This window comes from Oligoflexia bacterium, assembly GCA_035326705.1.
Classification (GTDB): Bacteria; Bdellovibrionota_G; JALEGL01; order JALEGL01; family JALEGL01; genus JALEGL01.
This window is the reverse complement of record DAOLES010000002.1, coordinates 11,608-69,278: the sequence shown is the minus strand read 5'-3', so window position 1 is coordinate 69,278 and position 57,671 is coordinate 11,608. Positions and strand designations below refer to the sequence as shown.

The window sequence follows — 57,671 nt, the reverse complement described above, 5'->3', positions numbered from 1 at the left end:
TGGTCAAGATTATTTACAGGACCGTTATCGTTTACTCATGCTTAATGTTAGACTGTATCAGCAAAAAAGTAGCTTTGATTCAAAACAAACAAACTTTCGTTTTGTTGGTAAAAGTCGTTTTAACTTAGATCAAACCAACTACACCTTAGCTTACAATCAAAAAAATCGTTATGACATTACAGAATTATCATTAGAGTATAAAAATTTTTTTTCAGGCCATGACCTATGGCTGGGAAGGCAAATCGTTTTTCAAAGCGGTGGTATGCGTTTTGATGGTGCAAGACTGATACTAAATCTTAACAACGAGGGTCAGCTTGGATTTTTCTCTGGTCTTGGACAAGATCCAAGAACCAGCCTTGGCTTTATTGGAAGCAATCAAAACAATCAGTTTATCAGCACTGATTTTATAAGCTTAGGCAGTTACTACCAACATAAAAATGACACTTTAAATTTTAGCAGCTCCTTAAATACGCTTTTGTATCAAGGTCAAGTGGATCGCTTATATAATTTTACTCACGGCACTTACATTCCAAATAGCAAGGTAACATTATCCGCCTTACTCAACTATTCTTTTGTGCCAAAGTCTTTGGATCAATTGCTATTAAATTTTTATTATATTTTTTCAGATCATTTAAACAATAGCTTAAGTTTCACCCGTTGGTCAAATATAGAGTACGCTGCTTCTCTCAGCTCACAAATCCCTGGGCAAGGGCAATTTACGCCTGACACCTACGTTAACGGTGATGTTTTTAATGACACCTATTACACACAAATTAGAGATCAAATCAGCTATTCTTTTTTAAAATCACAAAATATTTTTACTGGAATAGAGTTAACAAAACGTAGTTTTGATGCGCTGAATAGAAGTCGTTATTTTTTAGGTTATAAAAACAATGCTCTTTTTCAGCCAAGCATTGATTTTAGAACCCAAATTAATTTTATCAACAATTATAAAAGTGCCCACGTAGCATTTGATTTTTTATTGGGTAAAGATTTTTCTGACGGTCAATTGCGCTTGGAAAGTTTTTTTAATCGAGTCAAAACTGAACGTGACGTTTATTTAAACAATACCTTAACCAGCTTACCCACAGAAAATGAACAAGAGTACAGTTTTGGCGGAAATTTATTTTGGTATTTTAGTAAAAAAAATCTTTTGCACGCTCGATATCAAATATTTAAAGAAGAAGACAGTCTTAATGAAAATGATAAAATCACCGTCAATGATTTATATTTAGGAACCAATTTCAAGTTTTAAACAATATTGAGCATTGTTTAGTGTAAAGAGTAAGATCTTCTTTCCTGTAAAATATTATCAATGATTTTAGCAATCTGATGCGGACGCAACATTTTTTCTAAAAATGCACTAGGGCCATAACTGTCTAAACGTTTTCTAATATCTTGGTCACTGATCCAAGATAAAACAATCACCGGTAAATCTTTGAGTCCTAACTTGGTATCTATTCTTAAACTTCTCAACAAGTCTTCACCCGTCTTTACTGGCATTTTAAAATCTGTCACACACAAATCAAAGTCATCACTTTCTAACATTTCTAAGGCAGTATCAACAGATAATGCAACCTGCACATCAAAACCTTCATCCGATAAGCGGCTGTGCATATATTCAAGAAAAAAATCATCGTCATCCACTAAAAGAATTTTTGCTTTAATATTTTCCATATTGCTTTAAAACCATCTCTTTCTTTATGTATCTCTACGCTTTATTGCCTATTTAACATTTTAACAACCTTTGTCTTAAAAAAAACCATAAAAAATCAACCTTGATCGAATATCCATAAAACTTGAAAAATTAATCTATTCTTAATATTAATATGATTTACTACATGCTATGATTTTAAAAACTAAAAAGCTGAGATTATTACCTTTTTTGTGTTTTATTCTATGTTTTTCTTGTTCGTTTACTTTTGCAAAAAACACGCAAGTTAAAACACTAGAACTCCCTAAAAACATTAAGTTAGGGACCACTTTAGGCAATGAAACTGTTTATTTTGGAGGTTTATCTGGCTTAACTTTTTCTCATCAGAAAAAAAATAAGCTTTATTTTTGGACCTTAACTGATCGTGGTCCTAACGCAGAACCTTTTGCTTTTGAGAAAAATTCGGAAAAAAGCAGACCTTTTCTCTTACCTGACTACCAATTGCGCCTCATTCAGTTGGTTTTTGATACCAAAAAAAATATCATGAATATTCATAAACAACTTTTATTACAAGACCCTCAAGGCCAGCCATTAACGGGTATTCCAAATTTAGCAACAAGCAAAGATAAAAAACATCAACATGAACCTCCAACAGACCTTGTCGGTAAAAGTTTAACGCTTAATGCCTACGGTTTAGACCCAGAGGGGATTGCAATAGATCAAGCAGGTCATTTTTGGTTGGTTGATGAATATGGCCCAGCCATCGTAGAATTTAATAAAAAAGGAAAAATGTTAAACAAATATGTTCCACAAGGAACAGGTTATAAAAGTGCACATATTCATGCTGTTTTACCTGAAGTCATTAAAGAACGGAAAATGAATCGTGGTTTTGAGGCTGTCAGCATTGCTAATGATAAATTGTATGCTGTTTTACAAAGTCCGCTTCCTACAAAAAAGAAAAGTGATGTTATTAGAATTATAGAGTTTGATCTTAAAAAAAGAGAGGTCACGGGTCAATATGTATACTTATTAGATGACGTTAAACAAGCCGATAAAATTGGAGGCATGACCGCTCTCAATGAAAATGAGTTTTTGCTTATTGAACGTGACGGTAAAAATGATAATGACGCCATTAAAAAAATATACAAAATAAGCATAGCTGCGGATAAAAATTTATTGGCCAACGCTTATGATGCCATGATATTTAATAGCACTCAACTTGAATCTCTTTCAAAAAAAGATTTGCTGAAAAAATATGCTCTTTCTAAAACTTTATGGATGGATTTAAAAGACCATAAACTGAACAGCCTTGCTGATAAATATGAAGGCATTACATATGTTCCTGCTATGGATGCCTTGTATTTAATCAATGATAATGACTTTGGGATTACCGGTATTTTTGACCCAAAAACAGGAAAGTCAGATAAAGGAACACAATTATTTAAGTCTTATTTTATTCAAATCAAAAATTAATACTAACTAAATTATAATACTAAGACTAGGGGGAAAATGTCATGATTCATCGTAACTGTTTATTGCGCAAAGTAGGTGTTGTTATGTGTCTACTTACAATTAAGATTTCTTTTGCACAAAATTCAGCACAGAATTTTTTTTCACTCTATAATCAATTGAGTCAAAAAAATTTAATTGTGAATAAAAACGCTACAAGCAATAACACTTATATTCAAGTTGAAACGGCCAGTTCATTATGTCAAAACAATGGAACACCTATCACTCATATGGATCAATTGATGCCTTTGATCGCTCACAGCTTACAACCAAAACGCAGAGGACTAGCTTACTACATTGATACAGAAGACTCGTCACTCAACCCTGATGGAATCATCATAAGAGTAAGAGTTCTTCAGAAAAAAAACAATCCCCATTTAGACTTAAGCTCAACCATCAAATTTAGCTCAGGCACTAGCCTTTTACCTTTAGAATACCAGCAAAGATTACTAAGTCTTAACCCCTCCACCCTCACCTGGAAAAATGAACTGGGTTTGAGTCTGTATGAAGACAATAACTTACAAAACTTTCAATTATCTGTAACTCACAATAATATCCGTCATTTTCTACCTTCTTTTATGCAAACCATTAACATACCTCAACAATTTTTTACCTATCGATCGCATGCTAAAAATTTTATTTCTTTTGCTTCACTATCTTCCAACCTACCCCTTTCATCAGAACAGACATGGTTTTTTAATCAAGCCCTTGAAAAAACCTGTCACGCCGATATCATGCCTTATTCTGAAAACTTAGGTATTAGAGCAGGTATGGAGTTGAGCCATTGGGAAAAAAATCTAGGTTCAGATACTTTTATAGAACTTGATATTGAAGAAAGAAAATTATTTTTCCCACAAAACCACACTCCTTATTATGTGGTCTCTTATAAGGTTAAAGCTCAAAAAAACATGGAACAACTAGATCAAAACTTAACAAAATTACTGGAACGAGCTGTGGCCTATGCAAGTGGGGGCCAGCTTAAAAGTTGTGTATTTCCTGAAAATTTTGAAACTTATCTTTACGCTGAAAAATAAAACTAGGGTTCTCGTGATAAAGTAAGACTGGTGCATCTAAATGATCCACCTAATTTGATGGGCTCTGAGTAACTAAGTTTTTCAATTTTAAAGCCATGCTGTTTCAATTCATTTTGAAGTCTTTTTTGTTGTTGTTCTACTATAATGGTTTCTGGATTTAAAAGCACAACATTGGTCGCCAACAGTTTTGCCTCTTCATCACTTACCTCAATTAAGGTGTATTTTTTTTGAAGGTATTCAATGTCTTTTTCATTAAAGCTGGAGCGATGAATAATGGCTATATCTTTAGATACAATCATTAAACGTGTGTCTAAATGCATAATATTTTCACCCAAATTCAATACCTTGACATCAACATATTGTGCAAGTTCATCAATCGCTTCCTGTGATGTACGACTACTTAACCCAACTAAAACTTGATCATCCGTAGGCATAACATCACCACCTTCAATCTGCCCAGATACAATTTCTATGCATTGCTTTTTATCAATAGACAATTGATTGATCCTGTTTGCCAGTTGATCAAACTCGCCATTGCGCTCTTTAAATTTTCTATTTTGACTGTAAAATATTTTGTCACCAATGACAAAAGCAACATCACGCGTGTACATCTGCCATGGCAATGTTTTTTTTGCTTCAATTTCAATCAAGTCTACATTGTAAGACTGTAAAAGCTCTAAAAATGCTTCTTGCTGTTGTATTAAGAGATTGATATCCCAGGTTTCTTTTAGTGAATGAAATTTGTGAAACTCTGGGTCTTGGGTAACATAACTTTTTGCAACCGGCACGTAAAGACCCAAACAATAGGCTACTGACTTTAAGGAAGCGTATTCGTTTTTAACATTCAGTTGCATATATTTTTCTTGCTGCACTTTATGTGCCTTTTCATAACATGTCAAACCTGGATCAAACAGATAAGAACTGCGTTTGATAGCACTCCCATAAATTTTTTGAATAATCCTCTAACTCTTGTTGATCATACTTTAAAGCTCTATAAGCTTGCGCAACATTGCTCACATTATCACGATCTAAAACCTTTTTTCGTTGTGGGTTCTGTGTAAACCTAAGCCAATAGTCTTGTTCACGTTGACTGTAAACTGTATCTATTCTTTCTGCATTAAAGCTGTCATAACTTTCATTATGCACAACTGCTGCTAAAGGTAAACGTTCAATTCTTTTTTTCTCTTCTGCTGGATACCCCATACAAATAGTTGTTACTGGAACAACCAGTTTAGGCAAGTTTAAAATATTCACGATTTCTTTAATACCCTTTAATGTTGAACCCATATAACAGGTTCCTAAATCCATAGCCTCAGCAGCTAAAACAACATTTTGGGCTAATAAACTGGCATCGATGATACCCCTGATAAGACTAACTTCATTGGCAAAAGAAGTTTTGGCTTCTCGCACATCAAACCAGCGTTGCATCCTATGCAAATCTGCACAAAAAGTAATCAAAACAGGTGCTTGTAAAATCATGGCTTGCTCACCATGTGCTTGATATAATTTTTGTTTTTGTTGTGGGTCTTGAGTAAGAACCATAGCATAAAATTGCATATTGCCTGATGTGGCAGCACGCGTGCCAGTAAGCAAAATTTTCTGTAAAAGATCTGCTTCAATCGCTTTATTTTGATATTGACGAATAGAACTATGGCCATCTTGCAAAGCCAATACATCTGTATTCATAGTGTTTAAATAAATCAATCTATAAAAACTAGCAAATTGTTAGTTTGTTCAATAACTATAAGTTAATGAACTAAAAATTGAGCCAAAAAATATAAAACCTGGCCGAAATTTCTACCCTTTGATTCCTATGGAATATTGAAACTTCATTTTGACTTGCTAAACAAAATAGCTTTTTATAAATTTTTTACTGAGAAGGTCCCTGTTTTTAGCCAAGGTTAATTAAGGTGCTCTTGCTTATGATAAGTTTTATACTTATTATTCATTTTAGAAAGGTAAAAAGCATTGAGGGCATGAACCAAACTGTCAAGCTTAGCCGCATCTAAATGCATGCTAAACATAGAAATGGTTAAAACATAGCCTCCGCATTCACATTCAGAGATTTTAAAATTTTTATGTTGATCTAATTTCATGATATTGATTATTATTATCAATAAATACATGTTGCAACATTTTATGTACTTTAAAATGTTTTTTACTCTATGCCTTTCATATTTCTTATAAATCGCTAAACATGCGGTGCCATGGGCTGTTCAAAGCTTAAAAGCCAGTCTTCTATTTGTCTATCATCAATACGTCTGTACATTTCATAGCCGTGAGCAAAAACAGTAACCGTTGTCCATAAACCGCCTTTGGGAACAGGACAATTATCATAAGGCGCATTAACCAAATCAGTAGCCCCCGTTATTCCATCTAAACGGTCTTTCATGGGTTCAATATCAATGCTTGCTTGAGAATCCGCTCCAAGATAGCGCTCAATAGGATTTTCCCAAAGAAAGGAATCTGGATTGTCTATTTCCATATTCAAAATACAGTTTAAGGCACCCATATCCTCCGCAGTAAAAACATGATGCGTCTCATTTTGAAAATCGTATTTCAAAGGACCTGACATGCCTTCAATATAATCTGCTTTGAGCATTTTTGTTTCTAGATTGTATGACAACTTAAAAAATGATGGGATGCAAACTTGCTCTGGGCATAAGGTAGAATAGACTTCTCTATGCAACACTGAGTTTTTATGCCATTTAATCTTTAATTTTATTTTTTTTGCTGCATCTTTTTTTGAGACTATTGGTTCCAGCACAGCGTACTGCAAGTCAAAAGCAATATTAGATGCATGGTATTCATTGAGGTCATCATTGGCTGCAGCATAAAAATGAAGCCCAAAATCAAAGACCTGATCTGGAACATGAACTGTTGCATAATTTAACCATGCTCTTGTGTTCTCATTAAGTTCTGCAATAGAATGGTTTTTTAAAATTTTTTGAATGATTCTATCTTGATAAGAAAGCACTTCAATATTGTTAAGCTGTGGTTTAGTAACACCTTCAGAATTTTCTTGCGCAGCTTGTTGAACTGACAGTTGATTTTTTTCCTGATTAGATTCAGGAATAATAGGTTCTTGTTCTGCTTTAATAATTTGTTTTTTAATTATTTTACGCCCAGAAACAACATTATCTTTTGGGGCACGCTGATTGGGTCTACATCCAAACAGTAGTGTAAACGTAACAATAACAAGTAGACATTTGTATGTATTATGGTTGCAAGACATATATTAACTTTATTTTAAATCATATGCCAAAGCTTAAGGGAGGTTATAGCCTCCCCTCAAGTCATTGAAAATAAGCCCTTACTATTTGCGTTTAATCAGTTCTAGAAGATAATCGCCTAAATATTCAACCACAGTACCATCTTCTTGTTGTACATCTGTCACTGGAATCATATCGCTTGAAATCACGCATGATCTTGTAACTGGGTCATAGCTTTCTATTTTGGCGTAATATTCTAATGCTTCTTGTCCATCGGCTTTTTGAAACTCATCTAATTCTTCAAAAAGTTCAATGTAGGTTGCTGATTCAAAGCCTAATTCTTGTGCTGCAGAAGAAAAAGTGAATTCTCTTTTATGGCCATCATTGCCTCCGTCATGTGACACATAGCCTTCAATATCAAAAAAACATACTTCGCTGAGTACATTAATCTCTAATGTGGCTGCATCATCTTGATTTAACCTATAAGTCCCTGAAGGATGTGCAAAAGCGTTAGAAAAAATTGCAATTCCTGCAACGGCAAACATTATTTTTTTAAGTGACATGACTGTCTTCCTCCTAGTGTGGTTTTAAATTAATATTGATAGTCATTATCAATACTGTTAAACTTTGCAAGTGTTTTTTATAATTTTTATTTTATGGCTTAGGCCCCCGTTATTGAGCACTTCTAAATTAGAGCTTTACAAAAATGATTCCCCGGGTTTATGATTCATGGGTCAATAGCTTATCAATAATAAATTTTTATATCTTAGCAGATACTGAAAGGTTTTTATGGAAAACAAAGAGTCAATTATTAAGGTTTTAAATGCAATTATGGAGCATGAGCTTGCGGGAGTTGTAAAATATACGCACTACTCTCTTATGATTTTTGGTCATCATAGAATACCTATTGTTAAATGGTTAAGAGACCAAGCCTCTGAGTCTTTAATTCATGCGGGCACTGCTGGTGAACACATCACAAGCTTAGGCGGTCATCCATCTTTAAAAATTGCGCCTCTGCTTGAAACACATAAACATGAAGTGAATGATATTTTAAAAGAGAGCTTAGAACATGAACAATTACAATTGAACAAGTACAAAGAGCTGCTTTCTATTGTGGACAACAAACATATTGCATTAGAAGAATATGCCAGAACCATGGTACGTGATGAGCAAGAACACATCAATGAAGTCCAAAAAATGCTAAGAAAACCAGGTGAACTTGATTAGTATTATGGGTCAGTGAACGCTATCAACATTTGATTTTCTTAATCAAAGTGCAGTTGAGTAATTTATAGACAGCCGAGTACTTTTTCACTAAGTTTACTCTCATGTCTAATAACAACCCTGCATTTGAAAAACTGAAACAGAAAAATACTGCTGCCCTCTTGGGTGGTGGTGAAAACCGTATTCAAAAACAACATGCTGCTGGCAAGCTCACTGCCCGTGAACGTATAGATTTTTTATTGGATGACAACAGTTTTGAAGAAATTGATAAGTTTGTCAAACATCGTTGTGATGAGTTTGGCATGCAGGATAAAAAAATTGAAGGCGACGGGGTTATTTGTGGTTATGGCAAAATTGATGGTCGCACGGTGTTGGTTTTTGCCCAAGACTTCACAGTTTTTGGTGGCTCGCTTTCTGGCGCCAATGCCAAAAAAATCTGTAAAATTTTAGACTTGGCTTTAAAAATTGGGGCTCCAGTTATTGGCCTCAATGACTCTGGCGGTGCCAGAATCCAAGAAGGGGTAGAAAGCCTTGGCGGTTATGCGGATATTTTCTTGCGTAACACTTTAGCTTCTGGAGTCATCCCACAAATCTCTGCCATCATGGGCCCCTGCGCTGGTGGAGCAGTATACTCCCCTGCCATCACTGACTTTAACTTAATGGTAGATCAAAGCAGTTATATGTTTGTTACCGGTCCAGATGTCATTAAAACCGTGACTCATGAAGAGATCAGTAAAGAAGAGCTGGGTGGCGCCAATACCCACAATAAAAAAAGTGGCGTGGCACATTTTTCTTACCCAGATGATCAAAGTTGTTTGGTAGGCATACGTCAGCTAATATCCTACTTGCCCAGCAACAATATGGAAAAAGCCCCAAAACACGCCAATAAAGCCCCTAAAAAACCTGAAGCACTGGATACTTTAATCCCACAAGAAGCCAACAAACCCTATGACATGAAAGCTTTGATTAACTTGGTTGTAGATGAAGATTCTTTTTATGAAGTTCATGCCGGCTATGCCCAAAATATTGTGGTGGGTTTTGCCCGAGCCCATGGCCAAAGCATAGGTATTGTTGCCAATCAACCGCAAGTTTTAGCAGGCTGCTTAGACATCCATTCTTCAGTCAAAGCTGCTCGCTTTATCCGTTTTTGTGATTGTTTTAATATTCCTGTGGTGAGTTTTGTGGATGTTCCTGGCTTTTTGCCGGGCACACAACAAGAGTTTGGAGGAATTATTAAACATGGTGCAAAATTGTTGTATGCTTATGCTGAAGCCACGGTTCCTAAAATTACTTTCATTACCCGTAAAGCATACGGTGGTGCTTATGATGTTATGTCCTCTAAACATATTCGTGGTGACTTAAATTACGCTTATCCCAATGCAGAAATTGCTGTGATGGGCGCAGATGGTGCGGTAAATATTATTTTTAGAAATGAACTCAAACAAGCCAAAGACAGCACACAAAAACATAAAGAGTTGGTGGAAGATTATAAAAAAACCTTTGCCAACCCCTACAAAGCTGCAGAACTGGGTTTTATTGATGAAGTTATTTATCCATCACAAACAAGAGCCAAGTTGATTCAAGCCTTAGACTTATTAAAAAACAAACGCGATAAAAACCCACCCAAAAAACATGGGAATATTCCTCTGTAAGTTTTTATGTATACTAAGATTCATTGTATACTAAAATAGCATGAAATTAATTGAGCTAAAAAAAATCCCATCTTCGTTTCCTGATTTTAAATTCTCTTTTTCCAAAGGCGCTAGTAAAAAAGACATCCAATATCTTATAGAACTTTATGAAAAACCTATCCCTCAAGATTTGATTGATATTTTAACTTTTTCAAACGGTTTTGAACTATTTAATGATGATAATCTTGGAGGCGTTCAATTTTTAAATGTGAAAGAAATACATAAAATTAATCAAGAACAAAAAAATATTTATGGTGAAGATTGGATCAATGACATTTTAATTTTTGCTTATATGATTGGTGAAGGCAATCATATAGGACTTAAACTAAAAACAAAAAACCAATATGAACTATTGGATTGTTTTCATGAAGAAGCTCCCAAGTCTTGGCAAAAAATTCCTGGATCTATTCAAACATTACTCTCTAAACTTGTTAAAAACCAAGGTAAAATATTTTGACTTTAGCTTAGATTAAAAATTGAGGTTAAACCACAAATTAACATAATAATCTTATACATCTAGTCCAAGGCTATAAAAACCTACCAGAAAATAGATTTTTATATGTTCCACAAAAATCCAAAAATTTTCTAAATACTTTTTATATATTACTTTAAAATATGAGACATCAAAAAAAATAGAACTCGCTAATACCATACTGCCAAAACAACCCTAAGACTTAAATCTAAAAATTTTAATTGATTTTTATTCTTCTAAACTATTAAATACTTTATCTCTATGCTCTTCTGAGGAAAATCCTGCAGAAAAAGACCAATTATCCATCATCAACAATAAATTATCTTTACTATCATTGAGCATAATTTCTATAGAAAAGTGATTCAACTCTTTTAAAACGTCTTTAGCGTTCCATTCACAATTAAGTATTGTGCATATTTTAGTTAGAATTTGTAAAAAATATTTTTCTTCATAGTCATACTCTAAAAATTCAATGGCAAACAACCCACTATCCCATTGATCTTTTTTTATATTTTCTTTCATGCTACATCCTCTTTAATTTTTATCAAAGCTACCGCTTCTGATTTTAATATAGTGTAATATTGGTTATTAATCATTTGCAAAAAACAAGTATCTTTGTTTGTATTATTTTTTTGCATATGCTGCTTAGTCTAAATTAAAATAAAACAATAGATTCATCCCAATTTAATTCAATTTTTGATCAAATTAAACACTTTATTAACCAAATTAATAATTTCGTTGTTTCAGACTGGAATAATCAACAAGAAGCTTTAGATTTTTTTAATCAAATCTATGTAGATCAATAGAGGCTCCAACAAAAGAACATATTGAAAAAATCAACTTTCTTTTTCTTCCTACTGGCACACTTTAAGAGTTGAGTATTTCAAATGGGTGGGCGGATGAATTTTTGAAGTTGGCAAGTAATTTGGATAAGTTGCACTCTCTTTAATTTATACATCAAAAAATCTTATAGTGTAAAAATTACTTTTATTGTATTCATCTTGAGATTTGTTTGGCCTAAAATATTATTTACTGTAAAATTATTCAGTGAATAATAACGTACGAAAGCCTTTTTTTATTCATGTATTTTTGTTTTTTATACTTTTACAATTTTTTGTGATTTTGTTTTTTTATGTTGGCATCTCAAAAACAGAATGCAGGCCTAAACTTTATGATTGCCCAAAGCTCAGAATTTTACAATCGATTCAACCTTCTTCTGTGGCTACTACTCAACAAACACCGCCGCCTGACGCAAATCAAAAAAAAGATACTTCAATTGAGCCTATTGCTGAAATCACTAAAAAAAATGAACCCCCAACTCCTAACTATGATGAACTAAAAACAATTAAATCTGAACAAGATCCTGAAATTGATATTGTCAATCCAGATGTAAAACATTCTCCTGACTACACACGTGATTTTTTAATTGATCGGCGCTGTCCTATTGCCAATTGCATTGAAATGAGTTTGCATTTTAAAAATGAAAATGACGCCAATTTTAATAAACAGCAAGAAAGTGATGGTCAAAGCTTGTACACATTTAAAATCCGGGCAAAACATGATGACAATAGAAGTTTCAAATACCTCAACGCCGTCATCAAAGGAAACTCTTCTTCATCAAAATGCAGTTCCATTGGCAATAATACTGTTGCTGTACTAGGATTCACTTCATCAAAAAATCCAATTATCAGTACTCAGCGTGGTCCGCTAATTGTCCAAGATAACAATATATTGATTGGTAAAAATGATGGTTTTAAAATTTACCGCAATGAAAAACTAATTTCTAGACTGACTTCTCCCAATAAAAACTTTACACAATATCCAATTCAATCCATTGCTTTTCATTTAAATTCCAATAGTCAATTATTTTTCAAGCGTGCTGGCAGTAATCAATGCATTAATTACTCTAATATTCGTCATTTTCAAATAAGCAATACCCAGAATTGCAATTTCAGATTAGAAAAAGATCCTAATTATAGTGCAAAGTTTGAGCAGAGCGCCAACGAACAATTGTATTTACCTGCCAATAACGATAGCAATCATGCTCTTGCGATTCATCATGAAAACTGCCGTTAACAAATAAAAAAGGTAAGCATCATACCTTTGCTTACCCTCTTTAATTGTATGTGTTTTCAGAGACTTAACTGTCTTTTTTCTCTAAAAGTTTTGATGCTGAAGCAACCATACCGGCAATATCTGACAAGTTGGATGGAATGATTAAGGTATTGTTGGTTTTGGCCAATTTACCAAACTCAGCAACATATTGTTCAGCAACCCTTAGGTTAACAGCTTCTTTACCTCCGGGCTCATTGATGGCTTGAGCTACCTTTCTAATCCCTTCAGCAGTTGCTTCTGCAATCAATTCAATTTCTTTAGCGTAACCTTCAGCTTCATTGATTTGTTTAAGCTTCTCACCCTCAGAACGCATAATAGCTTCTTGTTTATCAGCTTCAGCAATGTTGATTTTGGATTGTCTTAGACCTTCAGACTCTGCAATGGTGGCTCGTTTTTCACGTTCCGCACGCATTTGTTTTTCCAAGGCATCAGTCACGGTTCTTGGCGGTTCAATATTTTTAATTTCATAACGGGTAATTTTTACACCCCAAGGATCAGAGGCTTTATCCACTGCTCTAATAATTTCAGCATTGATGGCCTCACGTTCTTCAAAAGTTCTATCCAACTCCAACTTACCAATCTCTGAACGCATAGTAGTTTGAGCAAGTTGAGTTGCAGCAAAGCGAAAATTCTCAATTCCATAACTGGCTTTTACTGGATCCATAACTTGCAAATACAATACACCATCGACTTCAACAGCAATGTTATCTCGCGTAATACAAGTTTGCGATGGCACATCCAAAGCAACCTCTTTTAAGGAGTGTTGATAAGATACTCTATCAAAGAAAGGGATCAAAATATGCAAGCCTGCTTGTAAGGTTTTTGAATATTTACCTAAACGCTCAACAATGTATGCGCTTCTTTGCGGAACAATCCTTACTGACTGAACCAAAGCCACTAAAACCAATAATGTTAAACCTGCACCAACAAAAACTCCCATACTCTTCTCCTTTTCTTTTTTTAACTTAAATGTATATGCTTTCTATTCAACAATCAGTTTAATACCATCAACATCCTTAATCTTGACCACCGCTCCTACAGCATGGTCGTTTTCTGATAAAGCCGTCCATTTAGCGCCTTTGTATTCAACCGCGCCGGTTTGTGCTTTTGCATCAATGGCTTCAACCACTTTAACTGATTCACCTTTAAACTCTTCTAGGTTAACATCTGATTTTTGCTCATCACTGGTATAGCCAGTAAAGTGATTTTTTACCCATTTGCGCAAGGAAAACAAAAATGCAATGGAGGCAATAGAAAATAAAATCAACTGATGATTGGGGTTGGGTAAAAAACCAAAGGCACAGACTATGGCAACCAACCAAGCTCCCAGACCAAAAAATAACAATATAATGGCTGGTACAATAATCTCACTGATCAACAAAACCAAACCCACAAAAAACCAAACCAATTCAGGTGTCCATTTCATGCCAGTATGCTAGCATCATAGCATTATTTTTCACAGAAATTATTAAAATTAGGCCTCTAATTATTTTATGGAATAATCAGCATGGATTTATCATTCCAAGTATCATTCCATTTTGGTTTTAGTCCAGCGTAGTCAAGTGCATCTCTAAAATAGCCGTAATATAATTCAAGATAATGATTTTTATAATCTATTGCATTGCCCTGAGCATAGGAACGGCGAATTTTATGCACATGATGATGCATGTTAAAGCCACCCATGTCTCCGGGGTCTGAGTCTAAAAACTTATTAAGCGCACACGCGCCGCCAAGAATTCTTCTTTTAAAGGCAACAAATTCAATTAAACTATGATCTTTTTCTTCATCCCACTGACCAATGCGGCTGTAGTCTACACCATTGCTTCTACCGTCTATTCTTTGAAAACCATTCATTTCGGTATACACTGAATCATCTGCTAAAATAGTTTCTGTTGCTTGACTTAAGCCTCCAAAATGTCTGGGAGGGCCAATCACAAAATCTAATAACTTATCCGCTGTATAGTCCACCCAGCCTTGATAATAATCTTGCTTCCATTCCCTATACCAATCATATTTCTGTTCAAGTATCTGATCACCTTGATCTATGGCTATCCCAGATGTAATCAAAGTCATAACTGTTGTTAATATACTTCTAACCTTTTGATATGCCAAAGGGTTAAGTCTGCCAGCAGTTAAGGCACTTTCTATTGCTTGAAAAACAGGCGCATAACTGGCTAAGGCATTTGCCGCAGTTGAATTACCAACTACACTTGGTAAGGATAGCCTTGGAAGAAAACTTCTCATGTATTTGACCATAGCTGGAAATCTTGCCGCCAACATGAGTGCTGTTATCGTTAAACTTGTACCTTTAAACCATGCATCATATTCTATGCATGCAAATAAATCATCCATACTAGAGTGCATAAGGACAAAATAATCTTGCATATGATCACTTTTATCGTTGAGATAATAAAAACAATTTAATTGTAACGCCTGATCTTTTACAAAAACACTGTTATCTTGCAGCCAAGACTCATTAAACCAATTGCCATCCATCAAATCATGTTCTTTAATCCAATTGATGAAAGCCATGTCGTCATCACATAAACCGTTATTGGCGCATTCACCGTAACTGTACAAACGCTCAACATCTTTATAAGTATAACGCAACATAGGATTTTGCTGGTTTTTATTGTATGTTCTTGAGGGATCATGATTTGAACTGTCATTAAAAAATAACAACTCATCATTTTGTTTTCTATACTGACACAAAGAATACCTATAAAGTGGTTTTCCTTGTGAGGTGTACTGAACTTCAATCCTTTCTTGCACAGCAAAACCGTAACGATCCATCATATGCGTTTGCTCTTCAATGGTGGGTATCCAATTTTTAATTTCCACACGCTTATGTTGAGCAAAAGCCATTGAAAAAAAACTTAAAATTAAATTTAAAAAATATATTACTTTAATTAAAATAGACCTCATTATTCCCCCGTTTTCCTTAACCACAGATTGATTGTTCCAACTTTAAAAGCAAGCTGTTTGCTGAAGTTAAAAAATCAACTGTGGGATTACCATATTTATCCATGATAGAATCTAAAATTTTCAGAGAGATCAGTGACTCAATATCTAAAGTGGTCATATCCACTGCACCGGATAAAAGCTCAAGCACAAAGTTATCATTTTTAGCTTGCATCAAATACTGTTGAAGCTGCAAAAGTAAAAATAAGCTTTGGTACTCTCTGTAAGAGTGGTTTTCATCAATGGATATAAATCTATCTATCTTAATATTATTAAACAGTGTCAAGTTCTGATCTTGTTCATATTTTTGCTCTTCAAAAAGCGGATAGCCTGATTTTGCATCGGTACTAAGCTCTGTATATGCAGTAACCATAACTGTAGATAAAAAGCCTGATATTCCAGTACGTTTAAAGAAAATTCTACGTGCAAAACCACGTTGCATTCTGGTTAACGCAGCCAATCTTTGCTCTGTATGATCTATACGTCTCATCAAATCATTGATATTTTGATTCACTCTGGGAATAATTGAATTCATAAATGTTGCATGCTGTTGATCATAATGATTGGGATTAGTTAGCCCACTGGATACATCTTGTAACAAAGCTTGAACCAAATTTTTATTTCTATCTGCCCTATCACGCAATTGCCTTTGCGTATCTTTTAATTTTTCTAGCAAGGCATCATGTTTTTGTTTACGCCTCTGTCTAATAGATTGATCACCTTGCAAATGATCTATGGCATAAAAACTTGCTGATACCACCCCACTTAAAAAAACAATATCTAAGCTTTGATCTATAATACTGTGTGCTTGCTCAGGAGAATAACGTTGTTCTGAAATATAAGCCAGCCATGTTTTATAGGTATCACGGTGAATATTTCTGACTTCTTCATGATTGATAAATCGATACAACCGATCATAATCTGACAAACCACTGCCATTCTGCTGACAAAAAACCTTATTTAGACTTGCCAAACCAACCACAAAACAGACAATAAAATTTATTCTAACCGAGCAATGTAACATGACACTTACTTAAATTTTATTTTCTTAGTTTCCTGATGATTCACAATGATCGTTGCTTTGCTGCTTTTGAATTTCATATGAAAGCTTTGCTGTTAAAGTTTTCATTTCTGCTGCCATAGCAAGACGGGCATCTTGAAAATTTTCATATTCTTCTTCAACAAACAAAATATCAACCAAACTTCTTTGCATACGCAATGGATCTGGCTCATAATCTTCCGGCAAGCAGCCCATAAAGAAATCAGATACAAACCCATCATGGTTACCTCTTTCAATAAAATAAACCAGTGACAGATAAAGAAAAAACTTTTTCTTCTCAGAGCTGCTGTAATTAGAATTATGCAAAAGGTCATGCGGCATTCTGATAAAGTTTAAAAACCAACGATCAATACCTAAGCCTTGTTCATTTTTTGCTTCTTGCTTTTCAACTGAAGTTGATTGTGCCCACATGGAATCTCCAATTGAAAAAAATAACGCTATAGCTGATATTCTTCTAGCCCACTTTCCAAAATTAAAACCCCTTATTTTATCTTTCACCTCTAGGATTACAGATTTAATTTTTCGTTTTTTAACTTTTAAATCTTCAATATCTCTCTTTACCTCCGTCAGTTCATTTTCAAGTTTTTTTCTTTCTTCAGCTGAAAGCGTATTCCCATTTTCATCAATATTATGTTCAAGGCTTGTTTTTATTAGGTCACGTCTTTTTTTCTGAAAGCTAATCATATTATTTATTGCTTCTTCACTATTAGCAGCTTTATTAAAATCATCATGGTACCCTTGGTACAACTGCAAAAGACCTTTTTCTTCTTTAGACAACTTAATAAACTGTTGCTGAAACTCTTTTTCAGCTGTACTTAAAGCATTTCTAGCAACTCTATTTCTTAACCCAACATAGCGGTATGCCATAGTAACAATAAAACCAAGCGCAATAACTGTCCCTGCACTTCCTACTGCCCATTTTACCCAATTGACTTGGTTGTCTTGCCCAGTAATTTCATAATATCGAATAATTGCTGTTACTAAATTTTTACCTTCACCATATATTTCAGCGGTTTCAGGATCAGATATTAATTTACGCCAAAACATCTCATTATAGTTTTCTAAAAAATTTCTTGCATCAGGATCACTGATGACCAAAATATCATTGATAATTTCATTTTTATCAGGAAAGTAAGATTCAGTTGCTTCAACCACACTTTTAAATCCATCTTCGCCTACATTGATTCGCTGTTGTATTAATGAATCCAATAAACGATATCTATCAGCTTTACTCAAATCATCTTGCGAATAAACAGTCGTTTGCAATCCTAACTGAACACACAAAATCAACACAATTGTATTTTTTAAACTTTTTCTCATATATTATTTCCCCTACTTTAATATTCTATCTTCTCTGAGCAAATTGTTCATTACCCAATTTACCCAACGCAAAATCTCTATTCCTAATAGATGCGTCGCATTGCTGTATCTCTACTTGCGCAAGACTTGAAAAGAAATATTGACCCAGTTTCTGAATCTCTTGTCTTTGTTTAAAGTTCTTAGCTTTTAAAGAAATTTCAAAAATACTTTTTTCCTGTGAAAATGAGTCAACATTTATCCATTGTTCTAAATGGACTTCAAAGGCTTTATCGTTCATAAAATTATCTTTAATAGCTTGATTGTAATTGGTTGCATTGACCCAATCTTCTTCCAATGGACCAATACGCCAAACCTGCTTTTTGTATTTTAATTGACCGACTTGAATAATTTCTTTTGTTCCCTGAACTGCGTCAGCAAACACTCCCAAAGTAACTGGACGCATAGGAATATTCCTTATCAGTGCGGTAGAGTTTAAAATATTACTCTGAGCTGCGCTTAACACACAAGATTCTTCATCAGGACAATTTTGCAAAGATCTACCTTTCCCATATTGAAACAAACTATGAATATTATCTTTTGAAAAAACAGATTTGCTTGTTCGAGATCGGACATTTTCTACAGCTACTTCATAGTTCATAACAGTACTTAAATTTTGCGGCATAGGATCTCTCAACCGTCGGTGCCCTAATGATGACAAATGGCTTAGTAATGTGTTATCCAGATTAAACTCGCTGGTTATAAGTGTACTGACATATCCAGAAGCAAGCTGCTCAACTCTTAACAATAAAGCTTGATCAACACCAGAAAGTTTAACCGTTGATTTTATTCTATAATTATCTCCACCTATATCCGCTGCTTTTAATTTTACATAAACCCCATATTTATCCAGATCATATGACGATGAAGAAAAATTATAAAAAAACTGGTATCCTCTTTCTGGTCTATTGAAAGCTTTATTGCCAAATAAACTCTGTAAATTCTCTGATAAAATATCCCATTGCTCTGAACCAGCATCCTCGCCGTCTATTACAGAATTTGTTGGATCACCAAAACAAACCGACGTTTGCAGCTCTAAATCATTGGGACCAGCAACGCCTGTTGAAATAGTTACTAAAAGGCTTATAATTAATGCTGTTATTTTATTTCTCATTTCTGCCCTGCATTTAACAAAGTTCTATTAAGAAAAAATTAAGACTGCTTAATATTTAGATATTTATTTTTCGTGGGCTCTCTTCTGGCAGTATGGGCTAACATACGGTATAAATGTTGCGTGACTGATGCTATGAATTCAACATTGAAACAACACAAAGTCTTGGTGGCCAATCGAGGGGAAATTGCTTTGCGGGTGATACGGACCTGTAAAGCCATGGGTTTAAAGACTGTGGCTGTTTATTCTGAGCCAGATATTGAAAGTTTGCATGTTCGCTTTGCTGATGAAGCCTATTGTCTGGGCCCTGCTCCTAGCAGCGAAAGTTATTTAAATATAGATAAAATTTTAGCCAGTTGTAAGGATGCTGGGGTAACCATGATTCACCCCGGCTATGGCTTTTTATCAGAAAATGCTGCTTTTGCTGACGCTTGCGCCAAACACAATCTCATTTTTGTTGGCCCTTCTAGCCAAGTCATGACTCAAATGGGCGATAAAATTCAAGCCAGAATTGCTGCTAAGAAAGCAAAACTACCGCTCATTGAAGGCAGTGAAGATTTAAAAGACGCCAAGCAGGCCCTTAATGTTGCTCAAGAAGTAGGCTTTCCCATTTTACTTAAAGCCAAAGCCGGTGGCGGCGGCAAGGGTATGCGTCTTGTTAACACAGAAAAAGATCTGAATTCTGCTTTTGATATGGCTCAATCTGAAGCCCAAAAAGCTTTTGGCAATGGAACTTTGTACATTGAAAAGTATTTGGATAAGCCTAGACATATAGAAGTCCAAGTGTTTGGTTTATCCACCGGTGAAACTTTGATTTTTGGTTTGCGTGACTGCTCAGTACAAAGACGACACCAAAAGATAGTAGAAGAAGCTGGCCAGCTGGGTTTAAAAAATCAAACGCAAGAAAAACTGCACAGCATGGCCAAAGAACTGTGCCAATCCCTCAACTATCAAGGGGCAGGCACCTTAGAGTTCTTGGTAGATGCTCAAGAAAACATCTATTTTTTAGAAATGAATACCCGTCTGCAAGTAGAGCACCCGGTTACTGAGTGGATTTATGGTGTAGACTTGGTTCGCATGCAAATCCTTAATGCTTTACAGATGGACCAGAATCTTCATGTGCCGCCTGCGCGAGGTCATGCTATTGAAGTACGTATCTATGCAGAAAAACCCACACAAAACTTTTTACCCAGCCCTGGAACCATTGATTTTATTCAATGGCCCAGTGGCGCCAATGTCCGAGTAGACAGTGCCATTGAAAGTGGCCATAGTATCACCTCTTTTTATGACCCGATGATTGCTAAAATTTCATGTTATGGTCAAAACCGCGACCATTGTATACAACAAAGCTTGATTGCTCTAAGCGAGCTCAAAATTTCTGGCATTGACAGCAACACCCAGTTTTTGAAGCAAATTTTAATGCATCCAGACTTTGTTGCTAACAAGGTTCACACTCAATTTATCAATGAGTCGTTGATGCAAAACTTTGGTCAAAATACCTGGACTGCATCTTCTGTTGATCTGGCTCTAAGTGCAGTTGTCAGTTGTCAAACACAGCAAGACCTTAAAATGCCCGCCGCAGATAATGAAGTGGCTCATTCAAGTTGGTGGCAAAGTGGATTGGAAACCCCCTAATGCAAAGAATTCTAGACTATCAAAACCAAGAATGGCAAATTAAACTCAGTTTTGATCCTGATCAAAAGACCTGCAGCATAGATATGGATGGAACACAATTAAACAACATCTACGTTCAAAAATTATCCCATGGATACATGTTCATTCATCAACACAAAGTTTACACTCTTTACTTAATCAAACAATTAAAAGATAGCTTTGAACTAGATATCAATGGTCAAAGTATTCACTGCAACATATACAACCCCAAACAACAAGCCGGCCAAAATCATAACAGCCGTAGCAACAATGATACAAATCTCCTCGCTGATATGCCTGGCCGCGTCGTTAAAATTTTGGTTAAAGAAGGACAAGATGTTAACTTAGGTGATCCATTGCTGGTTTTAGAAGCCATGAAAATGGAAAACGAACTTAAAAGTGTAGCCAAAGTCACTATTTTTAAAATTCATGTGCAAGAGGGTGATTCCATTGACAGTGGCCAAACTTTAATTGAATTTGAGAAAGCATCATAAAATGACTCAATACAAGCGATCAGACCACAGTCAAAGAGACGTACTTTATAGCCAAAAAGATGTAACGATTGATCCTGGGTTCCCTGGCCAGTTCCCGTTTACTCGAGGCGTGCAACCCAACATGTACCGTGGTCGCTTGTGGACCATGCGCCAATATGCTGGCTTTGGTTCAGCAGAGCAAACCAATCAAAGGTTTTTAGATCTTTTGCAAGCCGGTCAAACGGGTTTGTCTATGGCTTTTGATTTACCCACCCAAATGGGTTATGACCCTGATGATCCTATGAGCCAAGGAGAGGTAGGTCGTGTGGGCGTATCCATTGCTAACATAGATGACATGACCACCGTACTCAATAACATTCCTTTAGATCAGGTATCATCATCTATGACCATCAATGCTACTGCTCCTATTTTGTTATGTTTTTATATTGCTGTAGCGCAAAACAATGGCATTGATCCCAAGCTGCTTAAAGGAACAGTGCAAAATGACATCTTAAAAGAATACATTGCCCGTGGCACTTATATCTTTCCGCCCAAAGCATCCATGCGCTTGTGCGCAGACCTCATTGAATACTGTTCCAACCATGTTCCCTTATGGAATCCAATTTCAATTTCTGGGTACCATATCAGAGAAGCTGGCTCAGATGCAGTTCAGGAAATAGCCTTCACTTTATCCAATGCCGTTGCTTATGCTCAAACAGTGGTTGACCGTAATATAGACTTTGACCATTTTGCTGCGCGTTTGTCCTTTTTCTTTGCTGCGCACAATGATCTCATAGAAGAAGTAGCTAAATTCAGAGCAGCCAGAACCCTATGGGCCCTCATTACCAAAGACGTATTTAAAGCTAAAAAAACCAACTCCATGCTCATGCGCTTTCATGCCCAAACCGGTGGCAGCACCCTCACCGCCCAACAAGTGGATAACAATATTGTAAGAACCACCGTGCAAGCTTTGGCTGCAATTTTAGGCGGCTGTCAAAGCTTGCACACCAATTCCAAAGATGAAGCCTTAGCCTTACCCAGCAAAGAATCTGCCATGCTGGCCTTGCGCACCCAGCAACTCTTGGCCTACGAATCTGGCATAGCCCATACCGTAGACCCTTTGGCTGGAAGTTTTGCCATAGAGCATGAAACAGAACTCATGATTAAAAAAGTTCAAGCAGAAATGGAAAAAATTGAAAGCATGGGGGGTAGCCAAAAAGCCATTGAAAACAATTACTACCAAAAAGCTATTGCTGAACGTGCTTACCAATTTCAAAAAGACCTTGACCAAGGCAAACAAAAAATAGTGGGTGTCAATTGCTATCAATCTAAAGAAGATCCGGTCAGTAATTTATTAAAACTTGATATCAACTTAGAAAAAAACCTTAAACAAAAAATGACTCAGTTTAAAACTACCCGAGACCAAAACCATTGCACAGAAGCTTTGACCAACTTAAATGCCAAAGCTAAAACTTCAGAAAATTTATTGCCATATATTTTAAAGGCTGTTCATGCCAAAGCCACTTTGGGTGAAATAACCCAAAGTCTCAAAGATGTTTTTGGTAGACATCAAGCCCAATAACTCTTCTGCTTCAATTTCAATAGCTCTCCATAATTTGGAAAAAGTGACAAGATGTTAAAATCATACTACAATTGCCCAAGTTATGCTTATCTTGAAACGTTTTTTGCTTTTTGCTTTGGTTTTTCTTATCAATTTCCCTGTTCTTGCGCTTGATGTACAAAGGTTTAACCCCACCACGGATCAATACGAAGGCTTTACCAATTTTGGTACCAGTACATTAAAGTCTGGAGCTTTTCACATTGCCTTATTTGTTAACCATGTTGATGATCCGCTAGAGTTTAATAGCATTGGTTCCAACACTCAGATTGCGCCCATTGTTGCAGAATTCAATACTGTTAATCTTACCCCACAAATTGGTATCTTGGATTGGCTAAGTGTTGGGGCCAGCTTACCATTTAATTTAATGACCTCTGTCCGCAGTGACATCCCAAACTTCACCCAAGAAGAAGATTATTCTTTGGGTGATGCTCAAGTCTATTTTAAAATGCGTATTATGGACAACAAAAAAAGTCCTATTGGTCTTGCTTTTATTCCTACAGCCAGTATTCCGCTTGATGACAATGTTCAAGACCACTTCAATGATTTGGATTATAGCTTTGGAGCCAAGCTTGCCCTAGACACTTGGCTGAATAATAAAAATTATTTAGCTTTGAATGTTGGCGGCTCATACCGCATGCAAGATGAAGACGTTCTGACCATTCTGCAAGCCAGCCATGACCTTGATCTTGGTATAAGTTATGTTCATCATTTTTCTGAAAAAAAAAGAGCGGATATTTTTGCTGAAGTCACGGGCAGAACTGAATTATCTGACCCTTTTGCTTCTGGACAACGATCCCCTGTGGAAGCTTTATTAGGCTTAAGATTTAGAATGCTAGACAATAAACTGACCACATTTTTAGGCGGTGGCAGAGGTGTCACCAATGGTTACTCTTCTCCTGACTATCGTATTTTTGCAGGGATTCAATTCTCGCATAGAAAAGATCAAGAGAAACCAAAGCCTGCTCCTGAGCCTGAAGAAAAACCCAAAGAAATTCCCAATATTGCTCAAATCTACATTAAAGTTTTTGATGAAAATAAAGATCCCCTTTCAGCAACTATTCTTGTTCGTGATCCCAATGGAGACCTTGCCGCTAGAGCTGATTCTACTGAACTACGTAAAAACTTAAAACCTGCAGACTATGATGTCTATGTTGAAAAAACTGGATACACCTATGCGCAAAAAACCGTTACACTCAATCAGGGTAAACGCGCCAACCAAACAATTATTCTGGGCAAGGTAAAAAAGAAAGGCCAAAAAATAGAATACTTGGGTAAAATTCTGTTTGATTTTAACAAAGCAAACTTACAACAACAGTCCTATCAAATTTTAGATAATGTTGTAGATGTTTTACAACGCCACCAAGAAGTAAACAAAGTTAGAGTTGAAGCGCATACCGATAGCAAAGGCAGTGAGCTCTATAACCTAAATCTTTCAAAAGCCAGAGCAAAATCAGTTATGGATTACTTGGTTTCTGCTGGTGTAAGCCCTGAACGTTTGATCTCAGTTGGTCTTGGTGAAAGCCAACCCATTGACACCAATGATACAGAAGAAGGTAGAGCCAACAATAGACGGGTAGAGTTTACCATTCTTGAGTCCAAAGATAATGCTGTACGTGTCAAGCGCTAATAATTTTTGCTATATTGTTTTGTGATTGTTAAATTGTACTGCATTAAAAAACTATGCCTGTAGCTTAAGCACAGGACCATCTTTACAAATGAGTTTACGATCACCTATGGGTAACGCACTAGTTTCAGTAACGCAACTTAAGCACACCCCCATGCCGCAAGCCATTTTGGCTTCCGCTGAAGCATAGACCTCAACTCCTTGATCTTTAACCTTATCAAATATAGCTTTCATCATAATGTTAGGACCGCAGGTATAAATCTTTTTAGGGGCATAGCCTTGCTTAAAATCATCAAAAAAAGCATTCACTATTAAGCCTTGTGAATAATGTTCATTTTTTTCATCGGTCCAAATAACCATCTCAACACCCAAGCGACTAAAAAGTGTTTGCACAGGTTTAGCTTCTGTATGATTTCTAAAACCAAAATAAACTTTTATATTTCTCAAAAACTCTGGCTGCTGCCTTTTTAACCATAACAAAAATGGTGCCGTACCTATTCCTCCGGCAACGATTGCAATTTTCTCATCTTTTTGGGCCGGCATAAATTGATTACCTAAAGCTCCCAACAATGATAATTCATGTCCCTTATTTTGTAGACTCAACCAAGCAGTCCCCTGACCTACCACCTGATATAAAACACTAATATGATAGAGATCTTGCTGATCAAAAATCGCCATTGGCCGGCGCAAAACATGTCCTTGTTCATAACCAGTACTGATCATTAAAAACTCACCGCCTTGGCAAGCATCAAATGCTTGCTCAAACTTTAAATCCAATTGATAATACCGGCCACCTAGATGTTTATTGCTTAAAATATGTGCTTTATGTTCTTTCATCTTGTTTCCAAATACTACCAAAATACCCAAACAGTCAAAGGAAGTAAGGTTTTATGCTTATATCTTAATCAAAATCATGTTTTTTCTTACAATTATAGGTAGCGCTGCATTACTCTGGCATCCTCGCCGTCTGCATAATAATTTTTTCTGCACAATAGATCAACAAAGCCATTTTTAAGATATAACTTATAAGCCTTATCATTGCTTTGTCTCAGTTCTAAAAATATTTTTTTAACCTTCAACGTTTTACAATAGTCACAAGCCTTTTGTAACACCCTTTGACCATAACCCTGTTGTCTGTTTTTCGGTAACACATAAATGTAAAATATCTCTGCTTCATCATCAAGAATACTGATTACAACATATGCTAGAGCCTGCTGCTGATTAACTATTGAAAAACAATGAACATGCTTCTGCTCAATTAAATTTTGATCTTGTGAGTTTTTTAAAAAACCACTTTCTTTAAGCAGCTGTAAAATATTTTTTTTTATCGCATCAACTTGCTGTTTTTTAAATTGAACATGAACTACACTCTCTTGCATGGCTATTCATCTAATGAAAATAAATAAATTTTTTTACGTGCCAACTGTCTACTCAACCACTGTTTGTACTCTAGTGCCAACTCAGATTTTTTCAATGCCTGTTCAATTTTAATTAAGGCTTCTTGCTTATCTTGATTTTTAAAATCTTGTTGATGTGCCAGATAATAACGCTCCACATCTTCTTTACTGACACGTGCTCTAAACGCTATACTATCTCTAATAAACTTTTCTTTATCATACTCTTGAAAAAATGCTTTTTTAATTGCCGCTTCTGTTTGCCCTTGTGCAGCTATTAACTGCAAAACTTTGGGAGTCATTATTTCTTTAAATTTTTTTTCAATCTTTATATTTTCTTTTTCATCACCCGAATCAACTTTATTTAAATAATCCTTGATAACAAAATCTTGAACCATAGTATCAATGGCTTTTTGATATGCACTTTTATCAAATGTAAAATTGTCTTTCCCATCCAATAACTGCTGTACAATTAAATATGCTTTAACATCATGTAAAGTATACAAGGTATTTTCATAAATTAATGTACTTTGATCCACAATTGTCTTTGCTTTTATAGGCATACCACAAAAACAAAATATACTTAAAATCAAAAACTTACTGCTGATATTCAAAACTTTTTCCATCAAAATAAATCCTAGTTTCTTTCTCACTGACTACAGTTAACAAAGAAACTGGTTTACCCCAACATAAAAAGATATTTTTTAGGGTTTCTTTTGCCCAATCTTGTTTTAAATCAACTCCTTCATGCTGATGCTCTAAAAAAAGTTGTTCGCTTTTATCATTTTCATCAACAATATAGATGGGTGGACCATGGATGCTACTCAACTGAACAACAAACTGTTGTTTAAATTTATCAAAAGCTTCTTTTAGTTCATTATAACTTTTATCTTCATGATTTTCTGCAAACATAAACAGTTTATGTTGTTGACAAAATTCCATGGTCATAAAATTTTCAATAAAATTAACATCATTATGAACACGTCTGACTTCAAAAATTTTTTCTCTCCCAAGCCCTAAATCTTTGTTCCAACTGTTTTTTTCTTGCAAAGAATTACACTCTTCATAATCTTTGCCAAACTTGCCTTTGTTCCATCTGTTTTCTATATCTCTAAAAAGTTCTATGCCTAATTTATAGGGATTCATCTGCCCTTTAGCTGCAGCCATGGTTCCAGCATGATGATCAGCATATTCAATAATTTCTGCATCTTTTAAAATATGTTGTGTCATCATTTTTGAATGCCAATAACTTGCCCAACCTTCATTCATGATTTTTGTTTGTGCCTGAGGTGCAAAATAGTAGGCTTCTTCTCGTAACATCATCATGATCTCACTTTGCCAATCTTTTAATTTACCGTTTATAGCTAGATAACCTATAACATCTCTTTGTTTGTATACTGATTTTTCTTTTTTACTTCGCTTTAGATGTTCTCTTGGTAATTTAAAATTTGCACTACCATGATTTTTAAATGGCAAATGAATATCAATAAGATTATCCAAAGACTTACATACATCTATAAATTGCTCTACTTCATCAAATCCATATTTATCAATGTAACGCCTAATTCTAGTAGCATGGTTGGCCATTTCATCCACCATTTTTCTGTTGGTTTTACTAAACCACTGATTATTTTTAAAAAAATCTGCGTGACCATAAACATGTGCCATCACCAATTTTTGATCTAAAAGAGAATTGGATTTCATTAAATAAGCAATACAAGGATCATTGTTAATCACCAGCTCATAAATTTTTGAAACGCCATAAGTATAGCCTTTGGAAAGTTCTTCATAGGTCATACCAAATGACCAATGGGGATAACGCACAGGAAAGCCCCCATAGGAAGCTACTTGATTAAGCTGATCATAATCAAGCATCTGAAAAACAGTCTTACAAAAATCTAATCCATAGGATTTGGCTAAATCTTCAATATTTTCTTTAATCTTGGTCAGCTCAACATTTAAATTGGCCATACTTATTTTCCCTTACCTAAAAACGTTTTAATGGATTTCATAATGGCATCTTTATTGGGAATTTGCGAGCTCAGTAAATTATCAAAATTTTTAATCTGTCTTAAATCTTTAATAAACTGCCCAGATCCATATTGTGAATCCACTTGACCATAACAAAACAAATTTACCATAGGCAAAAGACTATTTTGCAGCTTATCCATACATTTTTGTGTGTCTTCACTGGACCAATTGTCTCCATCAGAAAAATGAAATACATAAATATTCCATTCAAAGGGTGAATAATCTTGTAAAATCAATTGTTCACATAAATTGTATGCCGAAGATATAATGGTCCCTCCAGATTCGCGTGTATGATAAAATGTATGTTCATCCACTTCCTTAGCTTTAGCATCATGAATAATATATTTTTTTTCTAAGTCTTTGTATTGGGTACCTAACCAAGTATCAATCCAAAAACTTTCCGTTCTTACAATATCTTTTTGATCCTGTCCCATAGATCCAGAAACATCCATAATGTAGATAATCAACGCGTTAGTACTTGGAATGACTTTTTCTTTCCAACTTTTATATCTAAAATCTTCTTTAATTGGCACAATCAAAGGACTGTTTTCTTGGTAGGTACCTGATGCAATTTGTCGTTTTAATGCTTCTTTGTAAGTTCTTTTAAAATGTTTAAGTGAGTTGGGACCATTTTTATTGATGCTGGCATAATTATGTTTCAAGGTTTCTATACGTTTTTTTGCCCCTTTTTCATCAATGTTAGGCAGCTCCAATTCTTCCGATAAAATTTGCGCTAGCTCATCAATGCTAATATCCACTTCTAAAACATGTTCACCCGGTGTTTCTCCAGCCTTTTGACCCTGACCTTTTTGTTTTTGTCCACCTTGTTGGCCAGAAGAGCCCGCCTTACCTTGTCCCTCTCCTTGACCCTGACCTTTTTGTTGGTTTGGATCATGGACAAACCTTGGAATATTAATTCTAGGAATAGGAATAGAAATGATATCTTTGCCTTTTCTGCCAATCATTTCACCCTTGGCAATATATTGTTTGAGGTTTTGTTTAATTTTACCTCTTACAATTTCTTTGAAACGATTGTGATCCGAATGAATCTTCAACGCCATTATCGAACCTGCTTTATCGCTTGGAAAACGGAGATTTTTTCGAGCCTCTTCGTTGCAAGGAGCTCAAAATCCTCGACGTAGCAAAAGTACGCCTGCGGTTTTTCGCTTCCTTGCGCCTCGATTCTCAAAAAACTTTCCGTTTCTTTTATAATTTCAGTATGACAGCCCATAATCATTGTTTTGATTTAACATCTCCTCTGGCAAAAATAGACGCAACAAACTGTAAAACATCACTGGCACTATCTTCATTGTAACCATAATGATTAATCAAACGTTTTTTAACCACATCAATTTTTTTCTGAGTTTCATCATCTACAACAGAAGACACCAAGCTGGTTAACTTGATGCTGTCTTTTTGATCCTCAAACAGCTTTAATTCCAAAGCTTTGTTCAACCTATCATTGGTTTTGTAATCAAATTTTTTACCATCCAACGACAATGCACCAATGTAGTTCATGATCTCTCGTCTAAAATCATCTTTGCGTGATTCTGGAATATCTATTTTTTCTTCAATGGACCGCATCAGTCGTTCATCAGGTTCACCTCTTGATCCTGTATAACTGTTTTTCACCTTTTCATTTTGGGTGTAAGCTTTAACATGATCTATATAGTTGGCACATAATTTTGATAATGCGCCATCGTCAGTGCTTAAAGCTCTTTGCACTTCTGCTTTGACAATATCTGCATATTCTTCTTTAACAACATTAATCAACTCACTGTAATGCTTTCTATCTTCTTCATTGGATATCAAGGAGTGCCGTTTAAGGCCGCTCTCTAACTCTTTTAAAACCATGAATGGATTGATATAGGTTTTTTGGTCATCATTCACCAAAGTGTTGGATATTTTATCTTGAACATACCTTGGGGATACACCATCCAACCCTTCTCTTACTGCTTCTTTTCTCAACTCTCTGATGTTATCTTCCGTATATCCAGGAATGGCTTTGCCATCATACAACTTCAGTTTTTGTAATAAACTCAAGTTTGATTTTTTAGGTTGTTCTAAGCGCGTTAAAATGGCCCACATGGCCGCCATTTCTAAAGTATGTGGCGCAATATGTTTGTCTTTTAAACTTTTTTGATTGTAATCTTTTTGATAGATCTTCATTTCTTCAGATAGCTTGGTAATATAAGGGATATCAATTTTAATGGTTCTATCACGCAGAGCTTCCATAAACTCATTGCTTTGTAGTTTTCTGTATTCAGGCTCGTTGGTATGGCCAATAATCACTTCATCAATATCAGTTTGTGGGAATTTTTTGGGCTTAATTTTATGTTCTTGTGAGGCTCCCAATAAATCATACAAAAAGGCAACATCTAATTTTAACACCTCAACAAACTCAACCATACCGCGGTTGGCTACATTGAATTCACCATCAAAGTTAAAAGCTCTTGGATCAGAATCAGAACCATATTTTGCAATCAAGCGATAATTGATATCACCCGTTAATTCAGTTGAGTCTTGGTTTTTTTCATCTTTAGGCTGAAATGTTCCAATCCCTACCCGGTCTTTTTCCGATAAAATCATACGCTTAACCACCACATGCTGCATGACTTTACTCCAATTGCCTTCATAATGGTCCATCAATTCTTGGTAGACTTGCCGTGACGCTGGGCAAACATCACCTTTAATTTGAATGGTATCGTACTCAGGATGTTTTTCTGCAATTTTTTCAAACACCTGTGCTCTAAACTCTTGTGGTATTAACAACATTGGATCAGCATGCATGGGATCTAGCATGGTATCTGTATCAGCAAGAATATTGGGAATTTCATTGGGATCTATCTTCCAGGCAAAGGTGTACAAGGCACCTTCTGGCGTTTTACTGTAAGCCTCTAAACCTTTCTTGATCATTCTAACAATGGTTGATTTTGATGACCCTACTGGTCCATGCAATAACAACACCCTCTTTTCAGGCCCTAAACCCAATGCCGCACTTTTAAAAACATTGACCAACTTCATTAAAGGAATATCCAAACCAAATACTGCGTCCTTGCCATCATCAATTGGATCAGAAAAAAAATGGTATTTGGTAATGTTTTTTTTACCATCTACATAACTTTCATAACCATAGGATAAAATCATATCGTAAATACGCTGGTATGCAGTACGACATAACCTTGGATTATCCTCAACCATATTCAAGTATTGCGCAAAGCTGCCTTGCCAATGCTCTTTATGAAATTTATCGATATCATGATGATCATCAATCCATTGTAAAAGATCTGAATAAGGTTGATCTTGCATTGAGGCATTCCTTCCGCTGATTGTTATATTGAGGTTTGTACAATAATAGTATACGGTTTTTTCAGTACATCATCAACATTCTATTGGATCTTTATTTATAAAAAATTGCTATTTTTTATATTACTCTGCAATTTTTAGCATTTTATAAAGTAACAAAAGTTAACGCAACATGGGAATACAAAAGTTACATTAAAAAAACTATTTATTTTTAAATACTTATCAAAAAAGTTATTTAGGCATAGCTTTTGCTGTTTACTAAGGCATGAGAAGCCAAACATCAAAACACTCCCTAAATTTAACCAGCCTTAAGCCCTTTTTTATAACCATGTTTCTTTTATTGGGCTTTACAATTGTGATCATACCCAGCTCAGCTTATGCACAGTGGGGATGCAGTACAAACCCTAATGCTGATAACGATGGTGATGGCTTAATCAATTCAGAAGAAACCATTTGTGGAACCAACGCTTGCGATAACGACAGCGACAATGACAACTTAATTGATGGATTTGAAGCTGATGTTGTTAATGGTGTCTGTGTTTTTGTTGTTTCTGATCCAACCAAAGCTGATAGTGACGATGACGGATTAAATGATGATGATGAAGTAAATACATTTTTTACTGATCCCTTAAACCCAGATACTGATGGTGATAGCCTTCAAGATAATGAAGAACTTTCAACACACAACACTGACCCTCTCAATCCTGATACTGATAACGATGGCTTAAACGATGGTTCAGAGATTGCTCAAGGTTGTAATGCGATTAACGACGCCGATACTGATGACGATGGCTTATCTGACTTTGATGAAGATATGCATGGAACTCTTTGCACAAACCAAGATACCGATGGTGATGGCTTAAGTGACAATGAAGAAGCAGATATGAATCAAACTGATGACACTGACCCACTTAACCCTGATACTGATGGCGACGGCTTAAACGATGGTGATGATCAGAGCAATGGTTGTCTTGCCGCAGTAGGGAATACTGATACCGATGGCGATGGCTTATCTGACTTTGCTGAAGTAATCACTCACGCAACAGATTGTAATGATACTGACACAGATGATGGTGGCGTTGATGACGGTACTGAAGTATTGACTGACTTAACCAATCCCTTGGATGGCAGCGATGATATAAATCCAAGTTCTGGCAATGACGATGACGACAGTGACGGCTTAACCAACGATGAGGAAAATACTCTAGGAACAGATCCTCTAAATCCTGATACCGATGGTGATGGCTTAGAAGATGGTGAAGAACATAATGATGTAGGAACTGATCCACTAAACCCTGACACTGACGGCGATGGCTTAACAGATGGCGAAGAACAAAACGATGTTGGAACAGATCCTTTAGACCCTGATACTGACAACGGTGGCGTTGATGATGGCACTGAGCATACACAGGATGGTACTGATCCTTTAGACGGAAATGATGACCAAGTAGGTAACAACAATGATTCTGATGGTGATGGCTTAAGTGATGCTACAGAAAACTTAATGTGCACAGATCCTAACAATCCAGACACTGATGGTGACGGTATCAATGACTTCATAGAAAATGCCTTGGACGTTAACCCATGTGATGCAGGTGAAAGCCTAACCATTGAAGGAAGCACTGGATTAGCTAGAGAAGGTCGCAATGCTTATGGTCAAGGTTGCGGTGGGAGCAATACTGCAAACAGCACCTCACCCTTTGGTTTCATGCTTTTAATGTTAATTGTTGCAGGCCAAGCTTTACTAAGAAAAAAACAACGCTTTAATTCATAAACTCAACGACACTACCTGCACCAAAAAAGGCAGCTTCAAACGCTGCCTTTTTTATTATTGATTAAGCTGTAAAATTTTATCGCAAGATTTTTTAAAGCTTTTCTTACTTTTAGCCCGGGTTAAATAGCATTGATAACGAAGTATGCTTTTTGGATTAGCCTTTTCATCAATTAATAGTCTCTGATAATAGCCATCTTCATCAACATGAACCTGACCGTCATCGCCACCTTTTCTTGCAAAAACCTTTTGTAAACCCTCTTTATCTTCTTTCTTATTTTCAGGATGAGGCTCATACATACGTTTTACATAAACAGAAGGCGTGTTATCTTTTTTTGGGTCAACCATAATAACTGCAATTTTTTCCTGACTTAAATCTAGTGCATGTGAATTTCCAATATCAATTGTTGCGTTTTCATCCAAGGCAAAGGGCATCACTAACTTTAAATTCCCACTTAAATCCTCAATACTAGCAGGTTTTTTTCGATTTATTTTTAATGCGCTTAATGACTTGGGCAACATATTTTTTGGCAAAGCTAAAAAGTCATCCCAATTATTCAAATCACCATAATAGCCTAAGACCAGTTTAGGTGCTTTTATTTTATAATAAAACAATTCTAAATCTGATAACCAATAAGGATTTGACCTTAATTCACATGTCACACCTTTTGGAATAGGTAAACAATGGGTATGAATTACAGCTTCAAATGGTTCAATTAAAAAAGCAGAGGACGTCCAATTTCTACCATAAGAATCTTGCCATTGATCAGTCTGCATGGGCTCACCTACACTTACAATGTGAAGCTTTTGTTCAGCAACCGTCACATAAGGCCTTAATGTTTTTAAAATAATATCAAAATAAAGCTTAGGCTTTTGGATAAACTGTTCCAAACTAAGATTGTCTGGCTTATCTACATACACTTCACCTCTGATATCTTGATAGCTATTACCCGCAACTTTATAAATAATGTTTTTCCCCTTGCTATACTCTAAAGATTCAAAATCTTTATAGTCCGCAATAATCCACTCTTTTGCTTCTGTTTTTTTCAGTTCTAAAAACCACGCGCCCGTGCGTTGAGCATGCAACAAAGGTTTAAGTGTTTTATCATGAGGAAAAATGTTATTTTTAAATTTATCCTCAAAAACTTTCCTACGCTCTACAATACCATTTAAATAGGCTTGACTTGATTTATCAGAAAAAGCTAAAAACTTTTGCGGTAGTTTCTCTTTATACTCCCAAACACTAAAAAACTCTTCTGCATCATCACTTTCAACCAACTTTCTATCATAAAACTGAGCCATTTTAGTCTTGTCTTTTTTTAACAATTCAATAGGGACTGAATAGTTTAAATTTTCATTTGCTGATTTACCAATAACAATACCCACCACTTTAGCATTCAAATCAACTAAGGGCCCGCCACTGTTCCCCGGAGAAGCTGGCGCTGTAAAGCGAATATATTTAAAATCTCCTTTGTATTCTTCATCTGTGTATGACGTAATCCTACCTTTTCTTTCCACTACTCCCTGACCTAAAGCATTGCCAATAGAAAATACTGTTTGCCCAACTTTGCTTTTTTCTGAAACATCCAAAAACTGCATATCTTTGGGATATGACTTTAGATTAAATACAATATAGTCTTTACGTTGATCATATTGCAAGACTTGATCAATTTCATATAAATTATCATTCTTGTCGCGCAGCCTTATATCTTTTAAAAATGTTTTTTTCAGGTGCAAATCAAACACATGTGCAGCAGACACAATTGTTTTTTTGTCAATCGCAAACGCGGTTCCAAAACTTTGATATTTCTTATTTCTAATTGCATGCGGTAACTGACTGTAATTTATTTTTGTATCATATTGAATATTTTTAAACTCAAGACTAAACGGCCTGACCACTTCAAAAACAGCACTTCTAATTTTTAAAAAATCACTGTCTTTAAGGTCTTGAGCAGATAAACTGTAACCCACCAACAAAAGAAAAATTAAACATACTCTAAACATCATCCGATGCTAATTGAGATCTTATATTTTGTAAAGCTCACTTTTTATCATCCGCAAATTCTTTATTTTATTAGAACAGATCATAGCTCTTGAAATCTTCTTTACTTACTTTTTGAAGGAAATAACAGCAAACAAACACAACTCATCAAAAGGTAAATAATATACAAAGGCACTGCCATTAAAATCATTGAACTGACATCTGCTGGCGTTAATATTGCCGACAAAATTAAAACTAAAATTAAAGCACCTTTCCAGCTCTTTAATAATTGTTTGGAAGAAATTACACCAATGGCTACCAAAAAAAAGACCAACAAAGGCAATTCAAATGCCACACCAAAACCTAACAATAACATGGATGAAAATTTAAAATAATCTTGCATACGAATATTTTGCTCAACCAATTCACCTGCTGTCTCGCTCAATAAAAACTCAAAACTTTTTGGAAAAACAAACCAATAGCCAAAAATTGCCCCACCAATAAAAAAAAGACTAACTAAAACTATACCAGGATACAAAAATTTTTTTTCTTGTGGATTTAAGGCAGGTAAAACAAAACCTAAAATTTGGTACAGAATAAATGGAAAAGAAAAAAAGACGCCGGACAACACCGCAACTTTAATATAAACCATAAAACCTTCAATTAAACTAATGTTTTGCAAATTGGGTGTAACCCCATATACACTGATATAAGCTTGATCAAAGGGAATGCGCAAATATCTAAATAGTGGTTTTGAAAATAAATATGAAACTATTGTCGCCAACAATAAAAAAATAACGCTTTTGATTAACCGTGATCTTAATTCTGCAAGGTGTTCCAAAAATGTCATTGATGCTTTTTCTTCACTCATATTTTACCCTTTTTACCGGCATCTTTTTTCTCTGAACTCACTTGCTCAACATCATGTTTAATAGAATCAATTTCGTTTTTTACATCGTCCAATACTTGCGTTGAACTGCTGCGCATCTCTTCTATCTGCTGCTTCATTTCTTTAAGTTGCACTTCTCTTTCAATTTGAGCAAACTCTTTTTGTAAAACAGTTTTAACCTCGTGGGTCATTTTTTTAAAATGCTTAAAAACATAAGCTACTTTTCTGGCTATTTCAGGCAACTGTTCCGGTCCATAAAACATTAATGCTAAAATCAGAATACAAAGAACTTCCCACGTCCCTATACCAAACATTGTCCACTACCCTTCAGCTCAATTGAAAATTTTTGATTATTAGACACTCTAATACATTGGAATACCTTAAAAAAAAAGGACACGCAACAAGTTGCGTGCCCTTAAAATTAAGAATATTTCCCCTTGCGTTTACGCACTAATAGACGCTGATCTAGACTTTGTTGTTTTGCGCTTTGTTGAAGAAGCTGTTTTTTTCTTGGCCGTTGACTTTGTTAAAAGCTTTTTTACAGCTTTCTTAGAAGACGTAGATTTTTTTGATGATGTTGTTTTTCTAGCACCAGATGCTGTTTTTCTTTTTCTAGTGGCTTTAACATTGACTTCTTCAATATCATCTTCATCTTTTATAGTCATAAACTTTTCTACTGCCTTACGCAATTTCAAACTTTTTGGGTCTTTTCTTAGCTCAGTTAATAGATCCATTCTCTTATTGGGATCACTTTCATCAAAAAGCATCCCATCTTGAGTCAATAATAGTTGTGGAAATAATTTTGATTTCTGTTGAAATTCTTTACTGACAAACGAAATTTTACCCATTGAGTTCTTAAAAATAAAGGTTGGAACCGGATCTTCATTTTGCAATGGACTGATGGGTGTTAAAATCTGATAAGAATCTATCATCTTCTTTGCTTCAACTATGCCCAATCTATTTTCTCTATCCTTATAAGCATCAGCTTCACTATTGACAGGCAAGTATTCCATAAAACACACATGAATTCTTCTATCCTTAATCAGCCTAGCAAATTGAACTATTTCGTCATTGTTAATGCCATCAAACAAAGTAATATTAATTCTTATATCCGTGAAATTTAATTTCTCTACTTTTTCAATACCGTCCAAAACTCTGTACAAGGAATCACTTCCGGTAATTTTTTGAAATTTTGCAAAATGCATACTATCTAAATTTAAAGTTACTTTACGTAAACCGTACTTTCTCAATGCATCGCCAAAAGCTTTTAAAAAAGTTCCATTGGTAAACAGCCTAACATCTTCTATGGCCTTGTGTGCAAAAGACGATTTTACAAAATTGGCCGCATCTTTTCTTAACAGAGGTTCTCCCCCTTTAATCAAAACCTTGCGTACACCCAAATCACCCATCATTTTTACAATTTTGCTTACATCTGATGGTGTTATTCTTTGTTTATTATGTGTTAAATCCAGGTTCTTCCCAGTTGCCTTGCAGTAAAAACAATTTAAATTGCATGAACCAGTAATTGATAATCTTAAGGTGTCAATAACAGTTGGTGAGGTATTAAAAATACTTGCAGGCATAAACAGCGCACACTCCTTCTCAGTTTTCTATTTTTGAAAATGACATGCAATATTAACTTTCATGTCATTTCTCCTCATGTCATATGCAGAAGTAACCTATTATTACTCAAACCACAACACTCTTTTTGCTGGTCTTTTCATAGAATATAAAAAAATATTTTACAACTATAATTTGGGCTTATGACCAACGATGCGTTGTATAATTGATTTAGAGATTGATTGTCAAGTGAATGATTTTAGGCCCAATAATAAAGGGCTTGAGAGCTATTATTTTTATGGGTAGGTTTAAAATCGCTTTTATGGAGAAAAACTTTATTTATTTAGATACGTCCCTCAACAACAAAACACTGCATAAAAAAAATAATCTTCAATAAAAAATCCAGATTAAAATGTATAATTCTGATATAAACGCCCATGTGATTTCAGAATATTACAAACAACTTTCATTAAAAATTAAGATCCCTCTTTTTATCATTGCCATATCATTCAGCATTAGCTTACTCTTTTTAAGTTATATTTCTTGGAACCTTCCTTCAGTAAAATCTTTAAAAAATTATCAACCCTTTGTTGGTTCAGAAGTTTTTACTAGGGATAACGTTAAAATAGGTGAGTTTTACAGCCAACGTCGTGTTTTTCTTCCCCTTGAAAACATCAATAAAAATGTAATTGATGCTTTTTTAGCGGGTGAAGATGCAAATTTCTACAGTCATTCAGGTATATCATTTATGGGCATTATGCGTGCCGCTATTAAAAACTTTGTAGCTGGAAGCTACAAGCAAGGTGGCAGTACCATTACCCAACAGGTGGCTAAAATTTTACTCCTTTCCTCCGAAAAAAAATTGATCAGAAAGTTAAGAGAAGTTTTATTGGCTTTTAAAATTGAGCGTAGCTTAGAAAAAGATGAAATTTTAGAAATCTATCTTAATGAAATTTATCTTGGTGACAGTGCCTATGGGATTGAAGCTGCAGCGCAAACCTATTTTGGAAAAAATTCCTCAGAACTCAGCCTTGGGCAAATTGCTATGATTGCTGGCTTAACAAGGGCCCCCAGCAGAGATAACCCCAGAAAAAGTCTAGAAAATGCCCAGAACAAAAAAAATTATATCTTAGCTAGAATGCATGATGAAGGTTACATTGATAAAAATACTCTGCAGTTAGCACTCAATGAACCTTTACAACTTGAATCAGCTTTGGATTTAAATTTAAGATATGCCCCCTATTTTGTTGAACATGTTCGTAGAGAAGTTATGGCAAAGTATGGTGCTGATGAAGTTCTCAAAAAAGGTTTAAAAATTTATACCACCATTCATTCTAAAGCTGCTATTGCTGCGCATGAAGCCATTAAAAAAAGTGTTATACAAATAGACAAACACCAAGGTTACCGTGGGCCTATTGCAAATATTCCTGAACAAGCTCTAGAAGATACTTTAAAAAAGATAGAAGAAGACAACCCCTCACAACTTAGCAATGAACATGTATATCAAGCCATAGTTACAGATGTAGATGATAAGAAAAAATTGGTTACCATAGATTTGGCGTTTACCCAAGGGACTATTGCCTTAGAAAATATGAGCTGGGCCAGAAAACCCAATGAAAATGTTTATTGGGCCTATCAGAAGATTAACACTCCTTCTAGAGCACTTAAAAAAAATGATCACATTTATGTTCAGTGGCTTAATGAACAAAACTTTGCGCTTTATCAAAAACCAGAAGTTCAAGCTGCTTTGATTGCCGTTAATCCATTCAATGGCATGATAGAAGCCATGGTTGGCGGCAATGATTTTGAACGCAGTGAATTTAATCGTGCCATTCAAGCAAAGCGTCAGCCCGGATCAGCCTTTAAACCTATTGTATTTTCAGCAGCTTTGGAAAAAGGTTATACGCCTGGATCCATTATTGTTGACTCGCCTATTGTTTATGATGACCCAGCACTGATGACCATTTGGAAACCCAAAAACTATGCGGGTGAGTTTCATGGCAACACTATTTTTAGAGATTGCTTGATTCAATCGCGCAACATACCCAGTATAAAAATTTTACAAGATGTAGGCGTCCCTTATCTAAGCAACTTTGCCAAAAGAATGGGCATTAACACTCCTCTAGAAAGCAATTTATCTTTGGCGCTTGGCGCTTCAGCAATTAGCCCCTTAGAACTTGTCACTGCTTACAGCGTTTTTGCTTCAGGTGGTCAGAAATTAAAACCAACCCAAAGCATTATCAAAGTTATCAATGCTCAAGGAGACGTTTTAGAGCAAAATTTTCCAGATGAAATCCTAACACAAGAGATACCATACCCTGACCCCTATCTTAATAATCCTATTGATCCAGAACCTTATCAACAAGCCTTCAATTCTATCCTAGAAGAAGACACTGAACTGCCTGAAAGCTATGCACTGGCTCCACAACATGCCTATATTATGACCCATCTACTTAAAGAAGTTATCAGTGTTGGTACAGGAGCCAGAGCACGTGACATCAACAGACCTGCTGCAGGAAAAACCGGAACAACCAATGACAACCATGATGCTTGGTTTGTCGGCTTTACACCACAAATGGTTAGCGCCGTTTGGTTTGGTTATGATGATTCTTCTTTAAGTTTAGGTGTACTTGAAGACGGCGGAAGAATTGCAAGCCCAGTATGGCTGGATTTTATGAAAAATGCTCTGGATGGCAGCCCTAGCATAGAGTTTAGAAAGCCTGAAGGTTTAGTTTACGTGGAGATTGATAGCAAAACAGGTTTACTTGCATCTCAAGACAGCAAAAAAACTGTTAGAGAGTATTTTGTTGAAGGCACACAGCCTCAAAACAGTATTCAAGAAGATCAACAACAAAGTACATCATCACAAGATTTTTTCATGGATGAATAATGTTCAAGCTGAATTTGCGAAAAAGCTTTTTTCTTATTTTATCCAGTGTTTATTTTCTCAATAGCTGCGTTCATATTCAACAAAAACCTATCCTCATTAATCTTGAAGAAAACAGCTTTCATGATGAGCAAAAACTCCACGATTTGTACCAAAGTTTTTGGTTTCCACCTTTGTTTGATGATGCACCTCTTAATGTTGGGATCTTAACTCAAAAAAGTACAATTGAGTTTAAAACATTACAAAACAGCAAGTTTCTTATTTTAAACAACAACAAACCTTATATGATTCAGGCCCCAAAAAACACCCATTGGATCGTGGACTCACCACAAACCGTTAGACCTGCTTTAATTCGTTATTACCCAAGCGTTGCGACACACTCTCTATTTCATTTCACAAAAGCACATACAATGCAGCAAACCCTTACTGTCTGGCAACAAAGAGGATTTCCTAATGCGCGTTGGGTTAATCAAAACAATTCAAAATCTAAAACAAATGAACAAAGTACAAAACACATCTTAAGTTTAGGGCAATACTCAAGTTACGATACAGCAAAAAATATATGTTTTTTGGTTAGAAAAAAATTTAGCGATAGTCATTGCAGCATTGTTCAGAGAACAGATATCCCTGCTATTGGTAAGGCAAGAATACGTACTGCTAGCAATAATTTTAGTACATATTTTGATGGTATGGTTAGCATTGACGTAAACCCAGACAATCCCATAAAAGTTCTAAATACCGACATCAATACTACTGTGAAAGCCAGTGATCACCAAGATCAGGCTTATGATGGTCACTTTTATATTATTAGCAACAACCAATCCAAATTAGACCTTGTACAAAAAACAACCCTAGGCAATTATCTTAAGCATGTTGTTCCTGCTGAAATCTTTCCTAACGCCCCACTTGAGGCATTAAAAGCACAAAGTATTATAGCAAGAACCTATACCTTAAAACACTTTGAACCTTTAACAGGTCAATCTCCATATACCATTTGTGGAGATACCCGCTGTCAAGTCTACAGAGGCTATGAGTTTGAATATTCTAAAAGCAACCAGGCCATTGAACAGACCAACTCAATGTTTTTAATGTATGAAGATGATTTTGCCGAAACTTTTTATCATAGTATGTGTGGTGGACACACTGAGGATAAAATAAATGTTTGGGGCAATCCTTTAGTTCCCTATTTAAGTGGTGTTAGCGATAAAATCATTGATGATCAATCCCTTGATTTACATCTTTATGCCAATACCAAATCACTCCTTGAACAAAACAATAAACATTTATTTTACTGTGGCCACACTCCTTACAGCCCAGATAAAAACTGGTCATGGCAACAAAGCTTTAGCTCTGATGAAATCATGAAAAAACTCAACACAAAAAATACTATTCGCTATTTAGATATTGCTGCTAGAGGAAGCTCAGGACGCGTAATAAAACTTAATATTATTTACACCAATGGTCAAAATCATTCCTTACAAGGCGAACTCAATATCCGAAGATTCTTCTCTGGTTTAAAGTCTTCTCTGTTTACGATAACTCGTTATTGGAAAAACGGCCAAGCGCATTATCTTTTTTCTGGACGTGGCTATGGTCACGGCGTAGGCATGTGTCAAACCGGGGCTATTGGAAGAGCTGAACATGGACAAAACTATCAAACTATTTTACAAGCTTATTACCCAGGTACAAAACTGTTTACATTAAACTCAAAAAAGTAAACCTCATTTTTTTGATAAACTCTCTATATTATATACATCTTTCATAAGCTGCTTGGGGAAACTTTTAAAATTGTTTTGTTTTTGTTAAAATGTAGATGTTGTGGCAAATTCTGGTGAAACTCTGGAAAATCGATTTAATAAGCTTAATTTAGAGATGATCTATTTAACACAAAGCTTTGAGCGCTTTTTTAGCGGCAAAGATACTATTCCCCCAGTTATTAAGCTTAAACAATACAAAACAAAAATTAAAGCATTGACCCAGGAAAAATACAAAGACAATGCTCTTAAATTTAAAGTGAACAATTTATATCAAAAGTTCTTAGCCTATGAAGCCAATTGGAATAAAAAACTGTACCTAAAGGAAGTTGGACTGACCGATAATGGTAAAAAACTTAGTTCTAAGCCTAATAAGTCCTATTTAAGGAAATCACGAGAGGATCAGCTTTATAAGGATTTTTTAGCCAGCCAAAAAAAGGTCTCCGGCAAAGCCATTGAAAAAGAGAAGTTTATAGCTCATATTAAGGCCCAGAAAAAAAAGCTGGAAAAGCAAAACAATGTTAATGATATCTGGTTTAAAATCATCATTAAAGATGGCAAAACCACTGTCAAAGCCTACCGAGAAAACGCTTGATTATTCAATATAATCTAAAATATCCCCCGGTTTACAGTCTAAGACTTCACATATTTTTTCTAAGGTAGAAAAACGTATGGCCTTGGCTTTACCGGTCTTTAAAATAGATAGGTTTTGAATACTGATTCCTACCTTTTCAGACAGCTCATTCAAAGACATTTTCTTAATGGCCATCTGCACATCTAAATTGACTTGAATTGGCATTAGATCACCAGTGCGTTTTCATTTTCTAAAGCGTCTAATTTAGCTTTTTCTTCTATATAAAGAAAAATGATATCTCTTGTAATCATTGTAACACCAAGTAAAAAAATTGCCGCAAACATATTAAAATGTACAAAATCATAAATAGAAAACAGATTTGAAAAAGAATGCACCAGCTTTTCTCCATTTTTTGGACTAATATGATTTGAGTTTATGAATGGGTTTATAACAACAAGATCATATATTTTAAAAATCACATGCAAGAAGATGATCATTTTTAACCAAAATATTATCTTTTTTATTAAACCATAACCATTTTCTAAACTAGGTTGGTTTTTTTTATACTTTATTAATAAATCATACAATCCATTGAATATTTTTCTATGATATAAAAACATAACAGACATCAATACACCGATAAGAGGTAAAGTTAGATAAAAAACAATCTCAGGCAATACACTGTAATCAAAACCTCTACCAGCTATAAGATTCACATCTGTATAGGGCCCCTTCATCAGAGAGAAAAACATCATTAAGCCAAATGCAGCTGCACACAAACCAAAAAGTGCAGATATTGCGCCACTGATAATCATAGAAAACCTTAAGAAGTATTTCCAAAAAGTAAAAACGGGTTCTTGAACATATATATTTTTCATAGAGTATCAATAATCATAAAAAAAATGAAAGTCAACCATTTTTTATTGAAAAACATTAAAAAATTAATCTTTATGCATAAAATTATATCTAAGCTGCAAACTATGTTTAAAAAGTGAAGGCCTTGAGGGCGCAAGCCCGATCAGCCGAACGTTTAAGCATGGTTTGTTATATACTGTGTGATATCTTAAATATAAAAAAGGGACACGCACAAGTGCATGTCCCCCTTCTCGTTTCTTTTTTAATGTATGCAAGTCTTACAATTTTAATAGCGCTTGTAGCCAATCGCGTTCTTGATATAGCCCTTCACGCTCTTCTGGCCTTTTGAGGGAAAATCGCTTTTCCCTCACCAACAAAAAACGTCGTTTTTGTTGGCTCACCCTTTGCGCAGAACTTTATATAAAATAAAGTTCCAGGCTCAAAGTTTCAACAACGCTTGTAGCCAATCGCGTTCTTGATATAGCCCTTCACGCTCTTCTATGCCCACTTTTTCTGAAACCAGCTTGGCTTCTACTTCTTTGAGTTCTGCTTGCACTTGCTCAACATTCACGTCTTTTTTAAATTTAGCGTCATCAGCCAGCAAACGAATGTGATTTTGGTTCACTTGCAAAAAGCCAGCTTTAACTGCAACTTTATGAATTTGGCCTGCATGTTGGTACTGGACCAAACCAGTTAGAAGTGTACTTAAAAGCTCTGTATGACTTTCTAACACTTCCAGCTCACCTTTGTGTCCAGGAATACTCACTTTCACGCAACGAGTATTCACCAAGCTCTTAGCCGGTGTTACAATTTCAAGCGCTATTGCTTCTTCATGTGCCATAGATCTTATGCAGCCTCTTCTTGTGCGAGCTCTTTAGCTCTAGCCAAAACGTCTTCAATGGTTCCTTGCAAGTAAAATGCTTGCTCAGGAATATCATCGTATTGACCAGCAACAATTTCTTTAAAGCCTTTGATGGTGTCTGCTAGCTTTACATATTTACCTTTAGCACCGGTAAACTGCTCAGCAACAAAGAAAGGTTGTGATAAGAACCGCTGAACTTTGCGCGCGCGTGCTACCAATAACTTATCTTCTTCCGACAATTCATCCATACCCAAAATAGCAATGATGTCTTGTAAGTCTTTGTAGCGTTGCAATACTTTTTGTACGCTCATGGCCACTTCATAATGCTCAAGACCAACCACTTGTGGGTCCAAAATTCTTGAAGTTGAATCCAATGGATCCACTGCCGGATAAATACCTAACTCAGCAATTTGTCTAGACAACACGGTGGTTGCATCTAAGTGTGAGAAGGTTGTTGCAGGCGCTGGATCTGTTAAGTCATCTGCTGGTACATAAATCGCTTGCACTGAGGTAATAGAACCATTCTTTGTTGTAGTAATCCGCTCTTGTAAAGACCCCAAGTCTGTTGCCAAGGTTGGCTGATACCCCACCGCTGATGGAATACGACCCAACAAAGCTGATACTTCTGAGTTGGCTTGAGTGAAACGGAAAATATTATCAATAAACAACAATACGTCCTGACCTTCTTCATCTCTAAAGTACTCTGCCACGGTCAATGCTGTTAAACCCACACGGGCTCTTGCTCCAGGAGGCTCATTCATTTGTCCGTAAACCAGAGAAGTTTTTTCCAAAACACCAGACTCTTTCATCTCTAACCATAAATCATTGCCTTCACGGGTTCTTTCACCCACGCCACCAAACACAGAATAACCACCATGCTGAGTTGCAATGTTATTGATCAACTCCATAATCAAAACGGTTTTACCCACGCCGGCACCACCAAACAAACCAATTTTACCTCCTCTAGAGTATGGAGCTAAAAGGTCTACAACTTTAATCCCTGTTTCAAAGGCTTCAACACTGGTGTCTTGCTCTTCATAGGTTGGGGCAGGTCTGTGAATGGGTAAAGTTTTATCTGTTTTAATTTCACCTGCAGCATCAATAGGCTGACCAATCACGTTTAAAATTCTTCCCAAAGTTTCTTTACCCACAGGTACTGAAATGGGTGCGCCAGTATTTTTAACTTCCATACCACGGACCAAACCTTCCGTTGAATCCATGGCAATGGTTCTTACCGTACCTTCACCAATATGTTGCGCGACTTCCAAAACCAAGTTATCTGAATTATCATCAATTCCCGGATTGGTAGTTGTTAGGGCTGTTTGTACTTGTGGCATATGTCCTTTTGGGAACTCCACATCCACAACAGCGCCAATCACCTGTTTGATTTTTCCGTTTTCTTTCACTTTTTCAGCCATTGTTTTTTCTCCTTAAGAGGGAATCTCTCCCCCCTTCTTTGGCGAAAACGCGGTTTCCGCCAAATTCATCCCACCCGGGTCGGAGTCGGCACAAGGCCTCTCCTCCTAACCATCTGAGTTATTTACTTAAACAAGAAGTTTGGAACTATGTTGTCCGTATGGCGACATACCTTTCTTAGGTGTGTAACACCTTAGAAAGCGTTGCACCCTTTGGGTGTTTTTGGCTGGCTTTGCCAGCCAACTGTTTGAAGCCAGTAGGATCAACATATTCCAAGCTTTTCTTTATTATTTAATTACTAAAATTAAACCCTTTTTCTCCTTTTATCCTAAAGCTTCCGCACCACTAATAATCTCTACTAATTCTCTAGTAATATTAGCTTGTCTTACTCTGTTCATGGTTAAGGTTAAGTCATCAATCATTTCACCAGCATTTCTGGTTGCTGAATCCATAGCAGCCATTCTGGCCCCAAACTCACTGGCCAAAGAATGCAAACAGGGGCGATACACTCTTACATCCAAGGCTCTTGGAATAAGACTTTCTAATATTTTTTCTTTACCTGGCTCAAACAAATAAGGTTTTTCGGCTTGCTCTTTGTCTTCTTTAACCTCTTTGTTTTTTTGAGTTGCAACCAAAGGTAAAACCGTTTCCACTCTGATTTCTTGATTCATGATGGAAATAAACTCATTGTATATAAAAACAATTTCATCAAACGATTTATCAATATACAATTGTGCTAGTTCTTTACTCAGTTCTTGGGCTGACTTTACGTCAAAATTTTCCCAAAAACTTGCATTGCTTTTATATATTCTATTTTTATATTTTCTTTTAAAAAAGCTATCGGCTTTTCTACCAAAAGTATAAAGCTTAACGCTTTCATCTTTTAATAGTTCTAGTGCTTTTTTAAATGAACTTGAGTTGAATGAACCGCATAAACCACGATCAGATGAAAACACCAGTACCAACTTTTGCTTAACTTCTCTTTTATTAAACAAAGGATGTTTTTTTAAGCTTTCATCAGCTGATAAATCAGCAAAAAGATCATTAATCACCTTGCTGTAAGGATTTGATTTTTCTGCTGCTTCTTGCGCCTTACGCAAACGAGCAGCTGCCACCATTTTCATAGCTTTGGTAATCTTTTGCGTTGATTTAACGCTTTTAATGCGTTTTCTTAAATCTCTAACAGATGCCATAACTGTTTACTTTTTCACCTCAGGTTTAAATCTATCTTTAAACGCATTCAAGGTTTTTTCAATGGATGCTTTAGCTTCATCACTTAAAGCTTTTTCTTCTCTGAGTAAACGCAAGGTTTCAGGTTGTTCATCTCTGGCAAAAGCAATCAATTCTTTTTCATACTGTGGTAAAGCCCACAGCTCATAACCATCAACATAACCGTTAATGGCAGCATAGATCACTAAAACCTGCTCTTCAACTGGATATGGCGCATACTGACCTTGCTTTAACATTTCAACCAAGCGCGCACCTCTGGCCAATTGTCTTTGTGTAGATGCATCCAAATCTGAACTAAACTGAGCAAAAGCAGCCAACTCACGGTACTGTGCTAGTTCTAGCCTTAAAGTACCTGCCACTTTTTTCATGGCTTTAATTTGTGCGTTACCACCTACACGTGACACGGATAAACCTACGTTGATTGCAGGTCTAACACCTGAATAAAACAAGTCTGATTCAAGATAAATTTGTCCGTCCGTAATAGAAATTACGTTGGTGGGCACATAAGCAGATACATCCCCGGCTTGGGTTTCAATGATTGGAAGGGCTGTTAGTGAACCACCTCCCAAGTCATCATGCATTTTTGCAGCTCTTTCTAAAAGTCTTGAGTGCACATAAAAAACATCCCCTGGATAAGCTTCACGCCCCGGAGGTCTTCTTAACAACAAAGACAATTGTCTATAGGCAACAGCATGCTTTGAAAGATCATCATAAATGATCAATGCGTGTTGACCGTTGTCTCTAAAGTACTCACCCATGGCCACACCAGCGTATGGTGCTAAAAATTGTAGTGGCGCTGAATCAGATGCGTTAGCACAGACCACCGCAGTGTATTCCATAGCGCCTTCTTTTTCTAACTTATCCACCACTTGCGCAACAGTTGATTGCTTTTGACCAATAGCAACATAAATACATTTAACATCTTGGCCTTTTTGATTGATGATGGTGTCAATGGCTACCGCGGTTTTACCGGTTTGGCGGTCACCAATAATCAATTCTCTTTGGCCTCTACCAATGGGAACCATAGAGTCAATGGCTTTAAGCCCAGTTTGCATAGGCTCAGTCACTGGCTGACGGCTAACAATACCAGGCGCTTTGACTTCTGCTCTTCTGGTTTCACTGGTTTTTAAATCACCTTTACCATCAATGGGTTGGCCCAAAGCATTCAATACTCTTCCTAAAACCTCTGGTCCAACTGGAACTTCAGTAATTTTACCGGTTCTTTCAACAGTATCACCTTCACGTACATGCGTGTCATCCCCTAAAATAGCGGCCCCCACATTGTGCTCTTCCAAGTTTAAAGCCAAACCATAAACACCATTTGAAAAAGACAATAATTCACCGGCCATGGCTTTTTCTAAACCGTGAATTCTTGCAATACCATCTCCCACTGAGAGAACTGTTCCAGTTTCAGAAACAGATACGCGTTTGTCGTAGTCTCTAACATGTGATTTTATAACTTGAGAAATTTCTTCCACACGAATACTCATGATTTCATCTCCTTTTGTAGGCTATTGAGTTTGCCTTTGATTGATGCATCGTAAATAACTCCATCTACTTCTGCCTTTAAACCGCCAATAAGCTCAGGATTTACCTGAACTTTTAACAAAATATCTTTGCCTAATTTTTTTGACAAAGCATACAATACTCTTCCTTTTTGATCATCGCTTAAATCAAATGCACTGGTGATATTAACGGATACTTTTTGCTCTTGTCTTAAAATAGCATTGCGGTAAGACTCAACCACACCAGCGTATAAATCAAAATGACCTTGGTCCACCAACACACAGAGAAAACGATAAAACGCATCATCTAAGGTCATTTTTTTCTGAATGTCTTTTAAAACTTCATGCTTTTCAGCAGCTTCAAAAGCTGGGCTTGCTAAAAAATTTTCCAGTTCACTAGATGCTTCTAACAGTTGCGAAAAATCACTAAAATTTTTATCCGCAACATCAATCAGTTTTTTATCACCCATCTCTAGCAAAGATTCAAACAGCGCTATCCCATAACGTTGAGCAAAGCTGGCTCTATTGTCTGCCATGATTTGATCTCTCCATTTCTTGAACAAAACCTTCTACAAAAAAGTCTTGATCATCTTGTGTCACTTTTTCTTTTAATGTTTTTTCTGCTTGCGTTAAGGCTTGAGCTAAGACATCATTTTGCAAAGACTTTTTAGCTTTTTCTAACTCTTGTTCTGCCAAAGCTTTGGCCTGAGCAACAATTTTTTCTGCATTTTTATGTGCTCGTTTTTCCATATTTGCTTTAAATTGTTCACCCTTGGCTTTTGCTGCAGAAATTATTTTCTCAACTTCCTTATCCAAAACAGATAGTTTCTGTTGATAATCATCAAACATTTTTTGAGTTTCTTCTCTTAAAGCTTCAGCTTCCTCAATATTTTTCTTCCAAGCATCATGTTTTTCATTGAGCATTTCTTTAACTGGCTTTTTACTCAACATCACCAAGCCAACCATTAAAACAGCAAAGTTAACAACCACTGAAATCACCGCAAAGTATTCCATTAGCTCACCGCCTTACGCATTGCTTTTTTTAAAATTCCATCTTTACGCTCAGTACGAATAAACTTACCCACAATCTCTTCAGACAAACGAGGAATCTCTTTATTCAATCCAACACGTGCTTTTTGCGCTTGCTGAGCTATTTTTTCTTTTTCTTGTTCCAAACTTTCTTTTGCTGTTTGACGGGCTTTAAAAATAATCCCTTTTTCTAACTCTTCCCCTTCTAATAAAAGTGCATCACGCTCGATAGCTGCTTTTAACCGAGCTTCCTCAATACTCTGGGTATATTGCTCTAACAAACGATCCGATTCTAAACGCATTTGTTCAACTTTATTACGCTTACCTGTGGTTGCTTCTTCACGCTCTTGAAAAATTTTAATATAAGGTGCAAATAAAAAGTTTTTTAATATAAAATAAAAAGCAAAAAACAAAACCCCTTGAAATACTAAACCATGCGGAGCATCCAAACCCATCAAACCCCACAGATTAATTTTTTCTAGCAGTTTTGCAAATAGCAAAAATAACGCTAATAAAGCTATTATATGCCTATTTTCCTTGATCACGCATGCACCTCATCATCTTGACTGAGTTGGTTCTTACTTCTTTCTGCTAAACCGTTGGGCTCACCTTTTGACATTGTCATTTTTCCATCAAAAATAGCCCCGTCTTCCACAACAACACTGCTGGCAAAAATATTACCTTTGACATGTGCTGTTGACTGTAACTCAACTCTGGTTTTAGCCACAATATCACCCTCAACATGGCCAGATATTGTAACAATATCAACATTGATATTGGCAATGACTTTTCCTGTAGGACCTACTACCAAATGGGCTGGCGCAAAAACTTCACCTTTAAACAAACCATCAATACGCACAACACCTTCAAAGCTCAATTTACCTTCAAATTCACTGCCTTGATCTAAAATTGCATTGAATCCACCACTTGAGAGTCCTGCTCCATTGTTGGCGTTTACTGTTGATTTGCTGTCATTTCTTAATAATCCCATGGCTTGCTCTCCAGGCTATATTCCCCCAACATCAAAGTTTAGGTGCCTCATACGAATATAGTGGCCACATGTCAAGAAAGAATAGCGTTAGTAGAACAAAAAAGTTTATTGAATAATTTTAGATACTTAAAAGCAAAAATTATCTCTAAAATCAGCTTCAATTGACCCTTAAAACAGGTGTAAAATTCTAGCTGTTCGAGGCCAAAAATGTCTTTGGAATAATTTATCTGAATTGATCAAAAATTTCTAATCACGGTGCAACCAACAAGAGCCCGTGCCTTAGGTCATTAATTCTGTAATGGCATCTCTTGAATCCTGATTAAGACCACCTTCTATGAAATTTTCATTGATCCCCATAACTTGCAGAGCCGTTAATAAGGCTCTACCTGCATTTTGCTGACTATCCGTATTTGGAGCTCTGTAATGATAATTGGTTTTTAATCGACCCGCAGCTTTACCGGCCATAAGCAAAGGAACTCCGGGGTTGGCACTGTGATCGGCCCCAACCATAAATTCTGATGCCAACAGGATACAGCCTTGATCCAATAAATTTCCACTGCCATGCGGCGTATTTCTTAGCTCGGTCAAAAGATCTGCAAAGCGTGCCATATTAAATTCTGTAATTCTGTTGATCAATATCTCTGGAGCAATCCCGCTTCTATTGGCGCCATCATCAGCAATACCATCATGGGTTATTTTATGAAAGCCATCCACTGCACCCGTTTCTGTAATCACTGGATTCCCTTGCATCCCACAAAACATATAGTTGATCGACTTGGTTAAATCACAGGCCAAAGCATGCGCAATTAACTTACTCATGACAATATTTTTTTCATACAATGCTTCCACATTTTGATTGTTAGGCTCATAATCTGAACTTGGCTTTGAAGGCAGTGTACAGCTGGCTTTTTCATAATTTTCAAGTGCTCTTTGGGTTTCAAATAAACCTTCAAGATGTGCATTCATACGCTGCTTATCGGAACTTCCAACTTTACTGATTAAGGCTTTTGCGCTTTCAAAAATGGCATCCAAAGCCTTTAACTCTGCTTTTACATTTGAAGAAGGTGTTCCACCGCCTGGTGGTGGATTGGGTGGCGTAAAACCGCTGAACAAACGTTCATATAAAGCCCTGGGTGAATATTCTGGAATTTGTACCTTAAAATTTTTCTTCCAACTCAGTGAATGGCCTCGACTTAATGTTGTATAAGCATATGAAACTTTTGAAAGAGCTAAAACCAATGAATGGTAGGGTGAAACCAAGCCTTGGGCTGCAAGCGCATCTCCAATGTATTGGTCAATGCTCGCACGATCACTGCCCAATTTTTGATACGCATCCGGATAGTCTTTTTGATAATGTTGGCCTGAGAAAACAGCTGCCCTACATTCATGATGTCCCCCACCATTTTTTAAAAATACTCTCATATTGCTTAAAACATTGAGATAGTCTTTATGGGCCGCCAATGGCATCATGTTGGGTGACAAGTTCCAATTAGAACCTGAACCACTGGGCGTCCAATTATCCACACCTCCACGACTGGCATAGTTACCTACACCATTTCCAAATGAGTAAAGTAAAAAATAAGGTGATGAGGCTTGTGCAGCATAAGCCACAGATGAACCCATGGCCTCTAAGAGCGGCAAACCCACAAAATAACTGGTCCCGGCAAAAACACCTTTCAACATTTCTCTTCGACTAATTTTTTTAAGTTTCATACATTACTCCCAGCTGACATCTGCCAAAAACCCTTATTGAGCGCTAATTTTTTTAGCCAGCGAACAATGTTAAGTGAATCATCTCTAACCAGCTCGTCATAGATTGATTGTAACTCATTGCCGTTCAAACGTCTTCCCAATATATTCTCTGAAAGGTTCTTCACCACGCATTGTGAAAACTCTACGCTGTAGGCCACTTGTCGGGCAAAATCCTTGCTATCCGCAAATGACATACCCAAAAGGCTCCCCTGTGTATTAATAGGTAAATTTAATGTTGTGCCGTTGTATGTAACGGCTTCTGTTTCTCGATGAACCCCCAATGCATCAAACTCTTCTAGTGTAAAGCCTGAAGGATCCATTAAATCATGACAACCGGAACAATTTGGGTCAGTAGCATGCCGTGCAAATTTATCTCTTTTGGTTTCATGGCCAACTGGATCTGGAACAACCGTATCAAAGTTGGGAGGGGGCAGTGGAATAGTTTGGCATAAGACTCTCTCAATAATATACATACCTCTTAAGGTTGGTGTTGTGCTTGCTGGATGCGACTGCATGGCCAAAAAACCTGGTGAAGAAAAAAAACCACTTCTTGGACTATTGCTTGGAAAGTTCATCCATACCATTTCATGGGTTCCTGGATCAGGCAAATCATAAATTTTGGCAAGTTCAGAGTTTACAAAACTGCCTTGTGCGTAAAAAAATTGTCTTAAATCGCCATCTTCTTTAAAAATAGTTGCATCCAGCATCAAATAAATTTCTTCTTTCATTGAGTTTTTTAATGCTTCAGAAAAGTCAGGAAAAGCACCTGCATCCTTTCCTACATTAGAAATATTTTCAATGGATAACCAATCATCAAAAAACGCCAGTACCGCTTGCCGGGCAGATTCATCGTTTAATATGTTTTCTGCTAAGCGATTAACCTGAATCAATAAACCTTGGTCTGTTGTTAATTCGCCTCTTGCCGCTGCTGCAAGCAATTCTTGATCGGGGACTGTTCCGGTAAACATCAAAGCCAACTGCCTTGCTTTAGAAAAATCATCCAATTCATGCTGATCGTTACTTCTGGGAACAACGTACAAAAACTCTGCGCTTTGCAATAAGGCAATCATCCCCCAGCGGATACCTTCATTGATATCATAGCCTGATTCTTTATAAGCTTCATCAACCACATTTAAAATCTCAACCAATATCGGGTCAGACACTTCTACTTTTCTTGACCAGGCTTGAGTTGCCTTTTTTTGAAAAAAATTCACCACACAGCTGTCGTTGGCATGGCCAGGCCTACACCCTAAAGCATTATAAATTTTATTGCCGGTATTTAAGCCTAATTCAACGGCCTCTTTGGCCAACACTCTATAGCGCTCAAAATCTAAACTTGTAGCTGTAACCGAAGTTGCCGCAACTCCTGGCATTTTAAATGCTCCACTGCTTGTTCCATCTAAAGGCAATTCACCAGATGGTGTCCAATCGTTGATTTCCAATAAATCCTGCATGGAGGTCAGCAACTGTTTTTGCGTTAAGCGCTTCATTGAATGTGAAGGCCCGGAAAATTCTAACAGTGTATTGATTGTACCGTCAGCATCAGCAATGATGTTATTTTTTAAGCATGAAGATAAAAAAAAACTCAAAACAAGCAGAGAAAAAACAATTTGAAATAAGGAAACAACTCTTTTTATTGCATTTAATATGAATTGTTTTAATGCCATGCTAGTCAGAAATTAACGCAATTTTCACGCCAAGACTGATAAACACACCACACATTTTTAACTTATTGAAAGAACTCAATATATTTGTTTTTTGCAACAAAAAGTTTACCTTCTCAAGGGAACTTTATTTACTTTCCAATAAAATTTTCATAGCTAGGTCCCTTTGGGACTGGTCTTGGATCATTTTCACAACAGGCAAACACTATTTTCAATTTGCAATTATTCATGAATGGAGTATCTTTACTCGCAATGGGAAAAAAACTTATCTTTCCCTATAAACGCTTTGCAAACAGAGCAATGATACTAAATTATAACTAAATATATCGGAAATTAACTTAAATATAGACAACATAGAAGGAGAAAATCATGTTTTCACTACCTAACTTACCCTACACTAAGGATGCTCTTGCCCCACACGTATCCAAAGAAACTTTAGAGTTTCATCATGGCAAACATCATGCTGGATACATTGACAAACTTAACGCAGCCATTGAAGGCACCGATTATGCCTCAAAAAGCTTGGAAGATATTGTTATTGCTAGCCGTGAAAAGAACGATATGGGTGTCTTCAACAATGCTGCCCAACACTGGAATCACAGCTTTTACTGGAACTCTTTAACGGATAATTCATCATTTGACAGTGCTTCAAGCCTTGGCCAAGCCATTGAAAAAAAATGGGGCAGCCTTGATGCGTTTAAAGAAGCCTTTAATGCTAAAGCTACCGGTAATTTTGGTTCTGGCTGGACCTGGTTGGTTAAAACTGCTTCTGGAGATTTAGACATTGTTAACACCAGCAATGCAGAAAATACCTTAGGCACAGATAACACAGCCCTTTTAACCTGTGATGTTTGGGAGCATGCTTATTACATTGATCACCGTAATGCTCGCCCAGCGTATCTTAAAGGTTTTTGGGAAATCGTAAACTGGGATTTTGCGCAAAAAAACTTTGCTTAACTTAAACCGTCTTGCCCTCTGAATAATCATTATTGTTGAGAGGGCATCTTTTTCTGCGCTTCAACAAAAACTCCCTTTTAAAACAATAACTTTTTCATAGCCTTAACAGGTATGTTGTTTTACAATACACTACTATGGCCGACACTAACTCTTTAACACATGACAACCATGCTTCTCATGTTCAATTTATTGAAGGCGCTCAAATACAAGCTTTACCTGCCCCTATTTTTAAACGTGCTCTTGCTTACTGTTGCGATATCGGCATGGTCAGTGTTTTACTTTACGGTTTATATTTTGCGCTGATCTTTATTTTTGCCATTGGTTTTGGTGTGTTTGCTGCTACTGGTCTTTTTGAAAGCCTTAAAGTTTGGGCAGAAACCAGTTTAGAAAGTGGCAACCTAGGTCAAATGATCCTTTTGTTTATTTTGGGTTTTTTATTTCTCTTGCTTATCTATGCCGTGCTGATTGGGCCTTTTCATGCTTACTTTATTTACTATGAATACAAACAACAATCTACCCCCGGCAAAAGAGTTTTTGGCTTACGTGTTATCGCTTTGGATAGACCCAACTTAAGTATGAAAGATGTTATTCTACGTGAAATGATGCGCCACTTTGAAGCCAGTCTGATTTTACCAGGATTAATTTCAATGCTGGCCACAAAAAAATCACAACGTTTGGGGGATTTGATGACTGGTACCATGGTGGTTCATACTCCAAAAGACGAACGTAAAAGTGATTACCTGTATTTAGATGAAGATTCTTTTAGATCACTCAACGATCAACTAACTCCAACACAAGTGCTTGAGCCGGTTCATTGTAAAGCATTTCTTAAGCAAGTCTTTCCCGTATTTGTTTCCAAGCTCGCTGATGAAAGTCAAGCCCTAGAAACCCTTGCTAGAGCAGAAAGCATTTATACCCAGTACTACCAAGCCAATCAAACCCTTGATTTAACGGGAATCGCAGCCAAAGAAAATTTTTTACGTTTTCACGCCCAACGTTGCTTTGATTATGTGAACAAGCTATAGTTTTGACTTATAGGTCGCTTTTGACCAAGATTAATAATCCTATCAAAAGAAAGTAGGTACAATGTCTTTTATCCCTAAAAATAACGGCGCCAGCAGGCGTTTTGCGGCAGCAATTGTCGACAACGTAATTACCACTGTTTTAACCGTCCCCATAGGCATTGTTGCGGGTATTGTTATTGCACTTTTTAATCTGCAAAGCTTGGGTGAATCTGTTGTTACCTTAATCACTTATATTTTAACCTATGGTATCTTAATCTTTTATTTTGGCTGGTTTTACAAAAACAAAGGCGGTACACCAGGCAAACTTTTAATGAAACTGCAAGTGATTAACTTAGAAAGTGGCGGCCGTATTGGTTATGGCAGAACCTTTTTAAGAGAAATTGTTGGTAAGTTTTTAGCTGCTATCATCTTGGGCATAGGCTTTTTTATGATCATCTTTAGAAAAGATCGTCGTGGTTTACATGACCTGATTGCCAATACGCAAGTGGTGTACACCGGTCCTGAAGCTGAAAAAGGCATTTAAATAATCTTTTTTCTTTATGTTGTCGTCTTCCATTAAGCAGCATCAAAACTATCCGCTTTTTTGGCGGACGGCAACGGACATGCAAAAAGTTCTGCAAACTCCTCCTTTATCATTAGAAGACACAAAACATTTATGTCAACTTCATGATCAATTAACCGTGTACATCCATCAATTACGCCGTGACTTTTCCGGCCCTGATCTACAGGACTTTGAAGACACTTACTTTCAACTCAGTCAGCATATGATGAGTTTTCAAAGCAACGCTAACCTTAAACAATCTTATTTTAGATACCGTTACAATGCGCTTTGGAAAAAACACTTTGATTTATTTATTTTAAGCTTACAACTGTTTGCTCTGGCATTTTGTGTCGGTTTATTTATGGGTTGGCACAAACCAGAATATGCCCAGTTGTTTCTTTCTCAAGGTATGGCAGAAAGAATCATGAATCACCAAGATTGGTTTGATAATTTACGTCAAGCTCCATTAAGTGGAGGCTTTGCCATTGCTTGGAACAACATACAAGTGTGTATCAATGTATTTTTAATGAGCGCTTTGCTTGCCATTGGTGGCATTGTACTTCTTATATACAATGGTTTTCATGTAGGTTTTATTATAGCGTTTTGTGCCCGTTATGGTTTTGTTGAAGCTTTAATTCAATTCATTACCACACACGGTATTCTTGAATTAACTTTAATCGTTGCCAGCAGTTTTTCTGGATTAATCATGGGCAGTGAGTTTTTTAAACGCAATCAAAAACAAACTTTTTCAGCTAGATTCAAACAAAGCAGTAAAGATGGCTTTACTATTTTATTAGGCATTTTACCTTGGATTGCTCTGGCCGCTGTCTTTGAAGCTTTTGCCTCGCCGTTTAATTATTTAAGCATGCCACAAAAAATTTTTATCGGTTGCTTTATTACGGTTTGCTTTTGGTTCTATACCTTTTG

General features: G+C 36.2%; 54 protein-coding genes (1 of these 54 running past the window's edge). 19 read left to right on the top strand and 35 right to left on the bottom strand.

The window, feature by feature from the left end:
- Window positions 1-1,255 carry the 3' portion of a hypothetical protein gene (locus PKC21_03455; GenBank protein HMR24392.1) on the top strand. Its footprint begins 179 nt before the window's first position, so 1,255 of the gene's 1,434 nt are visible here — the last part of the coding sequence; the start codon falls outside the window, past its left edge; it ends in the stop codon at window positions 1,253-1,255.
- 17 nt (window positions 1,256-1,272) lie between these two features.
- Here PKC21_03455 and PKC21_03450 read toward each other — a convergent pair whose 3' ends face one another.
- Window positions 1,273-1,677: a response regulator gene (locus PKC21_03450; protein ID HMR24391.1), complete on the bottom strand. Its 405-nt coding sequence runs from the start codon at window positions 1,675-1,677 to the stop codon at window positions 1,273-1,275.
- Between the two features lie 169 nt (window positions 1,678-1,846).
- Here PKC21_03450 and PKC21_03445 point away from each other — a divergent pair, with 169 nt between their 5' ends.
- Both PKC21_03445 and PKC21_03440 read left to right on the top strand, forming a co-directional pair.
- Complete coding sequence (locus tag PKC21_03445) at window positions 1,847-3,127, top strand: esterase-like activity of phytase family protein (protein ID HMR24390.1); 1,281 nt, start codon at window positions 1,847-1,849, stop codon at window positions 3,125-3,127.
- Window positions 3,128-3,168: 41 nt separating this feature from the next.
- Window positions 3,169-4,197, top strand: coding sequence for a hypothetical protein (locus PKC21_03440; GenBank protein HMR24389.1), 1,029 nt, complete (start codon window positions 3,169-3,171; stop codon window positions 4,195-4,197).
- Between the two features lie 2 nt (window positions 4,198-4,199).
- Here the strand turns inward: PKC21_03440 and PKC21_03435 are convergent, their stop codons facing one another.
- From PKC21_03435 to PKC21_03415, 5 genes are all read right to left on the bottom strand, one after another.
- Window positions 4,200-5,069, bottom strand: a complete 870-nt coding sequence (locus PKC21_03435; GenBank protein HMR24388.1) for an arginine deiminase family protein — start codon at window positions 5,067-5,069, stop codon at window positions 4,200-4,202.
- Window positions 5,070-5,103: 34 nt separating this feature from the next.
- On the bottom strand, window positions 5,104-5,883 hold the full coding sequence (locus PKC21_03430) for a nitroreductase family protein (protein ID HMR24387.1): 780 nt from the start codon (window positions 5,881-5,883) through the stop codon (window positions 5,104-5,106).
- A 215-nt stretch (window positions 5,884-6,098) separates the two neighbouring features.
- Window positions 6,099-6,293: a hypothetical protein gene (locus PKC21_03425; protein ID HMR24386.1), complete on the bottom strand. Its 195-nt coding sequence runs from the start codon at window positions 6,291-6,293 to the stop codon at window positions 6,099-6,101.
- Window positions 6,294-6,388: 95 nt separating this feature from the next.
- Window positions 6,389-7,432: a hypothetical protein gene (locus PKC21_03420; protein HMR24385.1), complete on the bottom strand. Its 1,044-nt coding sequence runs from the start codon at window positions 7,430-7,432 to the stop codon at window positions 6,389-6,391.
- Window positions 7,433-7,513: 81 nt separating this feature from the next.
- Window positions 7,514-7,972 (bottom strand): hypothetical protein, encoded by a 459-nt coding sequence (locus PKC21_03415; GenBank protein HMR24384.1) that lies wholly within the window; start codon window positions 7,970-7,972, stop codon window positions 7,514-7,516.
- A 226-nt stretch (window positions 7,973-8,198) separates the two neighbouring features.
- Between PKC21_03415 and PKC21_03410 the strand changes: the two genes are divergently transcribed.
- The 3 genes from PKC21_03410 (at window position 8,199) to PKC21_03400 (ending at window position 10,781) form a co-directional block, all read left to right on the top strand.
- Complete coding sequence (locus tag PKC21_03410; protein ID HMR24383.1) at window positions 8,199-8,636, top strand: ferritin-like domain-containing protein; 438 nt, start codon at window positions 8,199-8,201, stop codon at window positions 8,634-8,636.
- Between the two features lie 101 nt (window positions 8,637-8,737).
- Window positions 8,738-10,285 (top strand): acyl-CoA carboxylase subunit beta, encoded by a 1,548-nt coding sequence (locus PKC21_03405; GenBank protein ID HMR24382.1) that lies wholly within the window; start codon window positions 8,738-8,740, stop codon window positions 10,283-10,285.
- A 40-nt stretch (window positions 10,286-10,325) separates the two neighbouring features.
- Window positions 10,326-10,781, top strand: a complete 456-nt coding sequence (locus PKC21_03400; protein ID HMR24381.1) for an SMI1/KNR4 family protein — start codon at window positions 10,326-10,328, stop codon at window positions 10,779-10,781.
- A 243-nt stretch (window positions 10,782-11,024) separates the two neighbouring features.
- Here PKC21_03400 and PKC21_03395 read toward each other — a convergent pair whose 3' ends face one another.
- Window positions 11,025-11,318 carry a hypothetical protein gene (locus PKC21_03395; protein ID HMR24380.1) on the bottom strand — a complete coding sequence of 98 codons (294 nt, stop codon included), beginning with the start codon at window positions 11,316-11,318 and terminating at the stop codon, window positions 11,025-11,027.
- Window positions 11,319-11,912: 594 nt separating this feature from the next.
- Here PKC21_03395 and PKC21_03390 point away from each other — a divergent pair.
- Window positions 11,913-12,872 carry a hypothetical protein gene (locus PKC21_03390; protein ID HMR24379.1) on the top strand — a complete coding sequence of 320 codons (960 nt, stop codon included), beginning with the start codon at window positions 11,913-11,915 and terminating at the stop codon, window positions 12,870-12,872.
- 64 nt (window positions 12,873-12,936) lie between these two features.
- On the opposite strand, the gene PKC21_03385 is transcribed toward PKC21_03390, so the two are convergent.
- The 6 genes from PKC21_03385 to PKC21_03360 form a co-directional block, all read right to left on the bottom strand.
- Window positions 12,937-13,851: a stomatin-like protein gene (locus tag PKC21_03385; protein HMR24378.1), complete on the bottom strand. Its 915-nt coding sequence runs from the start codon at window positions 13,849-13,851 to the stop codon at window positions 12,937-12,939.
- A gap of 42 nt (window positions 13,852-13,893) precedes the next feature.
- Window positions 13,894-14,337 carry an NfeD family protein gene (locus PKC21_03380; GenBank protein HMR24377.1) on the bottom strand — a complete coding sequence of 148 codons (444 nt, stop codon included), beginning with the start codon at window positions 14,335-14,337 and terminating at the stop codon, window positions 13,894-13,896.
- A gap of 65 nt (window positions 14,338-14,402) precedes the next feature.
- Window positions 14,403-15,836 carry a hypothetical protein gene (locus PKC21_03375; GenBank protein HMR24376.1) on the bottom strand — a complete coding sequence of 478 codons (1,434 nt, stop codon included), beginning with the start codon at window positions 15,834-15,836 and terminating at the stop codon, window positions 14,403-14,405.
- A 16-nt stretch (window positions 15,837-15,852) separates the two neighbouring features.
- Window positions 15,853-16,896, bottom strand: coding sequence for a hypothetical protein (locus tag PKC21_03370; GenBank protein ID HMR24375.1), 1,044 nt, complete (start codon window positions 16,894-16,896; stop codon window positions 15,853-15,855).
- 24 nt (window positions 16,897-16,920) lie between these two features.
- On the bottom strand, window positions 16,921-18,252 hold the full coding sequence (locus tag PKC21_03365; protein HMR24374.1) for a hypothetical protein: 1,332 nt from the start codon (window positions 18,250-18,252) through the stop codon (window positions 16,921-16,923).
- A 25-nt stretch (window positions 18,253-18,277) separates the two neighbouring features.
- Complete coding sequence (locus tag PKC21_03360) at window positions 18,278-19,402, bottom strand: hypothetical protein (GenBank protein ID HMR24373.1); 1,125 nt, start codon at window positions 19,400-19,402, stop codon at window positions 18,278-18,280.
- Between the two features lie 132 nt (window positions 19,403-19,534).
- Here PKC21_03360 and PKC21_03355 point away from each other — a divergent pair, with 132 nt between their 5' ends.
- The 4 genes from PKC21_03355 to PKC21_03340 all read left to right on the top strand — a co-directional run bounded on the left by PKC21_03355 (window position 19,535) and on the right by PKC21_03340 (window position 24,773).
- The gene (locus tag PKC21_03355) at window positions 19,535-21,034 is read left to right on the top strand and encodes a biotin carboxylase N-terminal domain-containing protein (protein HMR24372.1); all 1,500 of its coding nucleotides are present in this window, start codon (window positions 19,535-19,537) and stop codon (window positions 21,032-21,034) included.
- Window positions 21,034-21,546, top strand: coding sequence for an acetyl-CoA carboxylase biotin carboxyl carrier protein subunit (locus PKC21_03350; GenBank protein ID HMR24371.1), 513 nt, complete (start codon window positions 21,034-21,036; stop codon window positions 21,544-21,546). The genes PKC21_03355 and PKC21_03350 overlap by 1 nt, the downstream gene beginning before the upstream one ends.
- A 1-nt stretch (window position 21,547) precedes the next feature.
- A complete protein-coding gene (locus PKC21_03345; GenBank protein HMR24370.1) occupies window positions 21,548-23,107 on the top strand; it encodes a methylmalonyl-CoA mutase family protein in 1,560 nt (519 codons plus the stop codon).
- 91 nt (window positions 23,108-23,198) lie between these two features.
- Complete coding sequence (locus PKC21_03340; GenBank protein HMR24369.1) at window positions 23,199-24,773, top strand: OmpA family protein; 1,575 nt, start codon at window positions 23,199-23,201, stop codon at window positions 24,771-24,773.
- 51 nt (window positions 24,774-24,824) lie between these two features.
- Here PKC21_03340 and PKC21_03335 read toward each other — a convergent pair whose 3' ends face one another.
- From PKC21_03335 to PKC21_03310, 6 genes are all read right to left on the bottom strand, one after another.
- A complete protein-coding gene (locus tag PKC21_03335) occupies window positions 24,825-25,607 on the bottom strand; it encodes a hypothetical protein (GenBank protein HMR24368.1) in 783 nt (260 codons plus the stop codon).
- Window positions 25,608-25,699: 92 nt separating this feature from the next.
- On the bottom strand, window positions 25,700-26,149 hold the full coding sequence (gene rimI / locus PKC21_03330) for a ribosomal protein S18-alanine N-acetyltransferase (GenBank protein ID HMR24367.1): 450 nt from the start codon (window positions 26,147-26,149) through the stop codon (window positions 25,700-25,702).
- A gap of 2 nt (window positions 26,150-26,151) precedes the next feature.
- Window positions 26,152-26,727: a hypothetical protein gene (locus tag PKC21_03325; GenBank protein HMR24366.1), complete on the bottom strand. Its 576-nt coding sequence runs from the start codon at window positions 26,725-26,727 to the stop codon at window positions 26,152-26,154.
- Window positions 26,728-26,761: 34 nt separating this feature from the next.
- Window positions 26,762-28,135 carry a SpoVR family protein gene (locus tag PKC21_03320; GenBank protein ID HMR24365.1) on the bottom strand — a complete coding sequence of 458 codons (1,374 nt, stop codon included), beginning with the start codon at window positions 28,133-28,135 and terminating at the stop codon, window positions 26,762-26,764.
- Between the two features lie 2 nt (window positions 28,136-28,137).
- Window positions 28,138-29,256 (bottom strand): DUF444 family protein, encoded by a 1,119-nt coding sequence (locus PKC21_03315; GenBank protein HMR24364.1) that lies wholly within the window; start codon window positions 29,254-29,256, stop codon window positions 28,138-28,140.
- A gap of 172 nt (window positions 29,257-29,428) precedes the next feature.
- Complete coding sequence (locus PKC21_03310) at window positions 29,429-31,504, bottom strand: serine protein kinase (GenBank protein HMR24363.1); 2,076 nt, start codon at window positions 31,502-31,504, stop codon at window positions 29,429-29,431.
- A gap of 262 nt (window positions 31,505-31,766) precedes the next feature.
- Here PKC21_03310 and PKC21_03305 point away from each other — a divergent pair, with 262 nt between their 5' ends.
- Entirely contained in the window at window positions 31,767-33,275 is a 1,509-nt protein-coding gene (locus PKC21_03305) for a hypothetical protein (GenBank protein HMR24362.1), read from the top strand.
- A gap of 54 nt (window positions 33,276-33,329) precedes the next feature.
- On the opposite strand, the gene PKC21_03300 is transcribed toward PKC21_03305, so the two are convergent.
- The 4 genes from PKC21_03300 to PKC21_03285 form a co-directional block, all read right to left on the bottom strand.
- Window positions 33,330-35,279: a serine protease gene (locus tag PKC21_03300; GenBank protein ID HMR24361.1), complete on the bottom strand. Its 1,950-nt coding sequence runs from the start codon at window positions 35,277-35,279 to the stop codon at window positions 33,330-33,332.
- 98 nt (window positions 35,280-35,377) lie between these two features.
- The gene (gene tatC, locus PKC21_03295; GenBank protein HMR24360.1) at window positions 35,378-36,124 is read right to left on the bottom strand and encodes a twin-arginine translocase subunit TatC; all 747 of its coding nucleotides are present in this window, start codon (window positions 36,122-36,124) and stop codon (window positions 35,378-35,380) included.
- Window positions 36,121-36,456, bottom strand: coding sequence for a twin-arginine translocase TatA/TatE family subunit (locus PKC21_03290; GenBank protein ID HMR24359.1), 336 nt, complete (start codon window positions 36,454-36,456; stop codon window positions 36,121-36,123). Before PKC21_03290 ends, tatC begins: the two co-directional genes overlap by 4 nt.
- 129 nt (window positions 36,457-36,585) lie before the next feature.
- Window positions 36,586-37,725 carry a radical SAM protein gene (locus PKC21_03285; protein HMR24358.1) on the bottom strand — a complete coding sequence of 380 codons (1,140 nt, stop codon included), beginning with the start codon at window positions 37,723-37,725 and terminating at the stop codon, window positions 36,586-36,588.
- A 389-nt stretch (window positions 37,726-38,114) separates the two neighbouring features.
- Here PKC21_03285 and PKC21_03280 point away from each other — a divergent pair, with 389 nt between their 5' ends.
- The 3 genes from PKC21_03280 to PKC21_03270 all read left to right on the top strand — a co-directional run bounded on the left by PKC21_03280 (window position 38,115) and on the right by PKC21_03270 (window position 42,938).
- Window positions 38,115-40,592 (top strand): PBP1A family penicillin-binding protein, encoded by a 2,478-nt coding sequence (locus tag PKC21_03280; protein HMR24357.1) that lies wholly within the window; start codon window positions 38,115-38,117, stop codon window positions 40,590-40,592.
- Window positions 40,592-42,307 carry a SpoIID/LytB domain-containing protein gene (locus PKC21_03275; GenBank protein HMR24356.1) on the top strand — a complete coding sequence of 572 codons (1,716 nt, stop codon included), beginning with the start codon at window positions 40,592-40,594 and terminating at the stop codon, window positions 42,305-42,307. Before PKC21_03280 ends, PKC21_03275 begins: the two co-directional genes overlap by 1 nt.
- A 100-nt stretch (window positions 42,308-42,407) precedes the next feature.
- Entirely contained in the window at window positions 42,408-42,938 is a 531-nt protein-coding gene (locus tag PKC21_03270) for an MXAN_5187 C-terminal domain-containing protein (protein ID HMR24355.1), read from the top strand.
- Here the strand turns inward: PKC21_03270 and PKC21_03265 are convergent, their stop codons facing one another.
- The 12 genes from PKC21_03265 to PKC21_03210 all read right to left on the bottom strand — a co-directional run bounded on the left by PKC21_03265 (window position 42,939) and on the right by PKC21_03210 (window position 54,224).
- Window positions 42,939-43,142, bottom strand: a complete 204-nt coding sequence (locus PKC21_03265; protein ID HMR24354.1) for a helix-turn-helix transcriptional regulator — start codon at window positions 43,140-43,142, stop codon at window positions 42,939-42,941.
- On the bottom strand, window positions 43,142-43,732 hold the full coding sequence (locus PKC21_03260) for a hypothetical protein (GenBank protein ID HMR24353.1): 591 nt from the start codon (window positions 43,730-43,732) through the stop codon (window positions 43,142-43,144). The genes PKC21_03265 and PKC21_03260 overlap by 1 nt, the downstream gene beginning before the upstream one ends.
- A 479-nt stretch (window positions 43,733-44,211) precedes the next feature.
- Entirely contained in the window at window positions 44,212-44,613 is a 402-nt protein-coding gene (atpC, locus tag PKC21_03255) for an ATP synthase F1 subunit epsilon (GenBank protein ID HMR24352.1), read from the bottom strand.
- Window positions 44,614-44,618: 5 nt separating this feature from the next.
- Window positions 44,619-46,040, bottom strand: coding sequence for a F0F1 ATP synthase subunit beta (atpD, locus tag PKC21_03250; GenBank protein HMR24351.1), 1,422 nt, complete (start codon window positions 46,038-46,040; stop codon window positions 44,619-44,621).
- 333 nt (window positions 46,041-46,373) lie between these two features.
- A complete protein-coding gene (atpG, locus tag PKC21_03245) occupies window positions 46,374-47,243 on the bottom strand; it encodes an ATP synthase F1 subunit gamma (protein ID HMR24350.1) in 870 nt (289 codons plus the stop codon).
- A 6-nt stretch (window positions 47,244-47,249) separates the two neighbouring features.
- Entirely contained in the window at window positions 47,250-48,770 is a 1,521-nt protein-coding gene (gene atpA / locus PKC21_03240) for a F0F1 ATP synthase subunit alpha (GenBank protein ID HMR24349.1), read from the bottom strand.
- Window positions 48,767-49,321 carry an ATP synthase F1 subunit delta gene (gene atpH, locus PKC21_03235; protein HMR24348.1) on the bottom strand — a complete coding sequence of 185 codons (555 nt, stop codon included), beginning with the start codon at window positions 49,319-49,321 and terminating at the stop codon, window positions 48,767-48,769. Before atpH ends, atpA begins: the two co-directional genes overlap by 4 nt.
- Window positions 49,308-49,799, bottom strand: coding sequence for an ATP synthase F0 subunit B (locus PKC21_03230; GenBank protein HMR24347.1), 492 nt, complete (start codon window positions 49,797-49,799; stop codon window positions 49,308-49,310). The genes atpH and PKC21_03230 overlap by 14 nt, the downstream gene beginning before the upstream one ends.
- Window positions 49,799-50,359, bottom strand: a complete 561-nt coding sequence (locus tag PKC21_03225) for an ATP synthase F0 subunit B (protein ID HMR24346.1) — start codon at window positions 50,357-50,359, stop codon at window positions 49,799-49,801. The genes PKC21_03230 and PKC21_03225 overlap by 1 nt, the downstream gene beginning before the upstream one ends.
- The gene (locus PKC21_03220) at window positions 50,356-50,805 is read right to left on the bottom strand and encodes a polymer-forming cytoskeletal protein (GenBank protein ID HMR24345.1); all 450 of its coding nucleotides are present in this window, start codon (window positions 50,803-50,805) and stop codon (window positions 50,356-50,358) included. The genes PKC21_03225 and PKC21_03220 overlap by 4 nt, the downstream gene beginning before the upstream one ends.
- Before the next feature lie 279 nt (window positions 50,806-51,084).
- Window positions 51,085-52,518, bottom strand: a complete 1,434-nt coding sequence (locus tag PKC21_03215; GenBank protein HMR24344.1) for a DUF1552 domain-containing protein — start codon at window positions 52,516-52,518, stop codon at window positions 51,085-51,087.
- Entirely contained in the window at window positions 52,515-54,224 is a 1,710-nt protein-coding gene (locus tag PKC21_03210; protein ID HMR24343.1) for a DUF1592 domain-containing protein, read from the bottom strand. The genes PKC21_03215 and PKC21_03210 overlap by 4 nt, the downstream gene beginning before the upstream one ends.
- A 363-nt stretch (window positions 54,225-54,587) precedes the next feature.
- Here PKC21_03210 and PKC21_03205 point away from each other — a divergent pair, with 363 nt between their 5' ends.
- From PKC21_03205 to PKC21_03190, 4 genes are all read left to right on the top strand, one after another.
- On the top strand, window positions 54,588-55,178 hold the full coding sequence (locus PKC21_03205; protein HMR24342.1) for a superoxide dismutase: 591 nt from the start codon (window positions 54,588-54,590) through the stop codon (window positions 55,176-55,178).
- A 134-nt stretch (window positions 55,179-55,312) separates the two neighbouring features.
- A complete protein-coding gene (locus PKC21_03200; protein HMR24341.1) occupies window positions 55,313-56,203 on the top strand; it encodes an RDD family protein in 891 nt (296 codons plus the stop codon).
- 61 nt (window positions 56,204-56,264) lie between these two features.
- Window positions 56,265-56,726, top strand: a complete 462-nt coding sequence (locus PKC21_03195) for an RDD family protein (protein HMR24340.1) — start codon at window positions 56,265-56,267, stop codon at window positions 56,724-56,726.
- Between the two features lie 79 nt (window positions 56,727-56,805).
- On the top strand, window positions 56,806-57,671 hold an 866-nt coding region (locus PKC21_03190; GenBank protein HMR24339.1), incomplete at its 3' end, for a stage II sporulation protein M.

Coding starts and splice junctions, on each gene's coding strand:
- PKC21_03420 (HMR24385.1), bottom strand. CDS start 7,432: ATGTCTTGCAACCATAATACATACAAATGTCTACTTGTTATTGTTACG.
- PKC21_03275 (HMR24356.1), top strand. CDS start 40,592: ATGTTCAAGCTGAATTTGCGAAAAAGCTTTTTTCTTATTTTATCCAGT.
- PKC21_03280 (HMR24357.1), top strand. CDS start 38,115: ATGTATAATTCTGATATAAACGCCCATGTGATTTCAGAATATTACAAA.
- PKC21_03375 (HMR24376.1), bottom strand. CDS start 15,836: ATGAGGTCTATTTTAATTAAAGTAATATATTTTTTAAATTTAATTTTA.
- PKC21_03200 (HMR24341.1), top strand. CDS start 55,313: ATGGCCGACACTAACTCTTTAACACATGACAACCATGCTTCTCATGTT.
- PKC21_03365 (HMR24374.1), bottom strand. CDS start 18,252: ATGAGAAAAAGTTTAAAAAATACAATTGTGTTGATTTTGTGTGTTCAG.
- PKC21_03425 (HMR24386.1), bottom strand. CDS start 6,293: ATGAAATTAGATCAACATAAAAATTTTAAAATCTCTGAATGTGAATGC.
- PKC21_03445 (HMR24390.1), top strand. CDS start 1,847: ATGATTTTAAAAACTAAAAAGCTGAGATTATTACCTTTTTTGTGTTTT.
- PKC21_03370 (HMR24375.1), bottom strand. CDS start 16,896: ATGTTACATTGCTCGGTTAGAATAAATTTTATTGTCTGTTTTGTGGTT.
- PKC21_03440 (HMR24389.1), top strand. CDS start 3,169: ATGATTCATCGTAACTGTTTATTGCGCAAAGTAGGTGTTGTTATGTGT.
- PKC21_03305 (HMR24362.1), top strand. CDS start 31,767: ATGAGAAGCCAAACATCAAAACACTCCCTAAATTTAACCAGCCTTAAG.
- atpH (HMR24348.1), bottom strand. CDS start 49,321: ATGGCAGACAATAGAGCCAGCTTTGCTCAACGTTATGGGATAGCGCTG.
- PKC21_03220 (HMR24345.1), bottom strand. CDS start 50,805: ATGGGATTATTAAGAAATGACAGCAAATCAACAGTAAACGCCAACAAT.
- PKC21_03350 (HMR24371.1), top strand. CDS start 21,034: ATGCAAAGAATTCTAGACTATCAAAACCAAGAATGGCAAATTAAACTC.
- atpA (HMR24349.1), bottom strand. CDS start 48,770: ATGAGTATTCGTGTGGAAGAAATTTCTCAAGTTATAAAATCACATGTT.
- PKC21_03415 (HMR24384.1), bottom strand. CDS start 7,972: ATGTCACTTAAAAAAATAATGTTTGCCGTTGCAGGAATTGCAATTTTT.
- PKC21_03300 (HMR24361.1), bottom strand. CDS start 35,279: ATGATGTTTAGAGTATGTTTAATTTTTCTTTTGTTGGTGGGTTACAGT.
- PKC21_03410 (HMR24383.1), top strand. CDS start 8,199: ATGGAAAACAAAGAGTCAATTATTAAGGTTTTAAATGCAATTATGGAG.
- PKC21_03450 (HMR24391.1), bottom strand. CDS start 1,677: ATGGAAAATATTAAAGCAAAAATTCTTTTAGTGGATGACGATGATTTT.
- PKC21_03430 (HMR24387.1), bottom strand. CDS start 5,883: ATGAATACAGATGTATTGGCTTTGCAAGATGGCCATAGTTCTATTCGT.
- tatC (HMR24360.1), bottom strand. CDS start 36,124: ATGAGTGAAGAAAAAGCATCAATGACATTTTTGGAACACCTTGCAGAA.
- PKC21_03260 (HMR24353.1), bottom strand. CDS start 43,732: ATGATTATCAGTGGCGCAATATCTGCACTTTTTGGTTTGTGTGCAGCT.
- PKC21_03320 (HMR24365.1), bottom strand. CDS start 28,135: ATGGCCAATTTAAATGTTGAGCTGACCAAGATTAAAGAAAATATTGAA.
- PKC21_03215 (HMR24344.1), bottom strand. CDS start 52,518: ATGAAACTTAAAAAAATTAGTCGAAGAGAAATGTTGAAAGGTGTTTTT.
- PKC21_03195 (HMR24340.1), top strand. CDS start 56,265: ATGTCTTTTATCCCTAAAAATAACGGCGCCAGCAGGCGTTTTGCGGCA.
- PKC21_03405 (HMR24382.1), top strand. CDS start 8,738: ATGTCTAATAACAACCCTGCATTTGAAAAACTGAAACAGAAAAATACT.
- PKC21_03345 (HMR24370.1), top strand. CDS start 21,548: ATGACTCAATACAAGCGATCAGACCACAGTCAAAGAGACGTACTTTAT.
- rimI (HMR24367.1), bottom strand. CDS start 26,149: ATGCAAGAGAGTGTAGTTCATGTTCAATTTAAAAAACAGCAAGTTGAT.
- PKC21_03290 (HMR24359.1), bottom strand. CDS start 36,456: ATGTTTGGTATAGGGACGTGGGAAGTTCTTTGTATTCTGATTTTAGCA.
- atpC (HMR24352.1), bottom strand. CDS start 44,613: ATGGCACATGAAGAAGCAATAGCGCTTGAAATTGTAACACCGGCTAAG.
- PKC21_03360 (HMR24373.1), bottom strand. CDS start 19,402: ATGAGAAATAAAATAACAGCATTAATTATAAGCCTTTTAGTAACTATT.
- PKC21_03400 (HMR24381.1), top strand. CDS start 10,326: ATGAAATTAATTGAGCTAAAAAAAATCCCATCTTCGTTTCCTGATTTT.
- PKC21_03285 (HMR24358.1), bottom strand. CDS start 37,725: ATGCCTGCAAGTATTTTTAATACCTCACCAACTGTTATTGACACCTTA.
- PKC21_03380 (HMR24377.1), bottom strand. CDS start 14,337: ATGAAATGGACACCTGAATTGGTTTGGTTTTTTGTGGGTTTGGTTTTG.
- PKC21_03385 (HMR24378.1), bottom strand. CDS start 13,851: ATGGGAGTTTTTGTTGGTGCAGGTTTAACATTATTGGTTTTAGTGGCT.
- PKC21_03210 (HMR24343.1), bottom strand. CDS start 54,224: ATGGCATTAAAACAATTCATATTAAATGCAATAAAAAGAGTTGTTTCC.
- PKC21_03395 (HMR24380.1), bottom strand. CDS start 11,318: ATGAAAGAAAATATAAAAAAAGATCAATGGGATAGTGGGTTGTTTGCC.
- PKC21_03325 (HMR24366.1), bottom strand. CDS start 26,727: ATGCCTATAAAAGCAAAGACAATTGTGGATCAAAGTACATTAATTTAT.
- PKC21_03355 (HMR24372.1), top strand. CDS start 19,535: ATGAATTCAACATTGAAACAACACAAAGTCTTGGTGGCCAATCGAGGG.
- PKC21_03265 (HMR24354.1), bottom strand. CDS start 43,142: ATGCCAATTCAAGTCAATTTAGATGTGCAGATGGCCATTAAGAAAATG.
- PKC21_03335 (HMR24368.1), bottom strand. CDS start 25,607: ATGAAAGAACATAAAGCACATATTTTAAGCAATAAACATCTAGGTGGC.
- PKC21_03310 (HMR24363.1), bottom strand. CDS start 31,504: ATGCAAGATCAACCTTATTCAGATCTTTTACAATGGATTGATGATCAT.
- PKC21_03230 (HMR24347.1), bottom strand. CDS start 49,799: ATGGAATACTTTGCGGTGATTTCAGTGGTTGTTAACTTTGCTGTTTTA.
- PKC21_03315 (HMR24364.1), bottom strand. CDS start 29,256: ATGGCGTTGAAGATTCATTCGGATCACAATCGTTTCAAAGAAATTGTA.
- atpG (HMR24350.1), bottom strand. CDS start 47,243: ATGGCATCTGTTAGAGATTTAAGAAAACGCATTAAAAGCGTTAAATCA.